The 44,999-nt window shown below is 69.0% G+C and carries 23 protein-coding genes; 5 read left to right on the top strand and 18 right to left on the bottom strand.

Features of this window, described 5'->3' with window-relative positions; translation table 11 throughout:
• The 9 genes from rpl16 to rpsJ form a co-directional block, all read right to left on the bottom strand.
• Positions 1 to 167: large ribosomal subunit protein uL16 (gene rpl16 / locus ON34_RS03390; RefSeq protein WP_040774087.1), on the bottom strand; the 167-nt coding region annotated here is incomplete at its 3' end.
• Between the two features lie 3 nt (positions 168 to 170).
• Positions 171 to 965 (bottom strand): 30S ribosomal protein S3, encoded by a 795-nt coding sequence (gene rpsC, locus ON34_RS03385; protein WP_040774085.1) that lies wholly within the window; start codon positions 963 to 965, stop codon positions 171 to 173.
• Positions 966 to 1,367, bottom strand: coding sequence for a 50S ribosomal protein L22 (rplV, locus tag ON34_RS03380; RefSeq protein WP_040774082.1), 402 nt, complete (start codon positions 1,365 to 1,367; stop codon positions 966 to 968).
• Positions 1,364 to 1,645 carry a 30S ribosomal protein S19 gene (gene rpsS / locus ON34_RS03375; RefSeq protein WP_040774078.1) on the bottom strand — a complete coding sequence of 94 codons (282 nt, stop codon included), beginning with the start codon at positions 1,643 to 1,645 and terminating at the stop codon, positions 1,364 to 1,366. Before rpsS ends, rplV begins: the two co-directional genes overlap by 4 nt.
• A 15-nt stretch (positions 1,646 to 1,660) precedes the next feature.
• The gene (gene rplB, locus ON34_RS03370; protein ID WP_040774076.1) at positions 1,661 to 2,497 is read right to left on the bottom strand and encodes a 50S ribosomal protein L2; all 837 of its coding nucleotides are present in this window, start codon (positions 2,495 to 2,497) and stop codon (positions 1,661 to 1,663) included.
• A 33-nt stretch (positions 2,498 to 2,530) separates the two neighbouring features.
• Positions 2,531 to 2,836, bottom strand: a complete 306-nt coding sequence (rplW, locus tag ON34_RS03365) for a 50S ribosomal protein L23 (protein WP_011207266.1) — start codon at positions 2,834 to 2,836, stop codon at positions 2,531 to 2,533.
• On the bottom strand, positions 2,833 to 3,507 hold the full coding sequence (gene rplD, locus ON34_RS03360) for a 50S ribosomal protein L4 (RefSeq protein WP_040774075.1): 675 nt from the start codon (positions 3,505 to 3,507) through the stop codon (positions 2,833 to 2,835). Before rplD ends, rplW begins: the two co-directional genes overlap by 4 nt.
• Positions 3,504 to 4,169, bottom strand: coding sequence for a 50S ribosomal protein L3 (rplC, locus tag ON34_RS03355; RefSeq protein ID WP_040774072.1), 666 nt, complete (start codon positions 4,167 to 4,169; stop codon positions 3,504 to 3,506). Before rplC ends, rplD begins: the two co-directional genes overlap by 4 nt.
• Positions 4,170 to 4,183: 14 nt before the next feature.
• Positions 4,184 to 4,489: a 30S ribosomal protein S10 gene (gene rpsJ, locus ON34_RS03350; protein WP_003938093.1), complete on the bottom strand. Its 306-nt coding sequence runs from the start codon at positions 4,487 to 4,489 to the stop codon at positions 4,184 to 4,186.
• A gap of 508 nt (positions 4,490 to 4,997) precedes the next feature.
• Here rpsJ and ON34_RS03345 point away from each other — a divergent pair.
• Positions 4,998 to 5,474: a hotdog fold domain-containing protein gene (locus tag ON34_RS03345; RefSeq protein ID WP_040774065.1), complete on the top strand. Its 477-nt coding sequence runs from the start codon at positions 4,998 to 5,000 to the stop codon at positions 5,472 to 5,474.
• A 113-nt stretch (positions 5,475 to 5,587) separates the two neighbouring features.
• On the opposite strand, the gene ON34_RS03340 is transcribed toward ON34_RS03345, so the two are convergent.
• Complete coding sequence (locus ON34_RS03340; RefSeq protein WP_040774063.1) at positions 5,588 to 6,523, bottom strand: lipase family alpha/beta hydrolase; 936 nt, start codon at positions 6,521 to 6,523, stop codon at positions 5,588 to 5,590.
• A 15-nt stretch (positions 6,524 to 6,538) separates the two neighbouring features.
• A complete protein-coding gene (locus ON34_RS03335; RefSeq protein ID WP_040774103.1) occupies positions 6,539 to 7,543 on the bottom strand; it encodes an alpha/beta hydrolase in 1,005 nt (334 codons plus the stop codon).
• Positions 7,544 to 7,779: 236 nt separating this feature from the next.
• On the opposite strand from ON34_RS03335, the gene ON34_RS03330 reads away from it, so the two are divergent.
• On the top strand, positions 7,780 to 8,967 hold the full coding sequence (locus tag ON34_RS03330; protein WP_040774061.1) for a lycopene cyclase family protein: 1,188 nt from the start codon (positions 7,780 to 7,782) through the stop codon (positions 8,965 to 8,967).
• A gap of 412 nt (positions 8,968 to 9,379) precedes the next feature.
• On the opposite strand, the gene ON34_RS03320 is transcribed toward ON34_RS03330, so the two are convergent.
• From ON34_RS03320 to ON34_RS03310, 3 genes are read right to left on the bottom strand one after another with little or no spacing between them, the layout of a single operon-like run.
• On the bottom strand, positions 9,380 to 10,246 hold the full coding sequence (locus tag ON34_RS03320) for an ABC transporter permease (protein ID WP_040774057.1): 867 nt from the start codon (positions 10,244 to 10,246) through the stop codon (positions 9,380 to 9,382).
• Positions 10,243 to 11,025, bottom strand: coding sequence for an ABC transporter permease (locus ON34_RS03315; RefSeq protein ID WP_051022110.1), 783 nt, complete (start codon positions 11,023 to 11,025; stop codon positions 10,243 to 10,245). Before ON34_RS03315 ends, ON34_RS03320 begins: the two co-directional genes overlap by 4 nt.
• Before the next feature lie 38 nt (positions 11,026 to 11,063).
• Positions 11,064 to 12,047: a daunorubicin resistance protein DrrA family ABC transporter ATP-binding protein gene (locus ON34_RS03310; RefSeq protein WP_040774100.1), complete on the bottom strand. Its 984-nt coding sequence runs from the start codon at positions 12,045 to 12,047 to the stop codon at positions 11,064 to 11,066.
• Between the two features lie 430 nt (positions 12,048 to 12,477).
• On the opposite strand from ON34_RS03310, the gene ON34_RS03305 reads away from it, so the two are divergent.
• Positions 12,478 to 14,001: an aldehyde dehydrogenase family protein gene (locus ON34_RS03305; RefSeq protein ID WP_083889117.1), complete on the top strand. Its 1,524-nt coding sequence runs from the start codon at positions 12,478 to 12,480 to the stop codon at positions 13,999 to 14,001.
• Positions 14,002 to 14,010: 9 nt separating this feature from the next.
• On the opposite strand, the gene ON34_RS03300 is transcribed toward ON34_RS03305, so the two are convergent.
• Complete coding sequence (locus ON34_RS03300) at positions 14,011 to 15,249, bottom strand: TetR/AcrR family transcriptional regulator (protein ID WP_051022109.1); 1,239 nt, start codon at positions 15,247 to 15,249, stop codon at positions 14,011 to 14,013.
• A gap of 127 nt (positions 15,250 to 15,376) precedes the next feature.
• On the opposite strand from ON34_RS03300, the gene ON34_RS03295 reads away from it, so the two are divergent.
• Both ON34_RS03295 and ON34_RS03290 read left to right on the top strand, forming a co-directional pair.
• A complete protein-coding gene (locus tag ON34_RS03295; protein ID WP_083889116.1) occupies positions 15,377 to 16,198 on the top strand; it encodes an enoyl-CoA hydratase in 822 nt (273 codons plus the stop codon).
• A 48-nt stretch (positions 16,199 to 16,246) separates the two neighbouring features.
• Positions 16,247 to 17,272, top strand: coding sequence for an SDR family oxidoreductase (locus ON34_RS03290; RefSeq protein ID WP_040774052.1), 1,026 nt, complete (start codon positions 16,247 to 16,249; stop codon positions 17,270 to 17,272).
• Positions 17,273 to 17,356: 84 nt separating this feature from the next.
• Here ON34_RS03290 and ON34_RS03285 read toward each other — a convergent pair whose 3' ends face one another.
• The 3 genes from ON34_RS03285 to ON34_RS03275 form a co-directional block, all read right to left on the bottom strand.
• On the bottom strand, positions 17,357 to 18,346 hold the full coding sequence (locus ON34_RS03285) for an alpha/beta hydrolase (RefSeq protein WP_051022108.1): 990 nt from the start codon (positions 18,344 to 18,346) through the stop codon (positions 17,357 to 17,359).
• Between the two features lie 238 nt (positions 18,347 to 18,584).
• Complete coding sequence (locus tag ON34_RS03280) at positions 18,585 to 35,330, bottom strand: non-ribosomal peptide synthase/polyketide synthase (RefSeq protein WP_051022107.1); 16,746 nt, start codon at positions 35,328 to 35,330, stop codon at positions 18,585 to 18,587.
• A gap of 293 nt (positions 35,331 to 35,623) precedes the next feature.
• Positions 35,624 to 44,999: non-ribosomal peptide synthetase (locus tag ON34_RS03275; RefSeq protein WP_040774049.1), on the bottom strand; the 9,376-nt coding region annotated here is incomplete at its 5' end.

Below are 44,999 nucleotides of genomic sequence, written 5' to 3'. Positions count from 1 at the left end.
CGAGTCATCGCGATACGCGCCGACTCGATCTGCCGGTTGGTGACGTAGCCCGGCTCCAGCGCCTGGATGCCGTACTCGCCGAACGCCACCGAGGTGCCGCCCTTGGCCATGCCGGAACGGCCCGGGTGATGCTGCTTGCGGTGCTTCACCTTACGAGGCATCAGCATGCGTCAGCCCTCCTGTGTCTCTGCCGGCGCGTCGGCCACCGCGGTGGCGGCGCGCCCGGCCTCGGTGCTGGTCGCCGTGGTGCCGGCGGAACCGGACCGACGCGGGCGGCTCGGCCGCTCCCGGCGCGGACGCTCGGGCGCGGCGGCAGCGGCGGCCAGCTCACGCTTGCCACCGACGATGTCGCCCTTGTAGATCCAGACCTTCACGCCGATGCGACCGAAGGTGGTCTTGGCCTCGTAGAGGCCGTAGTCGATGTCGGCGCGCAGCGTGTGCAGCGGCACCCGACCCTCGCGGTAGAACTCCGAGCGCGACATTTCCGCGCCGCCGAGGCGGCCGGAGCACTGCACCCGGATGCCCTTGACGTTCGGCGAACGCATGGCCGACTGGATGGCCTTGCGCATCGCTCGACGGAACGCCACACGGTTGGACAACTGCTCCGCGACGGCCTGGGCGACCAGCTGCGCATCCGACTCGGGGTTCTTGACCTCGAGGATGTTCAGCTGCACCTGCTTGCCGGTGAGCTTCTCCAGCTCGGCGCGGATGCGGTCGGCCTCGGCGCCGCGGCGGCCGATCACGATGCCGGGACGCGCGGTGTGGATGTCCACCCGAACGCGGTCACGGGTGCGCTCGATCTCGACCTTGGAGATGCCCGCCCGCTCCATGCCGGTGGCCAGCAGCTTGCGGATCGCGACGTCTTCCTTCACGTAGTCCGCGTACTGCTTGTCCGCGTACCAACGCGACTTCCAGTCGGTGGTGATACCGAGGCGGAAGCCGTGGGGGTTGATCTTCTGTCCCATTTACTTTGCCCCTCCCTTCCGGCGGTTACGAGTGGATCCACCGGCGGTGGGGATGCTCTCGACCTCGATGGTGATGTGGCTGGTGCGCTTGCGGATGCGGAACGCACGGCCCTGGGCACGGGGCTGGAACCGCTTCATGGTGGCGCCCTCGTCGACGTAGGCCGTCGAGATGACCAGCGTGGCCGGGTTCAGGCCGAGGTTGTTCTCGGCGTTGGCCGCGGCGCTGGCGACGACCTTGGCGACCGGCTCGCTCGCGGCCTGGGGCGCGAACTTCAGCAGGGCGAGGGCGTCCTCGACGCGCTTGCCGCGGACCAGGTCCACGACACGGCGTGCCTTCATCGGGGTGACGCGAACGTACTTGGCGGTCGCGCGCGCAGTCGGGTTCTGAGTCTCAGTCGTCATCGCCGCTTGCTCTTCCGGTCTTCCTTGACGTGGCTCTTGAACGTCCTGGTCGGCGCGAACTCACCGAGCTTGTGCCCGACCATGGACTCCGAGACGAACACCGGCACGTGCTTGCGGCCGTCGTGGACGGCGAAGGTGTGCCCGATGAAATCGGGGATGATGGTCGAACGACGCGACCAGGTCTTGATGACCTGCTTGGTGCCCTTCTCGTTCTGCACGTCCACCTTCTTGAGGAGGTGGTCGTCGACAAACGGGCCTTTCTTGAGGCTGCGTGGCATTTCTTACCTCCTCCTTCAGCGCTTCTTGCCGGTCTTGCGGCGGCGGACGATGAGCTTGTCGCTCGGACGGTTGGGCTTGCGGGTGCGGCCTTCCGGCTGACCCCACGGCGAGACCGGGTGGCGACCACCGGAGGTCTTGCCCTCACCACCACCATGCGGGTGGTCGACCGGGTTCATGACGACACCACGGACCGTGGGGCGGCGACCCTTCCAGCGCATGCGGCCGGCCTTGCCCCAGTTGATGTTCGACTGCTCGGCGTTGCCGACCTCGCCGACGGTGGCGCGGCAGCGCACGTCGACGCGGCGGATCTCGCCGGAGGGCATACGCAGCGTGGCGTAGGGGCCTTCCTTACCGAGCAGCTGGATGCTCATACCGGCCGAGCGGGCCAGCTTGGCGCCGCCGCCCGGACGCAGCTCCACCGCGTGGATGGTGGTACCGGTCGGGATGTTGCGCAGCGGCAGGTTGTTGCCCGGCTTGATGTCGGCCGTCGGGCCGGACTCGATGCGGGTGCCCTGCGACACGCCCTTGGGGGCGATGATGTAGCGCTTCTCGCCGTCCACGTAGTGCAGCAGCGCGATGTTCGCGGTCCGGTTCGGGTCGTACTCGATGTGCGCGACCTTGGCCGGGATGCCGTCCTTGTCCAGGCGACGGAAGTCGATCAGACGGTAGGCACGCTTGTGACCGCCGCCGCGGTGGCGGGTGGTGATCCGGCCGTGGGCGTTGCGGCCGCCGGACTTGGACAGCGGGCGCAGCAGCGACTTCTCCGGGGTCGACCGGGTGATCTCGGCGAAGTCCGAGACGCTGGCGCCACGACGGCCCGGCGTTGTCGGCTTGTACTTACGGATTGCCATGAGTTCTTCTCTGCTTTCTGGAATCCCGGGCGCTTACGCGACCGGGCCTCCGAAGATCTCGATGGGCTTGCTGTCGGCCGAGATGGTCACGAGCGCGCGCTTGGTGTTCTTGCGCTTGCCGTAACCGAAGCGGGTCCGCTTGCGCTTGCCCTGACGGTTGGCGGTGTTGACGCTGGTCACCTTCACACCGAAGACCTTCTCCACGGCGATCTTGATCTGCGTCTTGTTGGAGTCCGGGTGCACCAGGAAGGTGTAGGTGCCTTCCTCGATCAGTCCGTAGGACTTCTCGGAGATGACCGGCGCCAGCAGAATGTCGCGGGGGTCGGCGATGGTGGTCACTTGCTCTCCTCCTGTGCAGCCTCGGCCGGGCCGTGCACGAACGCGTTGAGCGCCTCGACGCTGAACACCACGTCGTCGCTGTTGAGCACGTCGTAGGTGTTGAGCTGGTCCGGAGCGATCGGGTGCACGTTCTCCAGGTTCGCCACGCTCTTCCACGCGGCGACGTCCTCGCGGCCGACCACGACCAGGAACTTCTTGCGGTCCGACAGCTCGGACAGGAAGGTCTTGGCGGTCTTGGTGGACGGGGTCTGGCCGGCCACCAGTTCGGTGATCACGTGGATGCGCTCGTTGCGGGCCCGGTCGGACAGGGCGCCACGCAGGGCGGCGGCCTTCATCTTCTTGGGCAGGCGCTGGCTGTAGTCGCGCGGCTGCGGGCCGTGCACGGTGCCACCGCCGGTGAACTGCGGCGCGCGGGTCGAACCCTGGCGGGCGCGACCGGTGCCCTTCTGCCGGTAGGGCTTCTTGCCGCCACCGCGCACCTGGCCGCGGGTCTTGGTCGCGTGGGTGCCCTGGCGGGCCGCGGCCTGCTGGGCCACGACGACCTGGTGCATCAGCGCGATGTTGGCGGTCACGTCGAAGATCTCCGCGGGGAGGTCGACGGTGCCGTTGGTCTTGCCGCCGATCTCCTTGACCGGCAGCGTGAGGTTGGCCTTCTTCTCGAGGCTGGTCATGCGTGCGCACCACCCTTCACGGCGCTCTTGACGATCACGACGCCGCCCTTGCGACCCGGGATCGCTCCCTTGATCAGCAGCAGACCGTTCTCGGCGTCCACCTTGTGCACCGACAGGTTCTGCGTGGTGACCCGGTCGTTACCCATCCGGCCCGACATGCGCATGCCCTTGAACACGCGGCCGGGGGTGGCGCAACCACCGATCGAACCAGGGCGGCGGTGCACCGCCTGCGCACCGTGCGAGGCGCCCTGACCACGGAAGCCGTGGCGCTTCATGGTGCCGGCGAAGCCCTTGCCCTTGCTGGTGCCGGTGACGTCGACGTAGCTGCCCTCTTCGAACACGTCGGCGTTGATCTCCTGGCCGACCTCGAAGGTGGACGCGTCCGCGACCCGGATCTCGGCGATGTGGCGGCGCGGAGTGACACCTGCCTTGGCGAACTGGCCGGAGACCGGCTTGTTCACCTTGCGCGGGTCGATGGCGCCGAAGGCGACCTGGACGGCGCTGTAGCCGTCGCGCTCCACGGTGCGGATCTGGGTGACGACGTTCGGCCCCGCCTTGATGACGGTCACGGGAACGACGCGGTTGTTGTCGTCGAAGACCTGGGTCATGCCGAGCTTGGTGCCCAGGATGCCGGCGGCCGGCCGGTTCTTGTTGTCAGTCATTTCTCGAGTCCCCGTCACTGAATGTTGACGTCGACGCTGGCCGGCAGGTCGATGCGCATGAGCGCGTCCACCGTCTTCGGCGTCGGGTCGAGGATGTCGATAAGCCGCTTGTGCGTGCGCATCTCGAAGTGCTCGCGCGAGTCCTTGTACTTGTGCGGCGAACGGATGACGCAGTACACGTTCTTCTCGGTCGGCAACGGCACCGGGCCGACGACGCGTGCCCCGGTGCGGGTCACCGTCTCCACGATCTTGCGCGCCGATGCGTCGATCGCCTCGTGGTCATAGGCCTTGAGCCTGATGCGGATCTTTTGTCCCGCCACGCTAAGTGTCCTTTTCTCCGCTTTCCTTCGTGGTCCGGAAGCCGGCTACACCAGCCATCTGGACCACCCTCAATTTGCACAGCCCGAACACACGAAGACGTCCCAGCCCGAGTGGGTCAGGCCCGGAGGAGGCAGCCTGCGTAACCACGCAGGGCCCCCAGTCGGGCTAGATCCGACACAGTCGAGACCGCGACCGGGCATGCCCGATCCTCGCCGCTGTTCATCTGTCATGGTTCTCCGGTCCACGCGGTCGGGCGTGTCGCCCGTCCGCTCATTCCTCGGCTCCGGATCGCAACGTATCTCAGGCCTGGAACACTGTCCCGGACGTACCCACGCCAGAAACCCGGCGAGGTACACGATGGGGTACTGCTCGCCCCGCCCAGCCACCCGTTTCCCAGGGAAACGGACACGGCCCGGTGCAGGGCAACCCGAACAGTATGCCCGACGCCCCATCGACACTTCAAATCAGGTGCCGACGGAGAACTTACTTCTGAGTAAGATACCGCCCATGACGAACGAGACCGCCACCTATCGCGGCTGGAAGAAGCTGCCGGACAACCGGCTGGGCCACGCCCTGTTCTCCCTGGGGATGGTGGCCAGGGTGCCGTACTTCGGCACGGTGCTGCCGAACGTCGTCCGGCTCGAACCGGGGCTGTGCGAGGTGACCTCGCCGAAATGGTTCGGCATCCACAACCATCTGGGCACGTTCCACGCCATCGCGGCGTGCAACTTGGCCGAGGTCGCGATGGGGATGCTCAGCGAGGCTACCGTTCCCGCGACACACCGGTGGATTCCGAAGGCGATGAACGTGCAGTACCTGGCCAAGGCCGAGACCGGTCTGCGCGCCGTCGCGAAGCTGACCGAGGTACCCGACTTCGCGACCTGCACCGATGGACGCGAACTGGTGGTGCCGGTGTCGATCTACGACAAGCACGACGTGGAGGTCGTGCACGCCGACATCACCACCTGGGTCACGCCCAAATAGACGTGACGGCCGCCGATCGGGTAAGGGCAGTTCGCCACCGACGCAACCACACGGCCCCGCCCCCGCTTTCGAGCGCAGCGAGACTGAGCATTGTCTGTTCGCGGCGCCGCAAATCAACAGGGCAGGGAGCGGGAGTCTCCTGCGAGTGCCGAGAGAACGGCCGCGGCGGTACGCGGGTCGGACAGCAATCCGCTGTGGTCGGCGGTGTTGCCGGGGCAGCCGTCCTGGAGCCACACGTTGCGGTCGCCTTCGGCGGGGGCGGCGAGCAGGGCGGTGTCCTGCGGGGTGATCACTTCGTCGGCGCGGGAGGCGATGGCCGTGTACCGGAGACCGGGCACGGTCTCGCCTCCCGCGTTCAGCCGGTTCAGCAGCGGTGACCCGACCACCTGCTGCTGTCCCGGAGTTCCGTAGACCTGGGCGGCGATCTGCGCGTTGCCCAGGCCGAGCGAGGCCAGGTCCGGGTAGCTGCCGCGCAACCCGGCCCAGGTCGAACCGCGATAGGGCGTTCCCATGGTCACCACCTGCGATACCGCGTCCGCGCCGCGAGCGCGCAGGTATTGCCTGATCACGGTGCCGCCGGTGGAATGCCCGACCAGCGCCACCCGGCTCGCCCCGGTCGCGGTCCGTACCGCTTCCACCACATCGGCGAGTTCCGCGGCCATTCGGTCGATGTCGGCCACGCCGTAGACCACGCGCCCCAGCAGGGCGGCGCCGATCGGCCCCATGCCGGGCGAGCTGGAACCGGTCTGGCCGCTCACCGCGTCGACCACGCCCGGCGCGGCGCCGAGATTCGCGGCGAACACGCAGTGCCCCTCAGCCCGCAATGCGGGCGCGAGCAAGGGGAAGCTGCGGACGGCATCGGTGCCCGACCCGTGCAACAGCACCACCGGCTCGGGCCGTGCGGGCGTGGGACGGCAGGACCAATCGTTGGCGCCGTCCAGCGCTGGCAGCTGCGGCGCGGCGACCGCGTTCGGCATGTGCAGCACCGCTGCGCAGGCGGCGGCGACCAGCAGACCGGCGATCCGCGCGGCGTACGAGCGAACAGTCATCTCGACGTCCCGGGATCAGATTCCCAGCGGGGCGGCCAGCGTGGGCCACGAGTCTTTCAACGCGTCTTCCCAGTAGCCCCAGGTGTGGGTGCCTTCCGGACGGAAGTTGTAGCGCGCGGGTATTCCCAGGCTGTCCAGCCGGGCCTTCATATTCTGCGAGCAATAATTGGTCGCCGCCTCGATGACCCCGCCGAGCACGATCTGATTCGAGAAACCCCACGCCCCGGGCAGCGAGTATTTTCCGCCGTACACGTCGTAGACCCCGGGAAGCCCATTTCCGCTGGAGATGTAGATCGATTTTCCGCGCAGCCCCTCCGCTTGCACGTACGGATCGTTGGCCCGCCACTGCGGGTCGTCCGCGGGGCCCCACATGTTGTCCATCTCCGCCCATCCCCATTCCTCGACGGTGAGCCGGATGAACTCGCGACCCACCGGGTCGCTGGTCTGCGCGCAACCGCTGTAGGCCGCGACGCTGGAGAACAGGTCACCGGTGGTCGCGGCGAGCGCGAGCGTCGTGGTACCCGACATCGAGAAGCCCGCGACCGCGTTGCGGCCGCTGGTTCCCAGATACGCGTTGATCAGCGGCGGCAGTTCGCTGCTGAGGAACGTCTTCCATTTCTGGCGCCCGAGCCTCGGGTCGTCCTTCTGCCAATCCGCGTAATAGCTGAACATCCCGCCGATCGGCGTGACCGCGTGCACGTTCTTGTCCGACAGGAATTGCATCGCATCGGTTTTCGTGGCCCAAGTGGACCCGTCACTGCCGCCCCCCGCGCCGAGCAGCAGGTACAGCACCGGGCGCGGCGCACTGGTATCCGCGGCACGCTGCACCTCGACCGGAATGTCGAGATCCATGGCGGCGGAATGCACCGTCAAGGTCAGAGTGCGAGCGCTGTGCTCCTGCACGGAAACGATAGAAGACCCCGCGGGTGCCGCGTTCACCTGCGCCGGTACGACCGCCGACGCGGCCGCGCCGACAATGGCGGCGAACAACACGAGCCAGCGGAGGTGGCTTCTTCTCATCATGCCCCTTATCCAGAATCCCGGAACGCCTCGCGTTCCGAGCTCAGGCTATGGTGTGCCGCAACGCATTTCATGACTGAAGTTGCTGGGCCACTGATTCTGGGGGCACGCGCGAAATGTAATTCGCGCACCGGGACACACACCGTTATGTGACGGATATCGCGAGACCCGAATTCCTTGGGCTCGCGTCATCGGAATAGTTGCGCTCGCGTCGGCCCAGCGGATTGAATGCCCCTATGGGTGTCAGCGCGGTCCGGGAAGTCGATGTGTGCGTGGTCGGACTCGGCCCGGCCGGGCGGGCACTCGCGCACCGCGCACTGCGGGCCGGACTGTCGGTGACCGCGATCGACCCACGCCCCGACCGCATATGGCCGCCGACCTTCTCCTGCTGGGTGGACGAACTGCCGGATTGGCTGCCGTCCAGCGCCATCGCGACCACGATCCCGGCGCCAACGGTTTGGACGAAAACCGAGCATCGGATCGACCGGCCCTACTGCGTGCTGTCCAAACCCGGTCTGCGCGCGGCGCTCCCGCTCGACGACGCCACCGTCATCGCGGGCCGCGCCACCCGGGTAGACGCGTATGAGGTGGAGCTCACCGACGGCACCGTGCACACCGCGGCAGCGGTATTCGACACCCGCGGGCTGCCCTCGCTCGGACGTCGCAGGGCGGCGAGCGCGCACGGGATCTTCGTCGACGCCGAGACGGCCGCGCCGATGATCTCCGATGGCGAGGGTCTGCTGCTGGACTGGCGGCCGGAGAACGGCGCCGGCCCCGGCGAGCCGCCGTCGTTCCTCTACGCGGTGCCGCTCGGCGACGGCACGGTGATCTTCGAGGAGACCAGTCTCGGCCTGCGCGGCGGCATGCCGCAGCACGAACTGCGCAAGCGCACGCTCCACCGCCTCGCCGCGCACGGCATCCGGCTCTCCGGCGGCGAACCCAACGAGGCGGCGCACTATCCGCTCGACCAGCCGCCGCCGCGAAAAGGCGAGGCCAGGGCGATTCCGTTCGGTTCGCGCGGCGGCATGATGCACCCGTGCACCGGCTACAGCGTGGCCGACTCACTGGCGCTGGCCGACACCGCGATCACCGCGCTGCGCCAGGGCCGTGACCCGATCGCCGCACTGTGGCCGCCGCGGGCCCGACTGGTGTATTGGATGCGCATGCGCGGCCTCTACGGCCTGGGCAGACTCACCACCGAACAGTCCATCGCCATGTTCGACGCCTTCTTCAGCGCCTCCCCGCGCGGCCAGCGCGCTTTGCTGTCCGCGCATGACGACTACACCGCCCTCGGGGCCGTGCTGTTCAACACGGTCGCGCACACCTGGCCGTTCCACTGGCGCTATGACCTGGTGGGCTGGACCAACCGGAATCGCTGGCTCGGCTACGAGTTCACCGAAACCCCGGTCGCCCCGGTGCGGTGATCCGCGGCCACCGATCTCCATTGCGTCGACAACGGTCGTCCATTAACGTCTGATTTGCCTCATGTAAGTCCAAAGGACTTGGAGGGCAAGGTCATTGAATGACCCGACAAACAGGGGGGTAATCTTGACACGCTCGCGTAAGGTTCCATCGGTTTTCGTGGCGGTCCTCGCCGCCACGGGAATTGCCGGTGTGATATCGGCACCGCTCGCCCAGGCACATCCGCAGGACGCCGATCGGCCCGTCACGCCCGCCCAGTGCGAGGCAGGCGGAGGCCACGTCCAGAGGGACGGGGTCGTGTGGGCCATATGCGTCGGCGGCCAATATGACGGGCACGTAGCCGACCTGCGTTAGGTCGGATGTGAACCACGTGAGGGCGGGCTGCGTGCCCGCCCTCACGTGGTTTCTGGCGAATCAAGCGCCGGTTTCGGCGGCGCGGCGGTAGCCACGGATAGCCGGATAGCCGAAGACGGCGATGATGCCGAGGGTCCAGGCAAGTGTCTTCAGCAGCGGTTCGGCCACCGGGCCGCCATAAGACAGGCCGCGCATGGCGTCGATGGCGCAGGTCATCGGCTGATTGCCGACCACGCTTTGCAACCATATCGGGTAGGCGTACGTCGGAGCGAACCCGGAGTTGAAGAACATCATCAGGGTGCTGATCAGGCCGATCGTGTTCACCAGCATCACGCCCTCCGACACCGTCGCCACCGCAGTGACCAGCACGGCGAACGCCACACCGAACAGCACCGGAATGCCGATCAGTGCCAACGCCGCCAGCGGTCCCTGATCGAAGCGGAAGCCGATGGTGAAGCCGACCGCGATCACGAACAGCGTGGTGACCAGCACCCGGATCGCCTCGGCGAGCAACCGACCGGTCAAGCCAGCCGCGCGATGGACCGGCATGGTCCAGAACCGGCCGAGCAGCCCCGTGAGCTTCTCCATCTTGAAGCCGAGCGCGCTGACCACCGCGCCGGACATGGCCGCGACGAGCGTGATCAGCGGAACGGTGCCGTAGACGCTCGGCTGGCCGCTGAACTGGGTGACCGGGTCGCCGAGCACGATGCGGAACATCAGCAGGGTGAGTGCCGGATACAGCAGCGTCTGGATCGTCGTCGCCGGATCGCGCGCCCACACCAGCAGCAGTCGCTTGCACTGGATCAGGCTGTGCGTGGCCCAGCTGCGGACCGACCCCTCCCGGCGCGCGGGCACTTCGGGCAGCGCCGACGGGCCGAGCCGCTCGGCGTCGCCCGCGGGCACCACGGTCCTCTGCACGGAACTCATGACCGCCTCACACTCGCCCAGATCGCCAACGGAACGAACGCCGCCGCGAGCCCGATCACCCACACCAGCGGAACCCACAACACCTGCCAGGTCACGCCGTCCGCCGCCATATCGCGCAGGGCGAAGGAGAACTGGGAGATCGGCTGGTTGCGCACGAACGGACGAATCCACTCCGGGAAGCTGCGTTCGGGCACGAACCCGCAGGAGAGCATGCCGAAGATCAGCGTCGGCAGGGTCAGGGCCTGGCTCAGCGACTCCGGGCTCTTGGTCAGGCTGCCGAGCGCGTCGGCGCCGATCGCCAACACCGTGCCGATGGCGAGGGAGAAGCCGCAGAACAGCGCCGCCTGGCCGAAACCGGCGACAAAGCGGAACCCGATGACGTGCCCGAAGATCACCGCCGCGGTGAGCGAGGTGACCGACCGGACCAGCCCGGCGCTGATGCGCGCGGAGAACGGCACCAGTGTGCCGATCGGCATGGTCTGCAATCGGGTGCTCAGCCCGGTCATCGCCTCGAACGCGGCCACCTGCGCGTTCGACATCATGGTGAAGGCCATGGTCTGCAGCACGATGATCGGCATGACGTACTGCGCGTAGTCGATGCCCTGGAACTTCATCACGTAGCGCAGCGGCAGGTAGAACCCGACGGTGAAGACCAGCGGCGTGATCACCGCGGCGATCAGCTCGCCTTTGGTCGCCATGGTGCGCACGATGCGGCCGGTCAGCGCGCGCCACTGCGCGAAGGCCGAGGGCCGCGCCGCGGGCAGGTCGGCGAACAGCATCGCCGCGGCCGGTGTGCTCTCCGGAGCGGTCGCAGCGGTCACGCGTGACCGCCCGAGTGGCCGGTGATGGACAGGAACACGTCATCGAGCGAGGGGCGGCGCAACGCGATGTCGGCCAGCTCCACGCCCGCGCTGTCGAGCCTGCGCAACGCCTCGGTCAGGGTCACCGCGCCCTCGGGCGCCGGGATGGACAGCCGATCGCCGCCGTTCAGGTCGGCCATGACCGCGGGCGGCACCAGGTCGCCGAGCGCGTACGCGGCGGTGCGCAGCTTGGTCGGATCCAGCGGGACCACCTCGCAGTAGCTGCCGCCGGTCTTCTCCTTGAGTTCGTCGGCGGTGCCCTCGGCGATCACCGTGCCCTTGTCGATCACGATGATGTTGTCGCTGAGCACGTCGGCTTCCTCGAGGTACTGCGTGGTGAGCAACACGGTGATGCCCTGCTCCTTCAGCCCGGTCACCAGATCCCAGACGCCCTGGCGGCTGCGCGGGTCGAGGCCGGTGGTCGGCTCGTCGAGGAACACCACCTCGGGCCGCACGACCAGACCGCAGGCGATGTCGACGCGGCGGCGCATGCCGCCCGAATAGTGGCGCACCGCACGGCGGCCCGCGCTCACCAGATCGAATTCCTCGAGCAGCGTGTCGGCGCGCTTGCGGGCCGCGCGCGTGCCGAGGCCCATCAGCCTGCCGAACAACTCCAGGTTCTCCCGGCCGGAGAGGTTCTCGTCCAGCGCCGCGTACTGCCCGGTCATCATGATCGACCGGCGCACACCGGCCGGGTCCTTCAGCACGTCGTGCCCGGCGACCACGGCGGTGCCGGAGTCGGGGCGCAACAGGGTGGCGAGGACCTTGACCGTGGTCGTCTTGCCCGCGCCGTTGGGGCCCAGGATGCCGAGGACGGAGGCGCGTTCGGCGACGAAGCTGATGCCTTGCAGCGCATGCACGTCGCCGAATGACTTGCGGACGTCCGCTACCCGGACCGCTGGCTCACCCGCACGCGAATCTGCTTGGTTGGAACTCGGCATCAACTCTCCACTATCGGCCGGTGCGGCGACGAGGTCGCCCGAGCGCATGCTTGCGCTCGGATTGGTGATCCGTCGCGCTCGGCGTGATGTTACCGGCCCGCTCGCCGCGGCTTTCGCCTCGCGCGGATACCTGGGCGGCGCGGCCGGACGAAGTCCGTCCACAGCCCGCGCCGGGCCGAGCGAAGGCGAGGCGGCGGCCCACTCGGGCGCCCATCAATTGTGTCCTTACTCACATTTCCCGCTCCCAGTTCGTCACGCAAGGAATCCACGCTGGTGAGGACGATCCGGGGCGTCCAAGTGCTGGGGGCGCAGCCTTGTCGGCCCGCCGCACCTGCCCATAGTCTGCACTGTGGGGGACCACACTCACTCGTCCGCGGCTGCGCCCCGCTGAGCGGTCCGCACGCTGGTTTCGACACTGCGAGAGGTGATCATGGCCGAGTCCGCGCAGCCATGGGTGGCGGCGCGTCCGGGAGGAACGGGCCGAACGAACGTGCTCACGTCTTACGATCCGCGCACCGGCGAGGTCGTCGGCAACTATGCCGTGATGGGCAGCGGTGAACTGAACCGCGCCGTGCGCACCGCCCGCGCCGCCGAAAAGTGGTGGGCCGAGCTGGGATTCAGCACTCGCAGGCGCTGGCTGCTGGATTGGAAGCGCGATATCGCCCGGCGCTCGGGCGAATTGGTCGCCCTGCTGTGCGAGGAGACCGGAAAACCGGAGGTGGACGCCGCGATCGAGGTGATGCTCGCGGTGGAGAACCTGGATTGGGCCGCGCGCAACGCCGCCCGCGCGCTGGACCGGCGGCGCATCGGTTCCAGCTGGCTGAGCCGCAATCAGCGGGCCTCGGTCGGCTACCTGCCGCTGGGCGTGGTCGGGGTGCTCGGGCCGTGGAACAATCCGGTATTCACTCCGATGGGTTCGATCGCCTACGCGATGGCCGCTGGCAATGCGGTGGTCTTCAAGCCGCACGAGCTCACCACCGGCGTCGGAGTGTGGCTGGCCGACAGCTGGGCCCGGCTGGCGCCGAATCAACCGGTGCTGCAGGTGGTCACCGGCGACAGCGCGACCGGCACGGCGCTGTGCCGGGCCAAGGTCGACAAGATCGCCTACGCGGGCCCGGAGGCGGGCGCCCGCGAGGTCATCGCGGCGTGCGCGCGGACCATGACGCCGGTCGTCGTCGAGCGCAGCGGCAAGGGCAGCATGGTCGTGCACGTGGACGCGAAGCTCGACGACGCCGCCGAGGCCGCGGTGTTCGGCGCGATGGCCAACGCCGGGCAGAACGCCACCGGCATCCAGCGAGCCTACGTCGCCCAGTCGGTTTACGACCGCTTCCTGGAACTGGTCGCCGACCAGGCTCGCAGGCTGCGGCCGGGCGCGGACCGCAAGGCGTCCTACGGCCCGATGATCATGGAGTCACAGGTCGACGTGGTGCGCAGGCAGGTGCGCGACGCGGTGGCCCGCGGCGGACGCGCGGTGGTCGGCGGGCTGGACTCGATCCGCGAGCCCTACATCGAGCCGATCGTGCTGGCCGAGGTGCCGGAGGAGAGCAGCGCCATCACCGGCGAGGGCATCGGCCCGGTGCTGATCGTGAACAAGGTGGCGAGCATGGACGACGCCGCCGAACGGATCAACGCGGTCGGCACCGACGTCGCGGTGTCGGTGTTCACCCGGGACGTGCACGAGATCGAGGCGTTCGCCGAGCGGCTGCGGGTCGGGGTGGTGACGATCAACTCCTCCACCGCCTACGCGGGCATCCCGGCGTTGCCCTTCGGCGGCGTCGGCGAGTACGGGCAGGGCCACAGCCACGGCGACCAGGGCCTGCGCGAGTTCAGCAGGACACTGGCCATCGCGCGGAAGCGATACCAGGCGCCGGTGAACCTGTCCACGTTCGACCGGCACCCGCGCCACCTGCGGCTGGCCCGAACGATCTTCCGGATCCGGCACGCACGCACCTGAGCCGCGGGCTCAGCCGAGCAGCACCGCGTCCATCAGCGCCGTGACGCGCGCGAGTTGCGCTGGGCGGGCATCGAATCGGATCAGCATGCCCACGTCGATCACCTGGCCGATCGCGGCGTGCACGCGGAAGCGCGCCTCCACCGGGTCGCCGTCGAGCAGGTTGGCCCACTCCAGCACGTTCTGGCGCTGGATGGCGCGCAGCTTGTGCTGTTCGGACTGCGGCAGGTTGCTGAATTCGGCGTAGTAGACCGGCATGATCTCGGGCATGGCGAAGCTGAGCTTGGCGTAGCGGTCGGCCAGGCGCCGGGCCGCGTCCTCCCGGCTGGTCGCCTCGGCCAGCGCCTCGGTGATCGCGATGGCCAGCCGGTCGCCGGTGCGGTAGAAAGCCGCGGCGAGCAAGTCGGACTTGCTCGCGAAGTACCGGTACACGCTGGAGGCGTTGATCCCGACGGCGGCGCCGATCTCCTCGATGCTCGCCTCGTGGTAGCCCTGCCTGCCGAAGATCCGGATCGCCTCGGTGAGCAGCTGTTCCCGCTTCGAGGTCACCGGGATGCCGCGGACCGGGGAACCAGGGTCGGGCTCGGCCGGGGCGGCAGGCAGTTCGGTCCGCAGGACGGCCCAGGCCATCTCGTGCAGCAGGGGAAGCAGTCTGGCACTCGACAGCGCGGTGCGGTGCGCCGCGATGCTCGCTATCGCGCTCAGCACACCCGCGGCCAGCATCGCCACATCCGCGGGCGGCGCGGTGGGCCGCAGCAGTGCGATCGGCGCGGCGAGGGTGTTGTTCAGGTCGTCGTAGATCTGCTTGATCCGAACGCGGTCGTCGCGTTCGAGGTAACGCCGTTCCCAGCGGTAGAGCCCGGCTTCGCGGCGGATCTCGATGGTGTGCTCGCTGATCGCGCGGATCAGGGCGTCCAGGCGCTGCGCTGGGTCGAGACGTGCGTCGTCGGCGGATCGGGCGACGGTCAGCAGATGCCGTGCGCCCTCCTCGGCGGCCGCCACCAACAGCGCGTATTTGTTCGTGAAATGCCGATACAGCGCGGGACCGGAGATCCCGACCTCCGCGGCGATCTCGTCCACACCCACCGGGTAGTACCCGCGTTCGCTGAACGCTCGCGCGGCGGCGCGGATGATCTGCACCTTGCGGTCCTTGGGGCGGCGCCGCACCCGCGGTGCGCCCTCCGCACCCGCCCGGCTTCCCGGGTCGGGCCGCGCGGGAGCGAGACCGATCTCGCTGCGATCCGCGACCATGCACCTCTCCGTTCTCCGGCGGCGCTGGTTGACAGCGCCCGACAATGGAACCTAAGTTAACCACAATTCGCAAAGTTAACCAGTATTCATGGCCCGGCAGCCGCCGAATTCCAGCGTAGGAGCGAACATGAGCAACACCGATTCCGTGGATGCCGCCGACGTGCCGGTGGCCGCGGCTGGGTTCACCGCGGTCAAGGACGGCAAGGTGCTCCGGGTCACGATCACCAAGCCGAAGCGCAAGAACGCCATCGACTACGACACGATGGTCGCGCTCGGGGACGCCTTCCACGCCGCGGCCGAGGACCGCGCGGTGCGCGTGGTCGTCCTGACCGGTGAGGGCGGGGATTTCTGCACCGGCGCCGACCTGTCGGCCAGCGCCGACGAGGCGCGCCGCGGCATCACCTCCGACATGGTGATGGACGCGGCGAACCGGCTGGTCCGCGCCATCGTCGACGCGCCGGTCCCGGTGATCGCGCGCATCCGGGGCGCCGCCGCGGGCGTCGGCGTCGGCATCGCGCTGGCCGCCGACCTCGTCTATGCCAGCGAGGATTCCTACCTGCTGCTGGCTTTCATCAACATCGGCTTGATGCCCGACGGCGGTGCGGCCGCGCTGGTCGCCGCGGCGGCGGGCCGCCCGCTCGCCGCGCGGATGGCGCTGCTCGGCGAGCGGCTGCCCGCTCCTGCCGCGAAGGCGGCCGGATTGTTCACGGCGGTCGTCCCCGATGACGAACTCGACGACGCGGTCGCGCAAGCCGTCGCGAAGATCGCTTCGGGACCGCGCCGCGCGCTGGAACTCACCAAGCAGGCGCTGAACCAGGCCACGCTGACCTCGCTGGACGCGGCGCTGGCCGCCGAAAAGGCCGGGCAGACCGAGTTGTTGCGGTCTGCGGATTTCGTCGAGGGCGCCACGGCGATGCTCACCAAGCGCAAGCCCGTCTTCGCCGACTGATCGGCCCGCCGCGAGGAACCCGGCGACAGGCGACTATGTTCATCGGCTATGACTTACCTGGTTACCGGGGCAACTGGGTTCATCGGTCGGTTCCTCATCCCCGAGCTGCTGAAACGCGAGGGTGACATCCATGTACTGGTCCGGCCGGGCGACGCCTCGGCCGACCGGTTCGCCTGCTGCGCACAGGAATGGGCGGGCGGCGATCGCGTCCGCATGGTGCGCGGCGATCTCGGCGCCCCCGGGCTCGGCATCGACCCGACGTGGCTGGCGCGGCATCGCGGCGGCATCGAGCACGTCTTCCACTTGGCGGCCAGCTACGACCTGACCGAGCGCGGCGGCGGGACCCGGCATCTGGTCGACGTCGCCGAGGAGCTGAACGCCGAGCTGCTGCATCATGTTTCGACCGTGGAGGTGGCCGGGTCCAGCGAGGGCCTGTTCACCGAGGACATGTTCGACCGCGGTCAGTCGCTGGCAACGCCGATGCAGCGGGCCAAGTTCGAAGCCGAGCGGATCGTGCGGGAATCCTCGCTGCGCTGGCGCATCTATCGTCCGTCGATCGTGATCGGCCATTCCAGGACCGGCGAGATCGATCGCATCGACGGGCCCTACTACTTCTTCCGCCTGCTGCGCATGGGCGCACAACTGCCCAGGCTGCTGCCGGTGCTGGTGCCCAAGCTCGGCGAGACCAACATGGTCCCGGTCGATTTCGTCGCGCGTGCCCTGGACCACATCGCGCACCAGCCCGGCTCGGACAAGATCACCTACCACCTGGTGGACCCGCGCAGGCAGAGCGCGGTCGAGGCACTCAACCTGTTCGCCGACGAGGCGGGCGCGCCGCACCTGGTGGAGGTGATGCCCAAACGCACCCTCGACATGATGCTGCGCGTCCCCGGCGCCAACTGGCTGCTGCCCCGTGTCGGCGTTCCGCTGGATGTCCTGGAGCACAGCGAATTCACCTGCTGGTTCGACTGCCGCCACACCAGCGCGGCGCTCGCGGGCAGCGACATCAAGGTCCCGCCCCTGGACGCCTACGCGCCGCGGATCTGGAAGTACTGGATCGAGAACTGGGTCTGAAACAGCCGACCGCCTGGTTGCCTAAGGTGGGCAACCAGGCGGTCGGCGTGGTTGGCGACGGGTGATCCCGATCGGGTCAGCGGCTCAGATGCCGAGGCCGCGCTGGAGCACCGGCCACGAACGCTGGAACTCGTCGCGCCAGTAACCCCACGAGTGGGTGCCCGAGTCGCGGAAGTTGTAGGTGGCCGGGATACCCAGCTGGTCCAGCTTGGTCTTCAGGTTGTGCGTGCAGTAGTTGGTGCCCGCCTCGATCACGCCGCCGATGATGATCTGGTTGGCCAGACCGTAGGGGCCGGGGAGGGCGTACTGGCCGTTGAGCGTGTCGTGCTCGCCGGGCAGGCCGTTGCCGGTGGAGATGTAGAGGTCGAGCCCGCGCAGCCCCTCGGCGTGCACGTACGGGTCGTTGGCCACCCACTCCGGCCCGCCCTCGGGACCCCACATGTTCTCGGTGTTGCCGCCGCCCCAGGTCTCCACGGTCAGCTTCACGAATCGCGAACCGACCGGGTCACTGGTCTGCGCGCAGCCGCTGTAGGCCGCGGCCGCCTTGTACAGGCCCGGCTTGGCGATCGGCAGCGCGAGCACCGTGGTGCCCGAGGTGGACAGGCCCGCGATGGCGTTCACGCCGTTGGTGCCGAGCGCGCCATCGATCAGCGGGGGCAGCTCCTCGGTGAAGAAGGTCTTCCACTTGTTGCGGCCCAGTACCGGGTCGTCCTTGATCCAGTCGGTGTAGTAGCTCCACTTGCCGCCGATCGGCTGGATCACGTTGACATTCTTGTCCGACAGGAATTGCAGCGCGTCGGTCCTCGCCTGCCAGGAGGCGTCGTCCTCGCCGCCGCCCGCGCCGTTGAGCAGGTACAGCGTGGGACGCGGCACGGACGCGTCGGCCGGGCGCTGGACGTCGATGATGACCTTCTCGTCCATCGCCGCCGAGTAGACGTACAGCCGGATGCTGCGCGCGTCCTTGTACTCGGCCTTGGTGATACGCGAACCGTCCGGGGCGACCGGGTTGGCCAGCAGCGTCTTCGAATCGATGATCGGGTCAGCTGTCGCACTGGACGCGCCGAGACCGGTCATGACTCCCGCGAGCACTGCCGTTGCCGCGATCGCTGCCGCGGCACGCAGGCCGCCGCGCCGGGTCTGTCGACGTATCAATTTCGCACCTTCGCTTCGTCTCGAGATTCGCTCTGCATGCCCCACGCGCCGGGGTGGAGCCCTGGACACCACGCCCGACCATACGGCCTATGTAGTCGTGACAACAGGGGACATTGTTACCGCACCGTTGCCCCATCATGCCCGAACCGATTGGATTCGATCATGACCGGTCCAGGTTCGGTAGAGTTTCCCACCCTCGGGGACGGAGTAGTTCGGACAACTGAGGACCGATCTGCGCCAAAGCTTCCGGAGAAGTCATCTGGTCGTGCGCGACGGCGACGGGATGATCGTCGACCGGGCCGTCGACGTACGGTTGCCAGCCGGCCGCCGCGGTGTCGTGCCCGGCCGCGCTGAAATAGTGCAGGCGACCACGGAAGACCTGCGGCCTGTGCTCGGCGATCAGCTCGGCCGAGCGCACCGCGCTGCGGTAGATCCGGCGCACCCGCTCCGGTGTGAGCACCGCCATGTCCGGCGGGATCGTGGCGTGCAACGCGGCGAGCGCGTCCTCGCTCAGATCGTGGATGTCGCCGTCGCCGGGCAGCAGCGCGTCCGCGCCGATGCCGAGTTCGGCCAGCGCCTCCCGGATCGCCGCCCGGAAGTCGGTGACGTCGATGTCCGGATGGCTGTCCAGCATGGTCAGCAGCCCGATCTCCTCGCCCGCGGCCTGCAACTGACTCGCCACGGCGTGCGCCAGCACACCGCCGAGCGACCAGCCGAGCAGGCGGTAGGGCCCGTGCGGCTGCACCGCGCGGATCTCGGCCACGTAGCGGCGCGCCATGTCGGTGAGCGACGCCGGTAGGTAGCCGTCTTCGGTCAACGCGGGCGATTGCAGGCCGAAGATCGGCGTGCTCGCGGGCACGTAGCGAGCGAGACCCGCATAACACCAGGACAATCCGTACATCGGGTGCAGACAGAACAGCGGCTGTTCCGCGGCCACGTCGTGCGGCACCATCGTCCGGATCGGCAGCAGCACCCCGAGCGCGGCATTCGAATCCAGGTCGTAGTCGTGGTCGTCGGCCAGCGCCGCGAGGATGCGGGCGGCCAGCGACGCCGGGGTGGAATCGGTGAAGAACCACTGCACCCGCACCTCGGCGCCGGTGAGCGCGCGCAGTCGGCTGACCGCGCGCGTCGCGACCAGCGAGTTGCCGCCCAGCTCGAAGAAGTCGTCGTCCATGCCGACCCGGTGTCCGTCGCCGAGGTCGAGCACCTCGCCGAACACGTCGAGCACGGTGCGCTCCAGCGGTGTGCTCGGCGCGCGGTACGGGCGCGCCGCCAGTCGCGGCGCGGGCAGCGCCTTGCGGTCGAGTTTGCCGCTGGCGTTCAGCGGGAGCTCGTGGAGCGCGACCACCGCCGAGGGCACCATGTAGGACGGCAGCGCGCCGCGCGCGTGCAGCAGCAGTGCCGCTTCGTCGATGGTCGCTCCGGGCACGGTGACCACGTAGGCGACCAGCCGGTCCCCGGTCGCGCCGCGCACCAGCGACACCGCCGCGTGCCGCACCTGCGGGTGGGCGACCAGCACGGTCTCGATCTCGCCCAGCTCCACGCGCTGGCCGCGCAGCTTGATCTGGAAGTCGCTGCGCCCCAGATATTCCAGCGCTCCGCCGCGCCAGCGCACGATGTCACCGGTGCGATAGAGCCGGATACCGCCGGTGTGGGCGACGAAACGCTCGGCGGTGAGGGCAGCGGCCCCGAGATAGCCGCGAGCGAGCTGGATGCCCCCGACATACAGCTCGCCTGCCGCGCCCGGCGGGACCGGCCGCAATTGCCGGTCGAGCACGTGCACGCGGGTGTTGGCCACCGGGACGCCGATCGGGATCGCCACCGCGGCGGTGTCGCGCACCGGATGGTCGGTGACCACGGTGGCTTCGGCGGGGCCGTACCAGTTGATCAGGGCCACACCGGGTGCGGTGGCGGCGAAGGTGGCCGCGGTCTCCCCGGACAGCGCCTCCCCCGCGGCGAACACCCGCCGCAGCGACGGGTACTGCGCGGCCGGGTTGGCCACCGGGTCGAGGAACGCCTCCAGCATCGAGGGCACGAAATGCACGGTTGTGACGGCGTTCTCGTTGATGACCCGGGCCAGGTAGGCCGGGTCGCGATGACCGTCGGGCGCCGCGACGACGATCGCGGCACCGGTCTGCAAGGGCCAGAACAACTCCCAGGTGGAGATGTCGAAGGCGATCGGCGTCTTGTGCAGCACCACGTCGCCGACGTCGTGCGGATAGGCCAGCTGAGCCCAGCGGAACTGATTGACCATCTGCCGGTGCGTGATCATCACGCCCTTCGGGCGACCGGTGGAGCCCGAGGTGTAGATGACGTAGGCGACGGTGTCCGGGTGCACCTGCTGCTGCGGCCAAGGCCCCTGGTAGGGAGGCAGATACAGGGTGTCGACGGCGACCACGGGAATGCCGGTCGCGGTGTCGAAGCCGTCGGCGGTGGTGGTCAGCGCGCAGATCGGGGCGGCGCTGTCGAGCACGTACTCGCTGCGCTCGGCCGGATGGTCCGGATCGATCGGCAGGTAGCCGCCACCGGCCCGCAGCACCGCGTAGATCGCGACGACCAGGTCGATGCCGCGCCGCATGGCCACGGCCACCAGCGTCTCCGGTCCGACACCCCAGCGCATCAGCTCGACGGCCAGCGACCGTGCGCGCGCGTCGAGTTCGGCGTAGCTGAGGGTGACATCGCCGTAGCGCACCGCCGGCGCGTCCGGCGTGCGGGCCACCTGCGCGTCGAACAGCGACAGCAGCGTCGCGTCGTCGAGCAGTTCCGGCGCGTCGGTGGCGTTGCGCGCGGCCAGCTCCGCGCGCTCGTCGTCGAGCAGCACGTCGATCTCGCCGACCCGCGCCTGCGGTGTGGTCACGAAGCGGCCGATCAGCGCCGAGAGCCGCTGGGCGAGTTTCCGTGCCGCGGGTTCGTCGAACAGGTCGCGGAGGTACTTCACCGAGACGCGCAGCTGGCTGTCCAGCACCACCATCACGGTGATCGGGTAGTGGGTGCCGTTGACCGCGCCGACGCCGGTGACGCTCATGCCGTCGATGGCGCTGGCCTGGTCCAGTCCCTCCCGGTCGACGGGGAACGACTCGAACACCACGAGCGAGTCGAACAACCCTTCCACCCCGATCGCGTCCTGGATATCGCTCAGGCCCAAATAGTGGTGATCCAGCAGCGCGGCTTGCTCGGCCTGCAACTGCCGCAGCAGGCCGCCGAGGGTCAGGGTCGCGCCCAGTCGCACCCGAACCGGGATCGCGTTGAGGAACAGGCCGACCATCGCCTCGACGCCGTCCAGCTGCGGCGGACGCCCGGACACGGTGGCGCCGAAGACCACGTCGTCGCGATCGATGCTGCGCCCGATCAGCAGACCCCACGCCGCCTGCACCACGGTGTTCACCGTGACGCCCAGACCGGAGGCGAGCCGGGTCAGCGCGGTGGTGTCGGCCTGGGACAGTTCGAAACCGACTTCGCCGACGCCCGCGGAGATCTCGCGTCCCGGGTCCACCGGCGCCAGCGGTGTCGGCTCGGTGATTCCGGCCAAGGCGGTGCGCCACGCCGCGCGCGCCGCCTCCGCGTCCTGCGCCACCAGCCAGGCCAGGTAGTCGCGGTAGGACGGCACCGTCGGCAGGTGCCGCGAGTTACCGCCCAGCGCGTACAGCGTCAGCAGGTCCTTCATCAACAGCGGCATGGACCAGCCGTCGATCAGGATGTGGTGGCTGGTCACCAGCAGGTGGTAGGCGCCGGGGCCGGTCCGGATCAGCGCGAACCGCAGCAGCGGCGCGGTCCGCATGTCGAAGTGGTCGGCCAGATCGGCCGCCTTGATCCGCTCCAGCTCGGCCGCGGCCGCGGCCGGTTCCAGCGGCCGCAGATCGATCAGCCGCCACGGCACCTCCACCGAATCCTGCACGATCTGCACGGGATTGCCCTCGCTGTCGTCGGCGAAGGCGACGCGCAGGTTGTCGTGCCGATCCAGCACGGCCTGCGCGGCGGCGTGCATCCGGCGGCCGTCCACCGCGCCGCTGAGCTCGAGCACGAACTGGGTGGTGTAGACGTCCACCGAGGACTCCGCGAGCAGTGCGTGGAACAGCATGCCCGATTGCAGCGGCGTGACCGGCCAGGCGTCGGACAGGTCCGGGTAGGCGCGACTGAACCGGTCGATGTCGGGCTGCTTCAGCCGCACCAGCGGGAAGTCCGATGGCGTGAATCCGCCCGCGTCGGGCCGCAATCCATGTTCGGCGAGGCCGCCGAGCGCGCGAATCCAATGCTCGGCGAAGACCTTCGCGTCCTCGCCGCGGAACGCCGCCGCGGCGAAATCGAACCGGGCCAGCAGGCCGTCGTCGGTGGCGTCGACGGTCAGCACGAGCAGCAGGTCGTCGGAGGGCAGGTCGGTGTGCACCCGGGCCGGGCGCAGATCCCGGTAGCGCAGCGCGAACCGGCCGCGGCCGAGTTCGCGCAGTTCGGCGGCGGTGTCGGCGTTGAGGTAGCGCAGCAGGCCGTAGCCGACGCCACGCGCGGGCACCGACCGGCGCAGCTCCTTGATCTGCGCGATCGCGGTACCCGCGGCGGGGCCGCCGATCAGGGCGTCCTCGATGTCGATTCTGGTCAGCCGCAGCGGAAGCGGATACTCGGTGACGAAGCCGCCGACCATGTTCTCCGCGTCGGCGTGGCTGGCCGCGCGGCCGTCGGCGGGCAGACGCACGACCGAGCCGATCGCGCGCGTCACGGTCTCGCCCGCGGAGGTCCGCAGCGCCAGGGCCAGCGCGGTGAGCAGGATGTCGTCCACCCCGGTGTGATAGGCCTCGGCCGCGGCGGCGACGGCCTCCGCGCCCTCCGCGGTGATGGTGAGCGAAACGCGGCTGCGTGCGCGCAGATCCCGGCCATCGGCGCCCGCGCCTTCCGGGATGGTGCCGAGAGCCCGTCGCCACCAGTCCATTTCGGCGACCGTGGCCGGATCGTGCGCCTTGGCCGACAACGCGCGAATGAGCATGCCCACGCCGGATTCCGGCGCGGCGGGCGCGGCGTGGCGGGCCCGGTTCCAGCTCGCCGTGAGCTGGTCGACGATGACGCGCCAGGAGACGTCGTCGACCACCAGGCTGCTGGCCACGACGATGAGCGTCGAGCGGGCCTCGGGACCGCCGGTGAGCACGAAGTGGATGTTGCGGCCCTGTTCCGGGTCCAGCGCCGCCGCGGCCGCCTGAACCACGTCATCGATCGGCAGCGAAGTCTCGCCGCGCCGCGGGTCCAACCGGCGGAACGCCTCGCCGGTGCGCTCGGCGACCGGTGGGATACGCAGCATCGGCACGCCGTCGTCGTACTCCACCCGGACCCACAGCATCGGGTGCTGGTCGAGCAAGGCGGCCACCGCGCCGCGCACCGTCTCGGCGGAGCAGGTCTCCGGGACGTCGAGGGCGATGGCGCGCACCTCGATGCCCTGCTCCAGCATCCGCGCCGCTTCCGCGGTGAGGGGCAGCTCGCCCGCCTCGTCACCGGGGCCGCCCTCGACCGCGGCGGCGCGGGCCAGCGCGGCGACGGTGCGGCATTCGAAGACATCGCGCGGCGTGAACGTGACGCCGCGGGCGCGGGCGCGGGAGACCACCTGGATGGACACGATGCTGTCGCCGCCGAGAGCGAAGAAGTCGTCGTCCAGACCGACCCGGTCGATGCCGAGCACGTCGCCGATGACCTCGGCGATCACCACTTCGGCCGGGGTCAGCGGCGCGCGATAGGCGCGGGTTTCCATGGCCGGTTCCGGCAGCGCCTTGCGGTCCAGCTTGCCGACCGGGGTCAGCGGGATCGCGTCGAGCACCATGATCGCCGCGGGCACCATGTACTCCGGCAGCGTGCGCCCGATTCGCCCGGCCAGCGCGGCCGGGTCCACCGTCGCGTCCTGGGCCGGGAGCACGTAGGAGACCAGCATCGTCGCGCCGGAACCGGATTCGCGGCCGAGTGTGACCGCGAAGTCGACTTCGGGCTGGGCCGCCAGCGCGGCGTCGATCTCACCGAGCTCGATACGGAAGCCGCGCACCTTCACCTGGAAGTCGTTGCGGCCCACGTACTCCACGACCGGCACGCCCTCGGCCCGACGCCAGCGCACCAGGTCGCCGGTGCGGTACAGGCGCTCGCCGGGCGCGCCGTACGGGTCGGCGACGAACCGCGCGGCGGTCAGTCCCGGGCGCGCGTGGTAACCGCGGGCGAGCTGGATGCCGCCCAGATACAGTTCGCCCGCGACGCCTTCCGGCACCGGGCGCAGCCTGCTGTCCAGCACCAGCGACCGCATACCGCGGATCGGACCGCCGATCGTCACGGCTTCGCCGGGCCGCAGCGGGTCACTGATATTGGTCATGATGGTGGTTTCGGTCGGCCCGTAGCCGTTGTGGAAAGCGCGCTCCGCCGCGCCTGTCCACTTGGCCGCCAGGTCGGCGGGCACCACTTCGCCGCCCGCCACGATCGCCCGCATTCCCGTCAGCGCGTCCGGGTCGAGCGAGGCGAGCACGGACGGTGTGAGGAAGGCGTGCGTGACGTCCTCGGCGCGAATCAACCTGGCCAGTTCCTCGCCGCCGAAGGTCAGCGGTGGCGCCACCACCAGCGCGCCCGCGGCACCGATCGCGAGCAGCAGTTCCAGCACCGACGCGTCGAACGACGGGGACGCGAACGCCAGTGCGCGCGTGGACCGATCGAGCCGGTAGCGTTCCACCTGCTCGGCGCTGAAGTTCGCCAGGCCCGCGTGGGTGACCACGACGCCCTTGGGCAGACCGGTGGAGCCGGAGGTGTAGATGACGTACGCGGCGTTGTCGGCGCGCAGCGGTCCGCGCAGTTCAGCGGGCCGCAGCGGCCGGTCCGGCCGCGACGCGACGTCGAAGGTGAAGTCGGGATCGTCCAGGGCGACCCAGCCGCCGCGGGCCAGGGCGGGCAGGTCGACCAGCTCGGCGGTGAGCGTCACGCCCAGCGCGACGCCGGAGTCCGCGACCATGTGCGCGATGCGGTCGGCGGGATAGGTCGGATCGATCGGGACGAACGCGGCGCCGGTCTTGGCGACCGCCCACAGCGAGAGCACGTATTCGCCCGAGCGCCGGATCGCGATGGCTACCGCCACGTCCGGTCCCGCGCCGCGGTCGATGAGCGCGCGCGCCAATTGCGCGGAGGCGGCGTCGAGTTCGGCGTAGCTGAAGCTGCGGCCTCCCGCGACCACGGCGGCCCCGGCCGGGTTCGCGGCGACGGCGGCGGCCATCAGGTCCGGCAGCGTGCTCGGCGGCACCGCGGGCCCGCCGGTGCGCGTGATCAGATCGACGCGCTCGGAGTCGTCCAGGATCTCCAGATCGCCGACGGCGGTGGCCGGGTGCCGTGCGACGGCGGCGAGCATGCGGCGGAACCGGCGGCCGAACCCGGCTACCGTCCGCTCATCGAAAAGATCACGAGCGTACGTGAATTCGGCGGCGAGACCGGCTTCGGCGCCCGACTCGGTGCGCTGCTCGCGCACGGTGAGCAGCAGATCGAACTTGGCGGTGTCGGCGGACGCGTCGAGCGCGGTGAAGCTGAGCCCGGGCAGCTCGAAGCTGGTGGCGGCGAGGTTTTCGAACGACAGCGCCACCTGGAACAGCGGATGGCGACCCGCCGAGCGCTCCGGGTCCAGCGCCTCGACCAGACGCTCGAACGGGATGTCGGCGTTGGCGAAGGCGCGCAGATCGGTTTCGCGGTTGGCGGCCAGCAAATCGGTGAAGCCCAGACCGGGCGTGACCCGGGTGCGCAGCACCAACGTGTTGACGAACATGCCGATCAGATCGTCGAGTTCGGCTTCGCCGCGGCCCGCGACGGGGGTGCCGATGGCGATGTCCTCGGTGCACGACAAGCGAGACAGGAAGATGGCGAAGGCGGTGTGCACCACCATGAACAGCGTGGCGTTGTGCTGTCGCGCCAGCTCCGCCAGCGCGGCGTGCACGTCCGCGTCGACGACGAAATCGGTTTTGCCGCCCGCGAAGGACTGGGCGGGCGGGCGGGGGCGGTCCGTCGGCAGGTTCAGCTCGTCGGGCAGGTCGGCGAGTTCGGTCTTCCAGTAGGCCAATTGCGCGCCGGCGAGCGAGTCGGCGTCGTCATCGGCGCCGAGCACCTCGCGCTGCCACAGCGCGAAGTCGGCGTACTGGATGGGCAGCGGCGACCAGGACGGGGCCTCGCCACCGCCGCGCGCCGCGTAGGCCACCATCAGGTCCCTGGTCAGCGGGCCCATCGACCAGCCGTCCGCGCTGATGTGATGCGCGACGAACACCAGCACGTACTCGGTGCCCGCGAGCTGGAACAGCTTGGCGCGGAACGGGATCTCGCTGGTCACGTCGAAACCGGCCGCGACGATCCGCTGCACTTCGTGGGCGACGTGCTCGTCGCCGATCTGCGCGGGGGCCAGATCCACCGGCACCTCGTGCGGCGCGAGCACCTGCTGCACCGGGCCGTCCGGCGTCTCCGGGTAGACCGTCCGCAGGATCTCGTGGCGCGCGACGATATCCGCGACCGCCTGCTGCAACGCGTCGACGTCGAGGTCACCGGACAGGCGGATCGCGGCCGGGATGTTGTAGACCGAGGCCGAGGTGTCGAACTGGTTGAGGAACCACATGCGCTGCTGCGCGAACGACAGCGGGATGCGGTCGGGCCGTGGCCCGGCGACCAGCGGAGTGCGCTTGCGCTCACCCGGGGCCCGTTCGATCTTGATCGCCAAACCGGCGACAGTGGACGCCTCGAACAGCACCCGCACCGGGACCCGGGTGTCCAGCGCAGCGCCGATCCGTGCGGCGACCTGCGTCGCCAACAGCGAGTTACCACCGAGCGCGAAGAAATCGTCATCGGCACCGACACGCTCGACACCGAGCACTTCGGCATAGACCGCGGCGACGATTTCCTCGATCGGCGTCGACGGCGCACGGAAAGCCTGAACCTCGAACTCCGGCTCCGGCAACGCCTTCCGATCCAGCTTGCCGTTGACATTCAACGGCAACGCATCCAACACCACGAACGCCGACGGCACCATGTACGACGGCAGCGCCGCCGACAGCGCGGACTTCGCCCCCGCCACGTCCACATCGCTGTCAGCTGGGACGAGATACGCCACCAGACGATCACCGGTCTTCGGATCCGACTTCGCGATCACCGCCGCCTGCGCGACCTGCCGCAAGGCCAGCAGCGCGGCTTCGATCTCACCCAGCTCGATACGGAAACCACGAATCTTCACCTGGAAATCCGTACGACCCCGATACTCCAGCTCACCCGCGCTCGTCCAGGCGACCAAGTCACCCGTGCGATACATCCGCGCACCCGACTCGAACGGATTCGCCACAAACCGATCAGCCGTCAAATCCGCCCGACCGCAATAACCCCGCGCCAACTGCGCACCAGCCAAATACAACTCACCGGACACACCCACCGGAACCGGGCGTAGTCGGCTGTCGAGCACATAGACCCGGCTGTTCCACTCCGGCGCACCGATCGGCACCGACACCTCGTCGGCCGCGGTGACCCGGTGGCTGGTGATCGACACCGCCGCCTCGGTCGGACCGTACAGGTTGAACAACTCGGTACGCGGATGCTCCCGCAGCAACCGCTGCGCCACCGCACCCGGCAGAGCTTCACCGATCGCCAACACCCGTCGCGGCCACCAGCCCGCCGCCGCGTCACCCGCGGACGCCCGGTGCGCCAGCAGCGCATCGAGCATCGACGGCACCACATGCAACGTCGTGACCGACTCCCGCGCCATCAGCTCGTTCAGGTAGGCCGGGTCCCGATGACCATCCGGTGCCGCGATCACCAGCCGCCCACCGCACACGGCGGCCGACCAGAACTCCCACACCGACAAATCGAATGTCGCCGCCGTCTTCAGCAACACCGCGTCGTCGGGTGTCAGCTCGAATTCGGCGGTCTTCCACAGTAATTGGTTGACAACGGCGGCATGCGGCACGGCGACACCCTTCGGGCGGCCGGTCGAACCCGACGTGAAAATCACGTATGCCGTGTTCTCCGGCCGCAGCGGCGCGATCCGCTCGCTGTCGGTGATCGGCCCGCTCGCCATCTCGCTCAGCTCGAGGTCTTCCAGCCGCACCACGGGGGCGACATCGGTCTCGAAGGCGGACTCGGCATCGGTCAGCACGCACACAGGCTGAGCGGTCTCCAGGACGTACTCGGTCCGGTCCGCGGCTTGGCCGGGGTCGACCGGCACGTATGCGCCACCGGCCTCCGACACCGCGTACATCGCCACGACCAGGTCGATCGATCGGCGCAACGCCAGCGCGACCCGGGATTCGGGCCCGACGCCCAGCGAGATCAGGTGGCGGGCTAGGCGATTCACGCGGGCGGCCAGCTCGGCGTAGCTCAGCTCCGCGCGTTCGCCCTCGGGGCGGTCCGCGACCAGTGCGACCGCCGCGGGCGCCGCCGCGATCGATCGCCGCAGCAGCGATCCCAGCGTCGCGGCCGGTTCCACCGGGTGCGTCGTGTCGTTCCATCCGGCGAGGTCGGTGCGCTCGGTATCGGCGAGGATGTCGATGTCCCCGACCGGGACCGTCGCGTCGGCGACCACGGCGGACAGAACTCGCGCTAGTCGGTCGGCGAATCCCTGTACCGTTCTCGCGTCGAAAAGGTCCGTCGCGTAGGTGAAGAAGCCACCGATACCGGCGGGCGCACCCGACTCGTCATACGCATCGCCGACGATCAAGTGCAGATCGAACTGCGACACAGCCAAATCGGCGTCGACACCGGCCACCGTCAAACCGGGCAGCTCCAACGCGGTACGCGCGATGTTCTGGAACGACAAACCCACCTGGAACAGCGGATGACGCGCCGTCGACCGCGGCGGATTCAGCACCTCCACCAACCGCTCGAACGGCACGTCGGCGTGCGCGAACGCCTCGAGATCGATATCCCGCTGTCGCGCGAGTACCTCCGCGAACGAAACGCCTCGGTCGATCCGGGAGCGGAACACGACCGTGTTGACGAACATGCCGATCAGATCATCGAGTTCGCGCTCACCACGTCCGGCGACCGGCGTACCGACCGCGATGTCGTCCGAGCCGGACAACCGGGCCAGCAACACCGCGAAGGCCGTGTGCACCACCATGAACAATGTGGCGCCATGCGCACGGGCGAGGTCGACCAGTCCGGCATGCGTCGCCGCGTCGATCCCGACATCCACCCGCGCACCGGCCAGCGAAGCCATAGCGGGCCTGGGTCGGTCTACAGGCAACTCCAGCACGTCCGGCAGATCCGCCAACTGCGCACGCCAGAACCCGATCTGCTGGGCGGCGATCGACTCCGGATCGGTCTCCTCCCCCAGCACCGCACGCTGCCACAACGCGTAGTCCGCGTACTGCACCCGCAACGGCGACCACCCCGGCGCCGCACCCGAGGTGCGCGCCGCGTAAGCGGTCATCACATCCCGCACCAACGGACCCATCGACGACGCGTCGGCGGCAATGTGATGCACCACCACGGCGAGCACGTATTCGTTCGGCGCATCAGCGACGTCCAGCAGCCGCACGCGCACCGGCACTTCGGCCGTCACATCGAAGGGTGTGGCCGCGAGCGCATAGACCTCGCCAGCGACCTCCGCGGCGCCGATCGGGTGCGCCGCCACGTCCAGTGTCACCTGTCCCGCGGCCAGCACCACCTGGACCGGGCCATCCGGAGTCTCCGGGTACACCGTCCGCAGCACCTCGTGCCGCGCGACCACGTCGTGCAGCGCCGCGCCCAGCGCCCGCACGTCCAGCGCACCGGTCAACCGCAACGCGAACGGCAGGTTGTACGCGGCCGAACCGATCCGGTCGCCGGCGTCCGCGGACTGATCGAAGCGGTTCAGGAACCACATCCGCCGCTGCGCCAACGACAACGGCAACCGCTCCGGACGCGCGATACTGCCCAGCTCGACACCGCGCTCGCCATGTGCCCGCGACTCGATCGCCGCCGCCAGCGCCGCGACCGTTGGCGTCTCGAACAACGCCCGCACCGGCACCCTGGCGCCCACCGCGGCGCCCAACCGTGCCACCACCTGCGTGGCGACCAGCGAATTGCCACCGAGCGCGAAGAAATCGTCATCCGCGCCCACGCGCCCCAGCCCCAGCACCTCACCGAACACTCCCGCCACGATCTCCTCGACGGGCGTGACCGGCGCACGGAATTCCCGCGCGGTGAAGGTTGGTTCGGGCAGCGCCTTGCGGTCCAGCTTGCCGCTGGGATTCAGCGGGAACTCCGTCAGCGCGACGATCGCGGCCGGAACCATATAGGTGGGCAGCATTTCGCCGATCGCGGCGAGCAATGCGGCCTGCTCGATCGATTCGCCTGGCGCGGGAACCACGTACGCCACCAATTGGTCGCCCAGCGACGACGACGCGACCACCGCCACCGCCTGGCTGACCGACGGCTGCGCCAGCAACGCCGTCTCGATCTCCCCCAGCTCGATCCGCTGACCACGGAACTTCACCTGGAAATCGGTCCGGCCTAGATAATCGAGCCGCGGCGGCAGCTCCTCGGTCGCGGCGCGCCACACCACCAGATCACCGGTTCGGTACATCCGCTCACCGATGCCGAACGGGTTGGCCAGGAAGCGGTCGGCGGTGAGATCGGGACGACGCACATAACCGCGGGCCAATTGGTCACCGGCGAGGTAGAGCTCGCCAGGAACACCCGCGGGCACGGGTTGCAGGCGCGAATCCAGCACGTACACCTGGGTGTTCCACTGCGGCACACCGATCGGGACGGACCGCTTGTCGGCGGCCATGGCGGGCCAGTAGGTCACCGACACCGCCGCCTCGGTCGGGCCGTAGAGGTTGTGCACCGCCGCGTCCGACATCGCACGCACCGCGGCGACGGTCTCCGGCGGCAGCGCCTCGCCGATCACGAAGATGTCCCGCAGGCTGGGGCACGAACCGGGCGCGGTGTGCGCGGCGAATACCGTCAGCATGGAGGGCACGAAATCGGTGACGGTGACGCCATGTGCCGCAATGGTTTCCGCGACGTAGACCGGGTCGCGATGTCCGTCGTGGGTCGCGATGACGAGCTTCGCGCCCACGCGCAACGGCATGAAGTAGCCCCACAGCGACACGTCGAACGTGGTCGCCGTCTTTTGCAGGTACACGTCATCGGGATCGAGCGGATACGCCGCGAGCATCCAGCTGATCTGGTTCTGAATCGCATGGTGGGAGATCGCGACGCCCTTGGGGCGGCCGGTCGAACCCGAGGTGAAGATCACGTACGCCGGATGGTGCGGCAACACCGGACGCACCAATTCCTCGGCGCGCACCGGCGAATCGTCGAATCGATCCGGGTTCACGGCGTCCAGGAGCAAGACCGCGGTGCCTTCGGGCACGTCGACCGCGTCGGCGGAGGTGGTGAGCACGCAGACCGGCTGGGCGGTCTCGAGAATATGCGCGATGCGTTCGGCCGGATGATCCGGGTCCAATGGCACGTACGCCCCACCCGCCGTCACGATCGCGTACATCCCCACCACGAGATCCAGCGACCGCCGAACCGCCAAACCGACCAGCGACTCCGCGCCGACGCCCTGCGAAATCAGCAACCGGGCCAGACGGTTCACCCGCGCGTCGAACTCGCGATAAGTGAGTTCCGCGCCCTCGTGGACCACCGCGACCTCGTCCGCATACGCGTCCACGATCCGCCGATAGCCGTCCAGCAGTAGTTCTTCCGGCACCGGATACCGGGTGTTGTTCCATTCGAGCAGCATGCGCTCGCGCTCGGCCGGAGCCAGCAGATCGATCGCGCCGATCGGCTGATCCGGTTCCGCGGCGACCGTGGCGAGCAACCGCTGCAACCGCCAGGAGAACTCGGCGATCGTCGCCTCGTCGAACAGGTCGGTGGCGTAGGTGAACATCGCCGTGAACCCGGCGGCGTCGCCTTCCGCGCCCGGCACCACCGTCAATTGCAGGTCGAATTTCGCTACGGCAGCACCCAATTCCACCGTCCGCGCAGACAAGCCCGGCAGATCGATCTCCGGCCTGCTCATGTTCTGGAAGAACAGCGCCACCTGGAACAGCGGGTGGTGCGCCTGCGACCGCACCGGGTCCAGCACCTCGACCAGTCGCTCGAACGGCAGCTCGGCATGCGAGAACGCGGCCAGATCCGTCGCTTTCGCCTGCTCGAGCAGGGTGCGGAAGGACGCGCCCTGGTCGATCCTGGTGCGCAAAACCAGCGTGTTGACGAACATGCCGATCAGTCCGTCGAGTTCCCGCTCGCCGCGACCGGCGACGGGCGTGCCGATGGTGATGTCGTCTGTGCCGGTGAGCCGGGCGAGCAGCACCGCGAACGCGCTGTGCAGCACCATGAACTCCGAGGCGCCCGCACTGTGCGCCAGTTCGGCGAGTCCGCGGTGCACCGAAGCGTCCACCGCGAAGGTGTACTCGGCGCCCCGCCCGGACGCGACGGGCGGGCGCGGGCAGTCCGAGGGTAGGTCGATCCGGTCGGGAATGCCCGCCAGGGTGCGACGCCAGTACGCGATCTGCGCTGCCGCCACCGAATCCGGGTCGTTCTCGTCGCCGAGCACGGCGCGCTGCCAGAGCGTGTAGTCCGCGTACTGCACCGGCAGCGGGGCCCACGCGGGCTTCGCACCGTTGCGCCGGGAAAGGAAGGCGCTGAGCAGATCCCGCAGGAACGGCGCGACCGAGGCGCCGTCGGCTGCGATGTGGTGCACCACCACCACGATCACGTGGTCAGCTGGGCCGAGCTCGGCCAGCGCGATACGCAGCGGCACCTCGGCCGCGACATCGAAACCGGTCAGCGCCAATCCGCGCACCCAGTCCAGCAGTTCGTGCTCGGCGACCGGTTTCGGCGCGAGATCGGGCACGGCGCGGGAGGTGGGCACGACCACCTGATAGCCCGTGCCGTCCACCGCCGGATACATCGTCCGCAACGTCTCGTGACGCTCGATCACATCCGCGACCGCCGCCTGCAACGCCGCAACGTCCAACGCACCGGACAACCGCACCGCGAACGGAATATTGTCGGCGGCCGAATCGGTATCGAACTGATTCAGGAACCACATCCGCTGCTGCGCGGGCGACAACGGCACCCGATCCGGACGCTCCACCGCCACCAGCGCACGCCGGTCTCCCGCGCCCTTCATCGGCTCCAGCCGCGCGGCGAGCCCGGCGACGGTGGGCGTCTCGAACACCAGGCGGGCAGGCACCCGCGCGGCGATGGCGGCCCCGATCCGGGCCGCGACCTGCGTCGCGATCAGCGAATTGCCGCCGAGCTCGAAGAAGTCGTCGTCCGCGCCGACCGGCGCACCCGGACCGAGCAGTTCGCCGAACACCTCGGCCACCAGCTCTTCCAGCGGGCCGACCGGCGCGCGGTACATCTTGGTCTGCAAACGCGGCACCGGCAGGGCCGCGCGGTCCAGCTTGCCCACCGGCGTCAGCGGGATCTTCTCCAGCACCATGACCACCGTCGGCACCATGTGCGCGGGCAGGCTTTGCTCGGCGAAGGCGGCCAGTTCGACGGCGTCGGCGACCATTCCGGGCGCGGCGTGCACGTAGGAGACGAGAATCGTGGCGCCGCTGTCCAGGTCGTGCCCGACGGTGACGGCGAAGTCGACGCTCTGGTGCGCGGCCAGCACCGCGTCGATCTCACCCAGCTCGATGCGGAAACCGCGAATCTTCACCTGGAAGTCGTTGCGACCCAGATACTCCAACTCGCCGTCCGCCGTCCAGCGCACCAGGTCGCCGGTGCGATACAGCCGCGAACCGTTCGCGTCGAACGGGTTCGCCACGAAGCGGGACGCGGTCAGTCCGCGTCGTTCGTGGTAGCCACGGGCCAGCTGGGCGCCGGTGATGTACAGTTCGCCGACCACGCCGCTCGGGACGGGGACCAGGCGTTCGTCCAGCACGTATTCGGTGACGGCCCGGATCGGCGCACCGATGGTCACCGGCTCGCCCGGCACCAGCGGCGCGCTGATGTTGGTCATGATCGTGGTCTCGGTCGGCCCGTACCCGTTGAAGAACTCGCGGGTCCGCCCACCGGAGACCGGCAGCACCCAGCGCCGGACCAGTTCGGGCGGGCACGCCTCGCCACCGGCGACCACCACGCGCAGCTCGTCGAGCCCGGCCGGGTTCACCGAGGCGAGCGCCGCGGGCGTGACGAAGGCGTGGGTGACCGCCTCCCTGCGCACCAGGCAGGAGAACTCCTCGCCGCCGAACACAGTGGGGGAAGCGACCACCATCGTGGCGGCGCCACCCAGCGCGAGCAGCAGCTCCAGCACCGACGCGTCGAACGAGGGCGACGCGAAATGCAATGTGCGCGACGCACTCGTCACTCGATACCGGTCGCGCTGCTCCGCGCAGAAACTCGCCAGCCCCGCCTGGGTGACGACCACGCCCTTCGGTTTGCCGGTGGACCCGGAGGTGTAGATGACGTAGGCCGGATGTTCCGCCCGCAGCGGGCGCACTCGATCGGCGTAGGTCACCGGGTCGGCGGGAAACTCCTCCAGCCGCCGCGCGCACTCGGCGGTGTCGATGGACAGCCACTCCACCCGGTCGGGCAAGTCGGCGCGGACCTCGTCGACGGTCAGTCCGAAGACCGCGCCGGAGTCGACGATCATGTGCTCGACGCGATCGGCGGGGTAGTTCGGATCGACCGGGACGAATCCGGCGCCGGTCTTCGCGACCGCCCAGACCGCCACCACGGAGTCGATCGACCGCGGTATCCCGACCGCGACCAGGTCCTCGGGGCCGACGCCACGATCGATGAGCAGCCGGGCCAGGCGGGTGGACCGCTCGTCCAACTCGGCGTAGCTCAGCGTGGCCAGCGTGCTGGTGGCGTCGGCGAAGAGCACCGCGGTTCCGCTGGGGTTCGCCTCCACCGCGGTGGCCATGAGCTGCGGCAACGTGATGACGCGTGGTCGGCGGGTCCGGGTCGGGCGCACACGGGCCGGGCGGGTCATGCGTGCACCGCTCCCGCAGTCTCGTCATACCGCTGCCGGACCGCCCGAACCATCGAGATGCCTCACCCTGTCTGTTGTTGCCACGCACTCCCGCCCTCATGATCATCGAACGCGCGCATACCGATCGTTACGTAATCCGCCGCGGCACGGCCGAGCGCGACGGACCCACGAGCTCCCGGAGAGCGGGCGAGTGCTTGCGACGATTATTCCCTCCCGGCGCGGGATTGGTGTCGCGAAGCCGTCAGGGCCGGGCCCAGCGGTGGCCCGGCCCGGCGACAGGTGCGCCGCCGCGCCTACTCCGGCGGATCAAGCAGACCGGCGAGCTGGGGACCGATCTCGGCAAGCGCCTCGGGAGAGGCCATTTGCTGATGAGTCGCGTTGATCGGTCTGTCGATGATGTCCCCAGCCACATACGGCTGCCATTGGGTCGCTGCCGCGCGCAGATCGGCTTCGGTCTGCCCCGGGCCGCCGATACCGGCGCTGAAGTACTCGAGCGTGCCGCGGTACACCTCGGGGCGGTGTTCGGCGATCAGCTCGACCGAGCGCACCGCACTGCGGTAGATCCGCCGCAGCCGCTCCTTGGTCAGCACGGCCAGCTCGGGCGGGATCGACGCGTGCAACGAGTCCAGCGCCTCCTCGCTGAGCTCGTGGATGTCGCCGTCCTCGGAGATCGCGTCCCCGCCGATGCCGAGTTCGGCCAAGCCCTGACGGATCGTGCCGCGGAAGTCGGAGACGTCCACGTCCGGGTAGCTGTCCAGCATGGCCAGCAGCGACACCTGTTCGCCCGCCGCTTGCAGCTCGGTCGCCACCGCGTGGGCCACGACCCCGCCCAACGACCAGCCCAGCAGCCGGTACGGCCCCTCGGGCTGCACGGCCCGGATCTCGGCGACGTAGCGGCGAGCCATCTCGGTGAGCGAGCCGGGCAGGTACCCGTCTTCGGAAAGGGCAGGCGACTGGATGCCGAGGATGGGCTGCTCGGTGGGCAGGAACCGGGCCAGACCCACGTAGCTCCACGACAATCCGTACATCGGGTGCAGGCAGAACAGCGGATCCGCTGTCCCCTCCGCCCGGATCGGCAGCAGCACCCCGAGTCCGTCGTCCGGATCGGGGCCGAAGTCGTAGCCCTGCGCGATCGCCGCCTCGATCCGGGCGCTGAGTCCCGCGACGGTGGAATCGGTGAAGAACCACTGCACCCGGACCTCGGCGCCGGTCACCCGGCGCAACCGGCTCACCGCCTGCGTCGCGACCAGGGAATTGCCGCCGAGTCCGAAGAAGTCGTCGTCGAGGCCGACCTCGGCGACGCCGAGGACCTCGCCGAACACTCCGGCGACGGCCTGTTCCAGCGGTGTGCCCGGCGCACGGAATCGCGCCTGCTCGAGCACGGGTTTCGGCAGCGCCGCCCGATCGAGCTTGCCGTTGGCGTTCAACGGAAGCGCGGGCAGTTCGATGATCGTGGACGGCACCATGTACGACGGCAGCTCCGCCGCGAGAGCCGCGCCGAGCCGCTGGGTGTCGATGGTGTCGTCGGCGCCGACGACATAGGCGGCGAGGCGATCACCCGCGCTCGGATCCGAATGGGCGACCACCGCGGCGGCCGCGACCGCGTCCTGGCGCAGCAGCGCCGCCTCGATCTCACCGAGTTCGATGCGGAAACCACGGATCTTCACCTGGAAGTCCGTACGACCCCGATACTCCAGCTCACCGTTGCTGTTCCACGCCGCCAGGTCACCCGTGCGATACATCCGAGCACCCGGCTGGAACGGATTCGCCACGAAACGATCCGCAGTCAGATCCGGACGACCGAAGTAACCCCGCGCCAACTGCGCACCAGCCAAATACAATTCACCCGACACGCCGTCCGGCACCGGCCGCAGGCGGGAATCCAGCACGTAGACCTGGCTGTTCCACTCCGGGACACCGATCGACACCGATGTCTCGTCCGCGAGCGTGACCGGATGGCTGGTGATCGACACCGCCGCCTCGGTCGGCCCGTACAGGTTGTACAGCGCCACCTCGGGATTCGCGGACAGGAAACGCCGCGCGGTCGCGGCGGGCAATGCCTCGCCGATGGCGAGCACCCGCCGCAAGGACGCGGGCAGGCGGCCCTCCGATTCGGTCAGCAGCGCGTCGAGCATGGACGGCACCACGTGCAACGTGGTCACCGCGGCGTCGCTGATGAGGTTGTTCAGGTACGCCGGATCGCGATGCCCCTCGGGCGAAGCGATGACCAAACGGCCACCGGACACCGCCGCCGACCAGAACTCCCACACCGAAAGATCGAATGTCGCCGCCGTCTTCAACAGCATCGCGTCGTCGGATCCCAACCCGAACTCGGCTTGCTTCCACAGCAACTGGTTGACGATCGCGCCGTGCGAGACGGCGACACCCTTCGGCCGACCCGTCGAGCCCGACGTGAAAATGACGTATGCCGTGTTGGCCGCCGTCAGAGCGCCGCGGCGTTCCTCCGGAGCGATCGGCCCGTCCGCGTAGCCCGACAGGTCGAGTTCGTCGATGCGCGCCACAGCAGCCGCGGCGGACCCGTCAGCGTTCTCGATGACGGCGGCGTCCAGCGGGTCGCGGCTCGTCGTCAACACCAGCGCCGGGGCCGCGGTGGCGAGGATGTACTCGATCCGCTCGGCCGGATGGTCCGGATCGATCGGCACGTACACCGCACCGGCTTTGGCGACCGCGTACATGGCGACCACGAGACCGACCGAGCGGCCGATGGCCAGCGCCACCCGTGCTTCCACGCCGATGCCTTGCGCGATCAGGTACCGGGCCAGTCGGTTGACCCGACGGTCGAGCTCGTCGTAGGTGAGCGTGCCGTCGCCCTCCGCATCGGAGACGAGGGCGATGGCCCCGGGTGTGGCGGCGACCGAGGCCTCGAGCAACGACACCAGCGTCGCGGACGCATCGACCTGGTGGTCCGTATCGTTGCGGCCCGACACCAGCTCGGTCAGTTCGGTCTCGTCCAGCCACGGCAGATCACCCACCGGCAGCGTGGGATCCGCCACCGCGGCGCGGATGATCCGCGACAGCCGGTCGACGAAGTCCTGCACCGTGTCCCGATCGAACAGGTCGGTGGCGTAGGTGATGAAGCCACCGATGCCCGCGGGGTTTCCGTCCTCGTCGTAGCCGTCGGCGACGATCAGATGCAGATCGAACTGCGAGAGCTGGGTGTCGATGGCGACGGTCTCGACCGACAGATCCGGCAGTTCCAGCGTGGCCCTGGCCAGATTCTGGAACGACAGACCCACCTGGAACAGCGGATGCCGCGCGGTCGAGCGCACCGGATTCAGCACCTCGACCAGTCGCTCGAACGGCACATCCGCGTTGGCGAAGGCCTGGACGTCCGTTTCGCGCTGGCGGACCAGCAGATCCGCGAACGACTCCGCCGAGTCGACCCGGCTGCGCAGGACCAGTGTGTTGACGAACATGCCGATCAGCTCGTCCAGGACCGCCTCGCCACGACCGGCTATCGGCGTGCCGATCGCGATGTCCTCCGCGCCCGCCAAGCGGGACAACAGGACAGCGAACGCGGTGTGCACGACCATGAACAGGGTCGCGCCCTCGGCCCGGGCCAGCTCCAGCAGCGCCCGGTGGGTCTGCGCGTCGATCTGCACGCCGACCTTGCCACCGGCGAAGGACTGCATGGGCGGGCGCGGTCGATCCGACGGCAGATCCAACTGATCCGGCAGCCCGGCCAGCGCGGTCTGCCAGTAGGAGATCTGCTGGCGCGCGAGCGAATCCGCGTCGTCCTCGCTGCCGAGCAGCTCCCGCTGCCAGACGCTGAAATCGGCGTACTGCACCTGCAGTGGCGCCCAATCGGGTGCCGCTCCGTTCGAACGCGCCGTGTAGGCCGTCATCACGTCGCGCGTCAGCGGGCCGACCGACCATCCGTCCGCGCTGATGTGGTGCACGGCCATGGCCAGCACGTAGGCGCGCTCGGCTCCGGCATCGTCGATCTCGAAGAGTTCGACCCGCAGCGGCACGTCGCTGGTGACGTCGAAGATGGTCGATACCACCTCCAGCACGGCCGATTCGATGTCCGCGGCGGCGATCCTCCGCACGGCCAGCTCCGGAACAGCCTGCGCCGGGGGCAGGATCACCTGGGCCGGGCCGAAGTCCGTCTGCGGGTAGATGGTGCGCAGGATCTCGTGCCTGCCGACCACGTCCCCGATGGCGGCCCGCAGCGCGGGCACATCGAGGTCACCGGACAGCCGCACCGCGACCGGCACGTTGTAGGCCGCGGATTCGGTGTCGAACCGGTTGAGGAACCACATGCGCTGCTGCGGGAGCGACAGCGGGATCAGCTCCGGGCGCGGTCCGGCCACCAGCGCACGGCGTCCGCCCGCACCGGCCTGCTGTTCTACCTTCCGTGCCAGCCCGGCCACCGTGGCTGCCTCGAACAGCAGCCGCACCGGCACCTGCGCGTCGAGCGCCGCGCCCAACCGGGCCGCCACCTGGGTGGCCAGCAGCGAGTTCCCGCCGAGCGCGAAGAAGTCGTCGTCGCGGCCGAGGTAGCTGGACCCGTCCGAGAGCCCGAGCACGTCGGCGAAGGTGTCCGCGACGATCTGTTCGATCGGCGTGGTCGGGGCGCGGAACACCGCCTTCTCGAACGTCGGCTCCGGCAACGCTTTTCGATCCAGTTTGCCGACCGGGGTCAGCGGGATCTCGTCCAGCACCACGATCGCGGCGGGCACCATGTGCGACGGCAGCGTCCGCGCGGCGTAGTCGGTGAGCTCGGCGGAATCGATGGAGCGGCCCCCGGCGGCGAGCACGTAGGACACGAGCGTTTTCCCACCGGCGGTGTCGCGGCCGAGTGTGACCGCGAACTCCACATCGTCGTGGCTGCTGAGCACCGCGTCGATCTCGCCGAGTTCGATGCGGAAGCCGCGGATCTTGACCTGGAAGTCCGAGCGACCGACGTAGTCCAGTTCCCACTCCGACGCCGGAACCCGATCGCCGGTCCGCGCGGCCGGATCGGCGTACCACCGCACCAGGTCACCGGTCCGGTACATCCGACTCCCCGGCTCACCCCACGGGTTCGCGACGAACCGCTCGGCGGTCAGCCGCATGCGGTTGTGGTAGCCGCGGGCCAGGGCGCCACCGGCCAGATACAGCTCTCCTACGACACCGGGCGGTACCGGGTTGAGCCGCTCGTCCAGCACCAGCGCCGACATGCCCGGCACCGGCTTGCCGATCGTGATGTGTCGCCCCGGGGTCAAGGTGGCGAACGACGCGGTGATCGTCGCCTCGGTGGGGCCGTACCCGTTGATGTACCGCCGCCCCGGCTGCCATTTGGCCAGCAGCTCGGGCGTGGTGACATCGCCGCCGACCTCGACGACCTCGAAGTCGTCCAGCCCGTCCGGTGCGACCGTGCCGAGCAGCGCGGGCGTGGTCATCGCGTGCGTCACCGCTTCGGCCTGCAACAGCTCACCCAGATCCGAGCCGCCGAGAATGGTCGGCGGCACGATCACCAGCGTCGCCCCGTTGGCGAACGCGCACAGCCATTCCTGCACCGACACGTCGAAGCTCGGCGAGCAGACATGCAGGAACCGGTGGTGCGGCTCGACGCCGTACAGCTCGGTCGAGTACTCGGTCAGGCTGGCAAGCCCGGCGTGGGTGACCGTGACGCCCTTCGGCAGACCCGTCGATCCGGACGTGTAGATCACGTACGCCGGATGACCGGTCATCAGCGGGGCGATCCGGTCCGCGTCGGTGACCGGCGTCGCGGGCTTGTCGGCCAGCAACTCGTCGGTGGCCGGGTCGTCCAGCACCAGCCATGCGACATCGTCGGGCAACCGGTCGACGTACTCGGCGCCGGTGAGCCCGATGACCGCGTGGGAATCGGTCACCATGTGCCGCACCCGATCCGCCGGATAGGCCGGGTCGACCGGCACATGCGCGCCACCGGCCTTGGCCACCGCCCACACGGCGGCGACCATCTCGTACGACCTCGGGAAGGACACCGCGACCAGCTTCTCCGGTCCGACGCCACGATCGATCAGCACCCGCGCCAATCGAGACGAGTACTCGTCGAGCTTGCGATAGGTGATCGACCGGCCCCGGTCCCGGACCGCGATCCGCCCCGGGCTGGACTGCGCACCGCGGGTCAACAGATCCGGTAGCAAGCCAGGCGTCAGCACGTGCTCGCCGTGCACGCGGGTCAGCGACGCGCGCTCGGCGTCGTCCAGCAGCGGCAGATCACCGACCGCGCGGTGCGGCGCGGTCGTGATTCCCTCGAGCAGCCGGGTGAACCGCTCGGCGAACACTCGCACCGTGGCGTCGTCGAACAGGTCACGAGCGAAGGAGAACTCCGCATACATGCCCGCGCCGTCGCCGTTGTCGCCTGCCTCCCGGATCGTGAGCGACAGATCGAACTTCGCGGTCTCGACATCGAAATCGACGGCCTCGACCCGTAATCCGGGCAGTTCGAAGCCGGAATTCGGCAGGTTCTCGAACGACAGCAGCACCTGGAACAGCGGATGCCGCGCGGTGGAGCGTTCCGGGTTGAGGATTTCCACCACCCGCTCGAACGGGATGTCCGCGTGCGCGAATGCCTCCAGGTCGGCGTCCTTGGCCCGCGTGAGCAAGTCGCCGAAGGCGTCGTCGCCCCGCACCTGCGTGCGCAGCACCAAGGTGTTGACGAACATGCCGATCACGTCGTCGAGTTCGGCCTCGCCGCGACCGGCGATCGGCGTGCCGATGGCGATGTCACCGGTGCCGGACATGCGGGCCAGGAACAGCGCCAGCGCGGCGTGCACGACCATGAACATGGTGGCGTTGTGCTCGCGAGCCAAGCGGGCGAGTCCCGCGTGCACCTGCGCGTCGATCGTGAAACCGATCTTGCCGCCCGCGAACGACTGCGCGGCCGGGCGAGGCCGATCCGTCGGCAGATTGAGCTCGTCGGGCAGATCGGCCAGCGCGGTGCGCCAGTAGTCCGCCTGCTGCGAGATCAGACTCTCCTGGTCGCCTTCCGCACCGAGGACCTCGCGCTGCCAGATGCTGAAATCCGCGTACTGCACCGGCAACGGCGCCCAACCGGGTGCCGCGCCGCCGCTTCGGGCGGCATAGGCCAGCATCAGATCACGGACCAGCGGCCCCATCGACCAGCCATCCGCGCTGATGTGGTGCGCGACGAACACCAGGATGTATTCGGTTCCGCTGAGCTGGAACAACTCGGTGCGGAACGGAACCTCCACCGTCACGTCGAAACCTGCGACGACAGACCGTTGCACTTCTTCGGCAACGCGGTCCGCGCCGAGCGGCACCGGCGTCAGGTCGACCGGAACCTCGCGTGGTTCCAGGATCCGTTGCACCGGTCCATCGGAGGTCTGCGGGTAGATGGTGCGCAAGATCTCGTGACGCGCGACCATATCCGTGATCGCCGATTGCAGTGCGGCGACGTCGAGGTCGCCGGTCAGCCGGACGGCTACCGGGATGTTGTTGACCGCCGAAGCGGTGTCGAACTGGTTGAGGAACCACATCCGCTGCTGCGCCAACGACAACGGGATCCGCTCCGGACGCGGACCAGCCACCAGAGCACGACGCCCACCAGCACCCGCATGCTGCTCCACCTTCGCGGCCAAACCAGCCACGGTCGAGGCTTCGAACAACACCCGCACCGGCACCCTGGCATCCAACGCCGCACCGATTCGCGCGGCGACCTGCGTCGCCAACAGCGAATTACCACCCAGACCGAAGAAGTCGTCATCCGCGCCGACACGCTCGACACCCAACACCTCAGCGAACACCGAGGCCACGATCTCCTCGATCGGGGTCGACGGGGCACGGAAGGCTTGAACCTCGAACTCCGGTTCCGGCAACGCCTTGCGATCCAGCTTGCCGTTGACATTCAACGGCAGAGCATCCAACACCACGAACGCCGACGGCACCATGTACGACGGCAAACCCGCAGTGAGTTCGGACTTCACCTGCCCCACATCGACACCCGCTGCGGCATCGGCCGCGACCAGGTACGCCACCAGCCGGTCACCGGTCTTGGGATCGGACTTCGCGATCACCGCCGCCTGCGCGACCTGCGGCAACGCCAACAGCGCCGCTTCGATCTCACCCAGCTCGATACGGAAACCACGAATCTTCACCTGGAAGTCCGTACGTCCCCGGTATTCGAGTTCGCCGGTGGCGTTCCACGCGACCAGGTCACCGGTGCGATACATGCGCGCACCGGGCTGGAATGGGTTGGCCACGAACCGGTCAGCGGTCAGATCCGCACGACCGAAGTAACCGCGGGCCAGCTGTGCGCCCGCCAAATACAGCTCACCGGAGACACCGTCCGGCACCGGACGCAACCGCGAGTCCAGCACATAGACCTGGCTGTTCCACTCCGGCACACCGATCGACACCGACGTCTCATCGGCCAGGGTGACCCGATGGCTAGTGATCGACACCGCCGCCTCGGTCGGACCATACAGGTTGAACAACTCCGTACGCGGATACTCCCGCAGCAACCTCTGCGCGACCGCACCCGGCAATGCCTCACCGATCGCCAACACCCGCCACAACGAATTCGGCATCCCGGCCGTGATCAACGCATCCAGCATCGACGGCACCACATGCAGCGTGGTCACCCACTCCCGAGCCATCAACTCGTTCAGATACGCCGGATCACGATGACCATCCGGTGCGGCGATCACCAGCCGACCACCACACACCGCAGCCGACCAGAACTCCCACATCGACAAGTCGAACGTCGCGGCTGTCTTCAACAGAATCGCGTCCGCGGCGTCGAGACCGAACTCGACGGACTTCCACTGCAACTGATTGGCAATCGCACCGTGCGGCACCGCCACACCCTTTGGACGCCCCGTCGAACCAGACGTGAAGATCACATACGCCGTATTCTCCGGCCGCAACGGCACCACACGATCCGCATCAGTCACCGGCGAAGCATCGACCTCATCGAGTTGGAGTTGGTCGATCCGCACCACCGGCGCGACATCCGTCACGAACTCCGCGTCCGCATTGGTCAACACACAGACCGGTGCCGCGGTCTCGAGGATGTAGTCGGTCCGATCGGCCGGATGACCCGGATCGATGGGAACATACGCCGCACCGGCTTTCGCGACCGCGTACATGGCGACCACGAGATCCACCGACCGGCGCAGAGCCAGCACTACCCGGTCCTCGGCACCGATCCCCCGCCCGAGCAGATTGCGCGCCAGTCGATTGACGCGAGCATCCAACTCGGCGTAGGTCAACTCCACGCGCCCGGCGTCTGCCGGAGCATCACCGACCAGTGCCACGGCCTTCGGATCAGCGGCGACGGTAGCGTCCAGCAGCGACACCAACGTCGCGGACGTGTCCACCGCCTGCTCGGTCGCATTACGCCCGGAGATCAGCACGGTCCGCTCGGCCGCGTCCAGCAGCTCGAGATCACCCACCGGCGTACGCGGCGCGGCGATGATCCCACCGAGCAGACGCGCGAACCGATCCACGAAACCCTGCACCGTCTCGTGATCGAACAGATCCGTCGCATAGGTGAATACACCGGTGACGCCAAGAGGCTCACCCGCATCGCTGTAGTGGTCGGCTGCGATCAGGTGCAGATCGAACTGCGACAACTCGGTATCGATATCCAACCCCGACACACTCAGACCCGGCAGCTCCAACGCCGCCTGCGCCAGGTTCTGGAACGACAAACCC

Source organism: Nocardia pneumoniae NBRC 100136 (assembly GCF_000308755.1).
In the GTDB taxonomy this organism is placed as follows: Bacteria; Actinomycetota; Actinomycetes; order Mycobacteriales; family Mycobacteriaceae; genus Nocardia; species Nocardia pneumoniae.
The sequence above is the reverse complement of the archived record's forward strand: the minus strand, read 5'-3'. Positions and strand labels throughout refer to the sequence as shown.

Coding starts and splice junctions, on each gene's coding strand:
- ON34_RS03340 (WP_040774063.1), bottom strand. CDS start 6,523: ATGACTGTTCGCTCGTACGCCGCGCGGATCGCCGGTCTGCTGGTCGCC.
- rpsS (WP_040774078.1), bottom strand. CDS start 1,645: ATGCCACGCAGCCTCAAGAAAGGCCCGTTTGTCGACGACCACCTCCTC.
- ON34_RS03295 (WP_083889116.1), top strand. CDS start 15,377: ATGAGCAACACCGATTCCGTGGATGCCGCCGACGTGCCGGTGGCCGCG.
- ON34_RS03310 (WP_040774100.1), bottom strand. CDS start 12,047: ATGCCGAGTTCCAACCAAGCAGATTCGCGTGCGGGTGAGCCAGCGGTC.
- ON34_RS03290 (WP_040774052.1), top strand. CDS start 16,247: ATGACTTACCTGGTTACCGGGGCAACTGGGTTCATCGGTCGGTTCCTC.
- ON34_RS03280 (WP_051022107.1), bottom strand. CDS start 35,330: ATGACCCGCCCGGCCCGTGTGCGCCCGACCCGGACCCGCCGACCACGC.
- rplD (WP_040774075.1), bottom strand. CDS start 3,507: ATGACCAGCCTCGAGAAGAAGGCCAACCTCACGCTGCCGGTCAAGGAG.
- rpsC (WP_040774085.1), bottom strand. CDS start 965: ATGGGACAGAAGATCAACCCCCACGGCTTCCGCCTCGGTATCACCACC.
- ON34_RS03305 (WP_083889117.1), top strand. CDS start 12,478: ATGGCCGAGTCCGCGCAGCCATGGGTGGCGGCGCGTCCGGGAGGAACG.
- ON34_RS03300 (WP_051022109.1), bottom strand. CDS start 15,249: ATGGTCGCGGATCGCAGCGAGATCGGTCTCGCTCCCGCGCGGCCCGAC.
- rplC (WP_040774072.1), bottom strand. CDS start 4,169: ATGACTGACAACAAGAACCGGCCGGCCGCCGGCATCCTGGGCACCAAG.
- ON34_RS03335 (WP_040774103.1), bottom strand. CDS start 7,543: ATGAGAAGAAGCCACCTCCGCTGGCTCGTGTTGTTCGCCGCCATTGTC.
- ON34_RS03315 (WP_051022110.1), bottom strand. CDS start 11,025: ATGCTGTTCGCCGACCTGCCCGCGGCGCGGCCCTCGGCCTTCGCGCAG.
- ON34_RS03345 (WP_040774065.1), top strand. CDS start 4,998: ATGACGAACGAGACCGCCACCTATCGCGGCTGGAAGAAGCTGCCGGAC.
- ON34_RS03285 (WP_051022108.1), bottom strand. CDS start 18,346: ATGACCGGTCTCGGCGCGTCCAGTGCGACAGCTGACCCGATCATCGAT.
- ON34_RS03320 (WP_040774057.1), bottom strand. CDS start 10,246: ATGAGTTCCGTGCAGAGGACCGTGGTGCCCGCGGGCGACGCCGAGCGG.
- rplV (WP_040774082.1), bottom strand. CDS start 1,367: ATGACGACTGAGACTCAGAACCCGACTGCGCGCGCGACCGCCAAGTAC.
- rplB (WP_040774076.1), bottom strand. CDS start 2,497: ATGGCAATCCGTAAGTACAAGCCGACAACGCCGGGCCGTCGTGGCGCC.
- ON34_RS03330 (WP_040774061.1), top strand. CDS start 7,780: ATGGGTGTCAGCGCGGTCCGGGAAGTCGATGTGTGCGTGGTCGGACTC.